Source organism: Streptomyces sp. AC512_CC834 (assembly GCF_019049325.1).
In the GTDB taxonomy this organism is placed as follows: domain Bacteria; phylum Actinomycetota; class Actinomycetes; order Streptomycetales; family Streptomycetaceae; genus Streptomyces.
On the sequence record NZ_JAGMUO010000010.1, the window covers coordinates 1 to 57,671 of the forward strand.

General features: G+C 72.0%; 39 protein-coding genes and 1 pseudogene. 22 read left to right on the forward strand and 18 right to left on the reverse strand.

Translation table 11 applies throughout. The annotated features are described in order from the left end of the window. Positions 1–507 (forward strand): RNA-guided endonuclease TnpB family protein (locus KUM40_RS01560; RefSeq protein WP_217161991.1); only part of this gene is annotated, 507 nt, incomplete at its 5' end. 462 nt (positions 508–969) lie between these two features. On the opposite strand, the gene KUM40_RS01565 is transcribed toward KUM40_RS01560, so the two are convergent. Beyond that, entirely contained in the window at positions 970–1,623 is a 654-nt protein-coding gene (locus KUM40_RS01565; RefSeq protein WP_217161993.1) for a DUF4360 domain-containing protein, read from the reverse strand. A 231-nt stretch (positions 1,624–1,854) separates the two neighbouring features. Next, a pseudogene (locus KUM40_RS40960) lies at positions 1,855–2,013 on the reverse strand (Rrf2 family transcriptional regulator); the annotation flags it as partial. Positions 2,014–2,109: 96 nt separating this feature from the next. On the opposite strand from KUM40_RS40960, the gene KUM40_RS01575 reads away from it, so the two are divergent. Next, positions 2,110–4,878, forward strand: a complete 2,769-nt coding sequence (locus KUM40_RS01575) for a beta-galactosidase (protein ID WP_217161997.1) — start codon at positions 2,110–2,112, stop codon at positions 4,876–4,878. Between the two features lie 27 nt (positions 4,879–4,905). Here KUM40_RS01575 and KUM40_RS01580 read toward each other — a convergent pair whose 3' ends face one another. The 4 genes from KUM40_RS01580 to KUM40_RS01595 all read right to left on the reverse strand — a co-directional run bounded on the left by KUM40_RS01580 (position 4,906) and on the right by KUM40_RS01595 (position 9,644). After that, positions 4,906–6,411 carry an alpha-N-arabinofuranosidase gene (locus KUM40_RS01580; protein ID WP_217161999.1) on the reverse strand — a complete coding sequence of 502 codons (1,506 nt, stop codon included), beginning with the start codon at positions 6,409–6,411 and terminating at the stop codon, positions 4,906–4,908. Between the two features lie 76 nt (positions 6,412–6,487). After that, the gene (locus KUM40_RS01585) at positions 6,488–7,351 is read right to left on the reverse strand and encodes a carbohydrate ABC transporter permease (protein ID WP_217162001.1); all 864 of its coding nucleotides are present in this window, start codon (positions 7,349–7,351) and stop codon (positions 6,488–6,490) included. Then, positions 7,348–8,289: a carbohydrate ABC transporter permease gene (locus KUM40_RS01590; RefSeq protein ID WP_217162003.1), complete on the reverse strand. Its 942-nt coding sequence runs from the start codon at positions 8,287–8,289 to the stop codon at positions 7,348–7,350. Before KUM40_RS01590 ends, KUM40_RS01585 begins: the two co-directional genes overlap by 4 nt. Continuing rightward, the gene (locus tag KUM40_RS01595; RefSeq protein WP_217162005.1) at positions 8,286–9,644 is read right to left on the reverse strand and encodes an extracellular solute-binding protein; all 1,359 of its coding nucleotides are present in this window, start codon (positions 9,642–9,644) and stop codon (positions 8,286–8,288) included. Before KUM40_RS01595 ends, KUM40_RS01590 begins: the two co-directional genes overlap by 4 nt. Positions 9,645–9,909: 265 nt before the next feature. Here KUM40_RS01595 and KUM40_RS01600 point away from each other — a divergent pair, with 265 nt between their 5' ends. From KUM40_RS01600 to KUM40_RS01615, 4 genes are read left to right on the forward strand one after another with little or no spacing between them, the layout of a single operon-like run. Further along, a complete protein-coding gene (locus KUM40_RS01600) occupies positions 9,910–10,446 on the forward strand; it encodes a toxin (protein WP_217162082.1) in 537 nt (178 codons plus the stop codon). Positions 10,447–10,454: 8 nt separating this feature from the next. Then, positions 10,455–11,660, forward strand: coding sequence for an MAB_1171c family putative transporter (locus tag KUM40_RS01605; protein ID WP_217162084.1), 1,206 nt, complete (start codon positions 10,455–10,457; stop codon positions 11,658–11,660). Between the two features lie 40 nt (positions 11,661–11,700). Continuing rightward, the gene (locus KUM40_RS01610) at positions 11,701–12,912 is read left to right on the forward strand and encodes an MAB_1171c family putative transporter (protein ID WP_217162007.1); all 1,212 of its coding nucleotides are present in this window, start codon (positions 11,701–11,703) and stop codon (positions 12,910–12,912) included. Continuing rightward, the gene (locus tag KUM40_RS01615; RefSeq protein WP_217162009.1) at positions 12,902–14,305 is read left to right on the forward strand and encodes an FAD-dependent monooxygenase; all 1,404 of its coding nucleotides are present in this window, start codon (positions 12,902–12,904) and stop codon (positions 14,303–14,305) included. Before KUM40_RS01610 ends, KUM40_RS01615 begins: the two co-directional genes overlap by 11 nt. Positions 14,306–14,308: 3 nt before the next feature. Here the strand turns inward: KUM40_RS01615 and KUM40_RS01620 are convergent, their stop codons facing one another. Next, the gene (locus KUM40_RS01620; protein ID WP_217162011.1) at positions 14,309–15,187 is read right to left on the reverse strand and encodes an SMP-30/gluconolactonase/LRE family protein; all 879 of its coding nucleotides are present in this window, start codon (positions 15,185–15,187) and stop codon (positions 14,309–14,311) included. 11 nt (positions 15,188–15,198) lie between these two features. Then, entirely contained in the window at positions 15,199–15,972 is a 774-nt protein-coding gene (locus tag KUM40_RS01625; protein ID WP_217162013.1) for an IclR family transcriptional regulator, read from the reverse strand. A 247-nt stretch (positions 15,973–16,219) separates the two neighbouring features. Between KUM40_RS01625 and KUM40_RS01630 the strand changes: the two genes are divergently transcribed. From KUM40_RS01630 to KUM40_RS01640, 3 genes are all read left to right on the forward strand, one after another. Next, entirely contained in the window at positions 16,220–16,855 is a 636-nt protein-coding gene (locus KUM40_RS01630) for an IS607 family transposase (protein WP_217162015.1), read from the forward strand. 139 nt (positions 16,856–16,994) lie between these two features. Next, positions 16,995–18,950, forward strand: coding sequence for a zinc ribbon domain-containing protein (locus KUM40_RS01635; protein WP_254394393.1), 1,956 nt, complete (start codon positions 16,995–16,997; stop codon positions 18,948–18,950). 69 nt (positions 18,951–19,019) lie between these two features. Then, a complete protein-coding gene (locus tag KUM40_RS01640) occupies positions 19,020–19,655 on the forward strand; it encodes a hypothetical protein (RefSeq protein ID WP_254394394.1) in 636 nt (211 codons plus the stop codon). 73 nt (positions 19,656–19,728) lie between these two features. Here the strand turns inward: KUM40_RS01640 and KUM40_RS01645 are convergent, their stop codons facing one another. Then, entirely contained in the window at positions 19,729–20,217 is a 489-nt protein-coding gene (locus tag KUM40_RS01645) for a hypothetical protein (protein ID WP_217162017.1), read from the reverse strand. A gap of 28 nt (positions 20,218–20,245) precedes the next feature. After that, positions 20,246–25,414 carry a DUF6531 domain-containing protein gene (locus KUM40_RS01650; protein WP_217162018.1) on the reverse strand — a complete coding sequence of 1,723 codons (5,169 nt, stop codon included), beginning with the start codon at positions 25,412–25,414 and terminating at the stop codon, positions 20,246–20,248. A 451-nt stretch (positions 25,415–25,865) separates the two neighbouring features. Between KUM40_RS01650 and KUM40_RS01655 the strand changes: the two genes are divergently transcribed. Next, positions 25,866–26,027, forward strand: coding sequence for a hypothetical protein (locus KUM40_RS01655; RefSeq protein ID WP_217162020.1), 162 nt, complete (start codon positions 25,866–25,868; stop codon positions 26,025–26,027). A gap of 587 nt (positions 26,028–26,614) precedes the next feature. Here the strand turns inward: KUM40_RS01655 and KUM40_RS01660 are convergent. The 5 genes from KUM40_RS01660 to KUM40_RS01675 are packed head-to-tail and all read right to left on the reverse strand — an operon-like array spanning position 26,615 to position 29,209. Next, complete coding sequence (locus tag KUM40_RS01660; protein WP_217162090.1) at positions 26,615–27,697, reverse strand: hypothetical protein; 1,083 nt, start codon at positions 27,695–27,697, stop codon at positions 26,615–26,617. Further along, entirely contained in the window at positions 27,622–27,873 is a 252-nt protein-coding gene (locus tag KUM40_RS42580) for a TniQ family protein (protein ID WP_374227332.1), read from the reverse strand. The genes KUM40_RS01660 and KUM40_RS42580 overlap by 76 nt, the downstream gene beginning before the upstream one ends. Continuing rightward, positions 27,807–28,199: a TniQ family protein gene (locus KUM40_RS42025; protein ID WP_374227333.1), complete on the reverse strand. Its 393-nt coding sequence runs from the start codon at positions 28,197–28,199 to the stop codon at positions 27,807–27,809. The genes KUM40_RS42580 and KUM40_RS42025 overlap by 67 nt, the downstream gene beginning before the upstream one ends. After that, on the reverse strand, positions 28,196–28,480 hold the full coding sequence (locus KUM40_RS42585; protein ID WP_217162091.1) for a hypothetical protein: 285 nt from the start codon (positions 28,478–28,480) through the stop codon (positions 28,196–28,198). The genes KUM40_RS42025 and KUM40_RS42585 overlap by 4 nt, the downstream gene beginning before the upstream one ends. A 12-nt stretch (positions 28,481–28,492) precedes the next feature. Further along, positions 28,493–29,209: a FadR/GntR family transcriptional regulator gene (locus KUM40_RS01675; protein WP_217162024.1), complete on the reverse strand. Its 717-nt coding sequence runs from the start codon at positions 29,207–29,209 to the stop codon at positions 28,493–28,495. Between the two features lie 237 nt (positions 29,210–29,446). Here KUM40_RS01675 and KUM40_RS01680 point away from each other — a divergent pair, with 237 nt between their 5' ends. From KUM40_RS01680 to KUM40_RS01690, 3 genes are read left to right on the forward strand one after another with little or no spacing between them, the layout of a single operon-like run. Beyond that, positions 29,447–30,874 (forward strand): SLC13 family permease, encoded by a 1,428-nt coding sequence (locus KUM40_RS01680; RefSeq protein WP_217162026.1) that lies wholly within the window; start codon positions 29,447–29,449, stop codon positions 30,872–30,874. Positions 30,875–30,925: 51 nt separating this feature from the next. Then, positions 30,926–32,383, forward strand: coding sequence for an acyl-CoA synthetase (locus KUM40_RS01685; protein ID WP_217162028.1), 1,458 nt, complete (start codon positions 30,926–30,928; stop codon positions 32,381–32,383). Further along, the gene (locus KUM40_RS01690; RefSeq protein WP_217162030.1) at positions 32,376–33,752 is read left to right on the forward strand and encodes a carboxyl transferase domain-containing protein; all 1,377 of its coding nucleotides are present in this window, start codon (positions 32,376–32,378) and stop codon (positions 33,750–33,752) included. Before KUM40_RS01685 ends, KUM40_RS01690 begins: the two co-directional genes overlap by 8 nt. Positions 33,753–34,031: 279 nt before the next feature. Here KUM40_RS01690 and KUM40_RS01695 read toward each other — a convergent pair whose 3' ends face one another. Next, positions 34,032–37,715: a S8 family serine peptidase gene (locus KUM40_RS01695; RefSeq protein ID WP_217162032.1), complete on the reverse strand. Its 3,684-nt coding sequence runs from the start codon at positions 37,713–37,715 to the stop codon at positions 34,032–34,034. Between the two features lie 178 nt (positions 37,716–37,893). On the opposite strand from KUM40_RS01695, the gene KUM40_RS42590 reads away from it, so the two are divergent. The 7 genes from KUM40_RS42590 (at position 37,894) to KUM40_RS01735 (ending at position 51,992) form a co-directional block, all read left to right on the forward strand. Then, positions 37,894–38,571 (forward strand): CU044_2847 family protein, encoded by a 678-nt coding sequence (locus tag KUM40_RS42590; RefSeq protein ID WP_374227334.1) that lies wholly within the window; start codon positions 37,894–37,896, stop codon positions 38,569–38,571. Further along, on the forward strand, positions 38,568–40,559 hold the full coding sequence (locus tag KUM40_RS01705; protein WP_254394396.1) for a trypsin-like peptidase domain-containing protein: 1,992 nt from the start codon (positions 38,568–38,570) through the stop codon (positions 40,557–40,559). The genes KUM40_RS42590 and KUM40_RS01705 overlap by 4 nt, the downstream gene beginning before the upstream one ends. Before the next feature lie 67 nt (positions 40,560–40,626). After that, the gene (locus tag KUM40_RS01715; protein WP_217162034.1) at positions 40,627–41,661 is read left to right on the forward strand and encodes a MoxR family ATPase; all 1,035 of its coding nucleotides are present in this window, start codon (positions 40,627–40,629) and stop codon (positions 41,659–41,661) included. Next, on the forward strand, positions 41,661–46,805 hold the full coding sequence (locus tag KUM40_RS01720; protein WP_254394397.1) for an SAV_2336 N-terminal domain-related protein: 5,145 nt from the start codon (positions 41,661–41,663) through the stop codon (positions 46,803–46,805). The genes KUM40_RS01715 and KUM40_RS01720 overlap by 1 nt, the downstream gene beginning before the upstream one ends. 170 nt (positions 46,806–46,975) lie before the next feature. Further along, a complete protein-coding gene (locus tag KUM40_RS01725; RefSeq protein WP_217162036.1) occupies positions 46,976–48,088 on the forward strand; it encodes a rod shape-determining protein in 1,113 nt (370 codons plus the stop codon). A gap of 32 nt (positions 48,089–48,120) precedes the next feature. Then, positions 48,121–49,557 (forward strand): GAF domain-containing protein, encoded by a 1,437-nt coding sequence (locus tag KUM40_RS01730; RefSeq protein ID WP_217162038.1) that lies wholly within the window; start codon positions 48,121–48,123, stop codon positions 49,555–49,557. 191 nt (positions 49,558–49,748) lie between these two features. Continuing rightward, a complete protein-coding gene (locus KUM40_RS01735) occupies positions 49,749–51,992 on the forward strand; it encodes an MMPL family transporter (RefSeq protein WP_217162040.1) in 2,244 nt (747 codons plus the stop codon). A gap of 235 nt (positions 51,993–52,227) precedes the next feature. Here the strand turns inward: KUM40_RS01735 and KUM40_RS01740 are convergent, their stop codons facing one another. Next, the gene (locus KUM40_RS01740; protein ID WP_217162041.1) at positions 52,228–53,946 is read right to left on the reverse strand and encodes a carboxylesterase/lipase family protein; all 1,719 of its coding nucleotides are present in this window, start codon (positions 53,944–53,946) and stop codon (positions 52,228–52,230) included. Between the two features lie 392 nt (positions 53,947–54,338). Between KUM40_RS01740 and KUM40_RS01745 the strand changes: the two genes are divergently transcribed. Together KUM40_RS01745 and KUM40_RS01750 are read left to right on the forward strand one after the other, a co-directional pair. Then, positions 54,339–54,821, forward strand: a complete 483-nt coding sequence (locus KUM40_RS01745) for a MarR family winged helix-turn-helix transcriptional regulator (RefSeq protein WP_217162042.1) — start codon at positions 54,339–54,341, stop codon at positions 54,819–54,821. Between the two features lie 250 nt (positions 54,822–55,071). After that, on the forward strand, positions 55,072–56,322 hold the full coding sequence (locus KUM40_RS01750) for an MFS transporter (protein WP_217162043.1): 1,251 nt from the start codon (positions 55,072–55,074) through the stop codon (positions 56,320–56,322). Between the two features lie 158 nt (positions 56,323–56,480). Here KUM40_RS01750 and KUM40_RS01755 read toward each other — a convergent pair whose 3' ends face one another. Then, the gene (locus KUM40_RS01755; RefSeq protein WP_308401039.1) at positions 56,481–57,602 is read right to left on the reverse strand and encodes a lactonase family protein; all 1,122 of its coding nucleotides are present in this window, start codon (positions 57,600–57,602) and stop codon (positions 56,481–56,483) included. Positions 57,603–57,671: the final 69 nt, after the last annotated feature.

A 57,671-nucleotide genomic window follows, 5' to 3' on the forward strand; every position in this document is an offset into this window, starting at 1 on the left:
AAGAACCGCACCAACAACCACCAGCGGGCCGTAGAGCGCGTCGCGGCCCTGCACGGCAGAGTGCGGCGTCAGCGCCTCGACCACGCACACAAGACCGCACACGCCCTGGTCACCGAGCACGACTTCATCGCGCACGAAGACCTCAAGATCCGCAACATGAGCAAGACCGTCACGCCGAAGCCCGACCCCGACAAGCCGTGCGCGTTCCTGCCCAACGGGGCCGCCGCCAAGACAGGTCTGAACCGCTCGATCGCCGACGCCGGTTGGGGGGTGTTCCTGACGATCCTGCACGCCAAGGCTGAAAGCGCCGGACGAGACGTGATCGCCGTGGACCCCCGCAACACCTCCCGGACCTGCCCCGAATGCGGGCACGTCTCAGCGGAGAACCGGCCCACACAGGAGAAGTTCCACTGCATCTCGTGCGACCACACAGCGCACGCCGACGTCGTGGGAGCAACCAACGTTCTACGGGCCGGGCTGGTCCGTCGCGACGCCAACCCGGCTTAGCGAGAAGCCACCCCGTTTACGGGGTGGAGGAGTCACTCTCCCAGGAAACGCGCCGCAGAGGCGGGACAAACTGTCCAATCACTCCTCGACCCACCGACCCCGGCCACCGACCGCCGTCCGTGGGGACTGCGGACGGCCCTCCGGCGTGCAGCCGCTGAGCCCGCCCGGCGTGCATGCGAGGCGCCGACGCGCCCCTCGCGCCGGGGGCGTACGCAGCCGACCGAAGGGACCGGCCTACCCGGGCCACCACTTTCCCCGGGCCGCCCGCGCGCTTCTCGCCCGTGTTGGAGCGGCCCGAGTCAAGGGTGGCCCGCAGGGCCATCGGCGCAGCCGACGCGGAGCGACAGCGGAGCGCCCTTTACTCGGGGCGCGGAAGCACGACACTGAAGAAGAAGCGGGCGGCCCCCACGGCCACTCCACCGGAGGGGGTCGCTGCAACGCCCTCCCCCGGTCGGCCGCCGGTCAGGTCTCCGGGCACTCCTTCCACGCCAGGTGGTACACGGTGCTGATGTCGCCGTCCGTCGAGTCCATGGTCATGAAGCTCACCTCGTCGGGGTCGGACGTTCCCGTGCTCACCCGCAACTCCGTGTTGATGTTGAAGTTGCGCTGGACTCCGCAGGGTGCGTAGACCAGTTGGGCCCAGTCGGTGGTGTCGGTGGCCTGCCAGTTGTCGACGAGGGGGCCGTCGAAGGGGTGGGTGCGGAACTCCGTGTTCGGGGAGCCCTGGAAGTAGTACGACGCCCGCTGGGTGCCCTTCGCGCCGGACTGGAGGGCGGCGAAGCCGCGGTAGTCCGCGCCGGCGATGGCGTAGGTGAAGCCCTGCGGGACGTGGACGAGCAGGTTGAGCTGGCAGTTCTTGCGGAAGTCGGTCGGCGAGGAGTTGCCGCCCGCCTGGGCGAGGTAGTCGCTGTAGGTGACGGTGAAGGCGGTGTTGTCCTCGGAGACGGCGACCGCCGCGGTGCCCTGCGGACAGCCGGAGCCGTTCACCGTGGCGACCTTGATGACGATCTTGTCCGGCGGCGGGTCTTCGAACGAGCCGGAGGGCTGGTGCTGCGCGGGCAGTGCGGAGGTGAGGAGCGCGGCGATCGCGCCGCCCAGAAGCAGGCCGGTGGCCATGGGTCTCCCATCCCGGTCAGTGGGGGGTGGATTCGTTGTGATGTCGTTGTGACGTCGTTGCGAGTCGTTGAATGTGTTCGCCATCTACACGTGGCGTGCACATGACATTCACGGAACGGTCGCATCGTAGGGACCCCCGCCGGGCTCGGACAGATGTCTCTCCGGCCATTCACAGCGGCTGATTCCCACCCCCTGGGAGCCAGGATCCTGCGCACATTGGCGCGCAGCGCCACCCCCGCGGCGCAGGCCCCCGAGGATCCCCTCCAGAAATTTGTGCGGAATGTCCTGCGCGGCGGCCACGCCCTCCGCCTTGACCGGGCAATCGTCCCGCCGGACGGCCAGTTCCGGCAGCGCCCGTACCGCGTAGTCCGCACGCGCCGAGATCCTCATGCCGACCATGGTGGCGTCCGCTGGAACAATGGTCCGGCACGGGCGGTCCCGCACAGGCGGCGGGACCGGAGATACAGGCAAACAGGAGAGGCTCCCTTGGAGCGCAGCAGGATCAGCAGACGAGCGTTCAACGCCCTCGCGGGCACCACCGTTCTCGGTCTCGCGCTCGGCGGCAGCGTGAGCAGCGCCGCGCTGCCCGCCTCCGGCGCTCCGGGCCCCGTGCCCACCGGGCCGCCGCCCGGGCCGCCGGACGCCGACGGGGAACGTCACCGGGTCGCCCTGGACCGGTACTCGCTGCTGGTGGACGGCAGGCGGCTGGCGCTGTGGTCCGGCGAGATGCACCCCTTCCGGCTGCCGAGCCCGTCCCTGTGGCGCGACGTGCTGCAGAAGATGCGGGCGTACGGCCACAACGCGGTCAGCGTCCGCCTCGCCTGGAACCAGCACTCCCCCGCCCCCGGCGCGTACGACTTCACCGGCGTCCGCGACCTCGACCTGTTCCTGCGCACGGCCGCCGAGTGCAGTCTGTACGTCGTCCTCGACCCCGGCCCCCGCATCGGCGCGGACGTGGACGCCGGAGGGCTGCCCGGCTGGCTGGCGACCGTCGACGCCCGGGCCGGGACCACCGACCCCGCCTATCTGCGCCACGCCGACGAGTGGCTGAGCCGGGTCAACGAGATCGTCGCCCGCCACCAGTTCACCCGGGGCGCCGGCACGGTCCTGCTCTACCGGGCCGACACTCCCGAGCGCGCCGGCCTGGACCACCTGCGCAAGAGGATCCGCGCCGACGGCATCGACGTACCGCTTCTGCACGCCGGCACCCCGCTCGCCTGGGGGGAGCCGGAGCGGACCCGGGACGCCGCCGAGGCGCGGCGGGTCCAGTTCGGCCGCCTGGCGCGCGGGGGCACGCTGCACAACGTCCACATGGCGTTCGGCGGCACCTCGTGGGGGTGGCTGCCCGCGCCGTCCGCGCCCTCCCCCACGTACGATCCCACCGCGGCGATCGACGAGGCGCGCCGGCCCACGGACAAGCTCGCCCCGCTCCACCAGCTCGGGCACCTCCTGCGCCACGTACCGGACTTCACCCGCATGGACGAGGGGCCGACGGTCAGGGCGGCGGACGCCCGCATCAAGGTGCGGCACCTGGCCAACCCGGACACCGGCTCCCACGCCTACGTCCTGCGCAACGACTCGACCGCCGACGTCACCTCGAAGGTGCCGATGGGCGGCAGCGACGTGGAGGTCACCGTCCCCGCCCGGGACGCCAAGCTCCTCGCCACCGGGCTCCACCTGGGCGCCGGGCGGAAGCTGGGGTACGCCACCGTGCAGCCCATGATGTCCCTGAGCGTGGGGCGGCTGGACATCGCCGCGTTCGTGGGGCGGGCCGGCGAGATGGCGCACCTGGTCCTCGACTGCCCGGACCAGCCGTGGCCGACCCGGCTGGACGAGGAGGCGGCCTGGGCCTTCGACCACGGCGAGCTGCATGTGTCCGTACCGCTGAAGGAGGACCGGCTGACCCGGGTGCGGGTGCGCAGCGGGGAGACCGACCGCACCCTGCTGCTGATCTTCGCCGACGACGCCGCCTCGCTGCGGCTGTGGCCGTACGAGACCCCGTCGGGCCGGGTCCTCGTGCGCGGCCCGGAGCTGCTGCGCGAGGTCGCCCTGGACGGTGCCACGATCCGGCTGACCGGTGACACGGTCGGGGAGCGCGAGCTGGAGGTGTGGGCGCCGCGCGGCATCACCCACGTCACCTGGAACGGCGAGGCGGTGGAGGCGTCCCTCGGACGCGCCGGGAGTCTGATGGCGGTGTGGCCGCTGCCCGGCGTGCCCGAGCCGGTGCTGCCCGCGCTGGACGGCTGGCGGCGGCGGACCGAGAACTTCGAGTCCCGGCCCGACTACGGCGACGAGGGGTGGACGGTCGCCGACCGGCGTACGTCGCACAGCACGACCCCCGTGCCCGAGGGGCAGCCCGTGCTCTTCGCCGACGACTACGGCTTCCACTACGGCGACGTCTGGTACCGGGGCCGGCTCACCGGCGCCGCGGGCCTGGAGTCGGTGTCCCTCTCGTACAGCACGGGTGCGCGCGGACTGCTGATGGCCTGGCTGGACGGGGAGCCGCTCGGCACGCACCAGGTGGGCCGGGAGCAGGAGGAGGACGGGAAGGGCACCTGGACGGCCACGGCCGACTTCCCGCTGCCCGATGCGCTGCGCGGGGCACTGCGGGAGCGGCGCGACGCGGATGCCGCCCCCGTCCTGTCCGTCCTGGTCCGGCGCACGCAGCACGGCCAGGACGCGTACCGGACGGCCCGCGGGCTGACCTCGGCCGGCTTCGAGGGGGCGTCGCCGGACGTGCGCTGGCGGATCATGGGCACGGCCGCCCCCGACCCGGTGCGCGGGCCGCTCAACAACGGCGGGCTGTACGGGGAACGGCACGGCTGGCATCTGCCCGGCTACGACAGCGACGGTTGGGAGCGCGTGTCCCCGGCGTCCCTCACCCGCCAGGATCGGCGCCAGGGCGTGACCTGGTACCGGACCGCCTTCCGGCTGGACGTCCCGCCGGAGACCGACGCCTCGGTCGGGCTCGTCCTGGACAACGGCCGTGACGGCGACCACAGTGACCACCGCGTCCAGGTGTTCCTGAACGGCTGGAACATGGGCGAGTACGCGGGCGGCCGCACAGGCGCGCCGCACACCTTCGTCCTGCCGAACGGCATCCTGCGCACCCGGGCCGCCGCCAACACCCTCGCCCTCGCGGTGCTGTCCGGCGGCGACACGGCGTCGGGACCGGGGACGGTGCGCCTGAAGCTGCTGGGCAGCGCGTCCGGAGGAGTGCCGGTGAAGCCCGTACCCTCCCCCGGCCGCCGCTGACGCGGCCGGCGCCGACCCGGGCAGGGCTCAGCGCAGCCGGATCATGTTCCAGGACAGTGGCTCCAGGGCCGCGGTCAGCCTGCCGTCGCTCAGGGTCGTGCCGTCCACCGGGTGCGGGAGGACCCGTTCGGGGTCGGCGAGGGTGTTGCGGGCGTCGGGGTCGGCGTCGGCGAGGGCGCTGTGCTCGACGACCTCCGTCAGGTCGAGGCCGCTCAGGGCGACGTCCAGCGGCAGCGGCTCGGTGCGGGAGCGGTTGACGGCGAAGACGGTGACCGAGCCGTCCTCGCCGCGCACGGCGGTGGCGTGCAGCAGGTCGGCTTCGCCGTACTTCTTCGTGTCGTACGTCGGTGAGTCCACCCGGACGTCGAGCACCTCGCCGCGGCCGTACTCCGAGGCCTGGGCGAAGGGGAAGAAGGTCGTCTGGCGCCAGGCCGGGCCGCCCGGTTCGGTCATGATCGGGGCGATGACGTTGACGAGCTGGGCGAGGCAGGCGACGGTGACGCGGTCGGCGTGCCGGAGCAGCGCGACGAGGAGCGAGCCGAAGACGACCGCGTCCATGACGCTGTAGTTGTCCTCGAGGAGGCGGGGCGCCTCGGGCCAGTCAAGGGCGCTCACCTCGGCCTGGGTCTTGGCCATGTACCAGACGTTCCACTCGTCGAAGGAGAGGTTGATCCTCTTCTTCGACTTGAGGCGGGCACCGATGTGGTCGCAGGTGGCGACGACGTTCTCGATGAACGACTCCATGTCCACGGCTGAGGCCAGGAAGGAGTCGACGTCCCCGTCGTGCGGTTCGTAGTAGGCGTGCAGGGAGATGTGGTCGACCAGGTCGTACGTCTCCTTCAGGACCGTCGCCTCCCACTCGGCGAAGGTCTCCATGGACTGCCCGGACGACCCGCAGGCGACGAGTTCGACGTCCGGGTCGATCTGGCGCATGGCGCGGGCGGTCTCGGCGGCGACGCGGCCGTACTCCTCGGCGGTCTTGTGGCCGGTCTGCCAGGGGCCGTCCATCTCGTTGCCGAGGCACCAGAGCCGGATGCCGAAGGGGTCCTTGTCGCCGTGCTCGGCGCGCAGGTCGGACAGGGCGGTGCCGGCGGGGTGGTTGGCGTACTCCTGGAGTTCCAGGGCCTCGGCCACGCCCCGGGTGCCGAGGTTGACGGCCATCATGGGCTCGGCCTGCGGGCCGACCTTCTTGAGGAAGGCGATGTACTCCGAGAGGCCGAAGCGGTTGGTCTCCGTGGAGCGCCAGGCGAGGTCGAGGCGGCGCGGGCGGTCCTCGACCGGGCCGACGGAGTCCTCCCACTTGTAGCCGGAGACGAAGTTGCCGCCGGGGTAGCGGACGGCGGTGACGCCGAGTTCCCGGACGAGGTCCAGGACGTCCTGGCGCAGGCCCTCGGCGTCCGCCGTGGGGTGGCCGGGTTCGAAGATGCCGGTGTACACGCAGCGACCGAGGTGTTCGACGAAGGAGCCGAAGAGGCGGGGGTTGACTTCGCCGACGGTGAAGGCGGGGTCGAGGGTGAAGCGGGCGGTGCGCATCTGTTCCTTTCGAGGGGGGTGTTCTTACCGGGTGTTCGGTGTTCTTACCGGGCGCCTGGTGTGCTTACGGGGCGCTCTACTGGCCGGCGAGTCCTGTGTGCGCGACGCCCGCCACGATCTGGCGCTGGAAGAAGACGAAGACGACGATCAGCGGCAGGCCCGCCATGAGGCCGCCGGCCATGAGCTGGGCCCACTGGATGCCGTAGGAGTTCATGACGGTCGCGATGCCGTTCGGCATGGTCATCAGGTCGGGGTTGTTGGTGACCATGTAGGGCCACAGGAAGTTGTTCCACGAGCTGATGAAGGTGAAGATGCCGACCGCCGCGAGCGAGGGGCGCGACAGCGGCACGATGATGGTGAAGAAGACCCGCCAGCGGCCGGCGCCGTCGATGAAGGCGGCCTCCTCCAGCTCGCGCGGGATGCCCTGGAAGAACTTGTAGAGGATGTAGACCATCGCGGCGGGCGCGCACTGCGGCAGGATCATGCCCCAGTAGGTGTCGACCATCCCCATCTGCTGGACGGTGGTGAACAGGGGCACGCCGAGCACGGCGGGGGAGACCATGAGGCCCGCCATCACGACGCCCATCAGGACGCCCTTGCCCCGGAACTCGGTGCGGGCGAAGCCGTATCCGGCCAGCGCGCTCACCAGCAGCACGACGGTCGTCACGCAGACCGACACGACCAGGGAGTTGACGAACCAGTTGGTGATGTTGCCGGTCTCGAAGAGGGCCTGCCAGGCCTGGCCCGTCCAGTCCTCGGGCAGCCAGTGCGTGGGCACCTCGACGGCCTCGGTCTCCGACTTGAGCGAGGTGAACAGGGCCCAGGCGAGCGGGGCGAGGAACACCGCGGACACGGCGGTGCCGATGAGCGTGAGCACGATCTGGCTCGGCGTCCAGGCCCGGCGGCGCCCGGTTCGCGTCGGTGCTGCGGCGGTGGTCATCGGCCGCCCTCCTCACGGTTGCGCAGCAGCCACATCCGCGCGAGGGCGACGGCCGCGATGAGCACGAAGAAGATGATGGAGATCGCGGAGGCGTAGCCCACGCGGTAGCTGGTGAAGCCCTGTTCGAGGGTGTACTGCACGAAGGTGCGGGTCGAGTTCTCGGGGCCGGGCCCGAAGTCCTGGATGACGACGGCCTGGTCGAAGACCTGGAGCGAGGCGAGGATCTGCAGGGCGATGACGAGGCCGGTGATGTTGCGCAGCATCGGCAGCGTGATGTGGACCATGCGGTGCCAGGCGTTCGCGCCGTCCAGCTTGGCGGCCTCGTAGAGGTGCGGGGGGATGCCCTGGAGCGCGGCGAGGTAGAGCAGGAAGCTGAAGCCGACGGTCCACCACAGGGTGGTGATGACGACCGCGAGCATCGCGTACGACTTGTCGGTCAGCCAGGGCGTCTCCAGGCCGAAGACGTGATTGACCATGCCGGTGCCGGGGTTGAACAGCCACTGCCACAGGTTGGCGGCGACGGTGGACGGCAGCAGGAACGGCAGGAAGAAGCAGAGCCGCCACAGCCACTTGCCGCGCTCGATGTGGTGGGCGAGCATCGCGAGGAGGAAGGCGAGGACGGTGATGCAGGGCACGACGAGGAGCGTGAAGTACGCGCTGTGGCCGAGCGCGTCCCACATCAGCGGGTCCTTGAGGGCCTCGCGGTAGTTGTCGAGGCCGATGAAGCTCGCGCCGTCGCCGGAGATGTTGGCGTCCGTGAAGCTGAGGTAGACGCCGCGCAGCAGCGGCCAGATCACGAAGAGCGCGAACAGGGCGAGGAACGGGGCGACGAACCAGCCGCCGTGCTGGAGTCCCTGCTTGCGGCGGACGGTGGCGCTGTCCGCGGCGCTCTTCGCGCGGGCCGGGCGGATGATCGTTTCAGCGCTGGTCGTCGTCATGCGACCGCACCTCCCTGCGCGGCGGTGCGGCCGTCCATGGGGTTCTTCATGGCGAGCAGTTCGGTGAGCATGCTCTTCATCCGGCGGGCGGCGGCCTCGGGTTTCGCCGAGCCCACCGTCGAGGAGACGACGATCGGTCCGACGCGCTGGGCGAGGATGCCGGTGGAGCCGGCGAACCACACCTTCGGCTCGGTGGCCTGGTGGTCCATCGCGCCGACGTACTCGTTCTGCGGGCTCAGCTTCTTGTACGCGGCCGTGGACAGGGTCGGCGTGTAGGCGGGTATGTGTCCGCCGGCCGCCCACTGCAGGGCGTGCTTGACGACGTAGGCGGCCAGTTGGTGCGCGGCCTCGTTGGTGGCGCCGCCGCGGTCCGACTGGTGCGGCAGTACGAAGGAGTGCGACTCGGCGTGGGTGGCCTGTTTGCCGAAGACGGGCGGCAGCGGAGTCGCGCCGTAGTCGACCTTCGCGGCGTCGAAGACCGGCACGGACCAGTTGCCCTCCCACGCGAAGGGAGCGCCGTTGACGAACTGTTCGGCGCCCGCGGTGCCGCCGTAGCTCGGGTCGGCGTAGCCGTCGGTGATGTGCCGCCGCAGGAACTCCAGGACCTGGACGGCCTTGTCGGTGTCGAAGGTGACCTCGGTCTTGGCGTCGTTGAACCAGGTGCCGCCGAGCTGGGTGTAGAACGCGACGAAGAACCACCACTGGAAGTTCTGGTCGCTGTGCCACAGGCCGATGGTCTGCAGACCCTTCTTGGTGGCCTTCTTGGCCTTCTTCAGCACGTCGAACCACTCGTCGGTGGAGGTGACCGGCACGATCCTGCCGTCGTCGCCGAGCAGGCCGGCCTTCTTCAGCACGTCTCTGCGGTAGAAGCAGAGCTGGACGTGGATGTCGAGCGGGAGGGCGTAGAGCTTGCCGCCGATGACGGCGCGCCGCCACAGCTCGGGGTTGAAGTCGGCTTCCTTCACGCCGTACTTGGCGAGCAGGCCGACGTCCCAGGGGTCCAGGAGGCGGCCGGGCGAGAAGCCGGTGACGCGGCCCAGGTGCATGACGCCGAGGTCCGGTGCGCGGCTGCCGGCGGCCGCCATGGCGAGCTTGGTGTAGAAGGGGCTGCCCCACTGGAGGGTGGAGTCCTTCACGTCGATGCCGGGATTGTCCTTACGGAAGGAGTCCAGCATCGCGATCATGTTGTAGCCGTCGCCGCCGCTGAAGAGGTTCCAGTAGCGCACACGGGTGTCCGCTCCGGAGGCGAGCGCGTCGGCCCCGGTGCCGAGCGCGGCGAAGCCGAAGCTGCCCGCGACCGTGAGACCGCCCGCCGCGGCCAGAAAGTGCCTGCGATTCAGGCCAGGTCGTCCCATGCCCTGCCCCATCTGCTCATGAGTGTTCGAGATATCGAATGACGCCCGTAACTTCGAACGGGACCGTAGATGTGAAGCGCTTGCGCGTCAATGGTTCGAGCAGGAACCCGGGTAGGAACTCAGGCGGAACTCAGGCAGGAACTCTGGGAGGAACTCGGGCAGGACTTTCCGCGCGCGTCTCTCGCATGACGCGGACACATCCGGCCGCGTAGGCTCGAGCGAAACCCAGGGGAACGGGGAGACAGTGGCGCGTACCAGGAAGGAGATGCGTCGCCTCGCCGACGCCCTCATCGACCCCATCCGGGTGGCGGTGCCCGCCGATCCCGAGGTGTTGTTCGAGGCGCTCGTCGCTTCCGTGAGCGCCTGGCGAGGGCGCGAGGTGATCGTGCATCGAGCGGCCTTCCCGCCCCACACCGCGAGCGGACTGTGGCTGGAGCGCGAGGGGCACGACGACGTCGTGGTGGACGAACGCGCCGCCGTGTGGCACCAGATCGTGATCCTCTGCCACGAGGTGTGGCACATGAGCCGCCGAGTGGCGGACACGGACACGGACACGGACGCCCTCGGCGACGGTCGGCCCCGGCCGGTCGCCGCGCGCACCGATTTCAGTCTGGCCGAGGAGCAGGAGGCGGACCGCTTCGGGATGCTGATGGGCCGTCGGCTGCGCACCTGGCTGGAGGCGTCCACCGACTCGGTGTTCGCCACGGCGGGCGAACACCACGACGACGGGGACAACTCCAACCCCCGGGACCTCGCCGGCCGCATCGGTGCCGCGCTCAACTACCGCGGAACGGCGAGATGAACGGCCAGATGAACGGCCTGATCAACTACATGAGCTGCGCGGCGTTGTGGCTCGGCCTGCTGGTGAAGGCCCCCGACCTGCTGCGCCACCGCCGCGATCCGTATCTGCGCGCCATCTGCGCGGTGCTGGGGCTGGCGGGGCTGTGCTTCCTGCTCGGGGCGCCGCCGACCGTCGGCGCCGTCAACGAGCTGAGCGGAGTGCCCAACCTCGCGGCTCCGCTCACCTACGCCGCGATCACCGGCTACTGCGCGGCCTCCCAGGTCCTCGTCGTCCACTGGCGCGGCGGACCCCGGGTGCGCCGCACCGCGCGCCGGTGGGCGCTCTCCTACGCCGCCGTGGTCCTCGGCATCGCGGTGACCTTCGTCCTCGGGGACGCGCCCGTGGAGCGCCGCACCGACCTGGACACCTACTACGCGACGACCCCGTTCATCGCCGAGATGATCGTGCTGTACCTGCTCGCGCACCTCACCGCGGTGACCGTCACCACGCTCACGTCGCTGCGCTGGGCGCGCCGGGTCAGGGGCGGGCTGCGGGCGGGCATGACGCTGCTCGGCATCGGCGCGCTGTGCGGCGCCGGCTACAGCGTGGCCAAGCTCGTCGCGGTGGGCGCCCGCTGGTCCGGGCGCGACTGGTCGGCGCTCGGCACCACCGTCTCCCCGGCCGCCGCCGGGCTCGGCGCCCTCGTGACGGTCGTCGGGGTGCTCGTGCCGCTGGTGACGCCCCGGGTGAGCGAGTGGCGCCTGGCGGGGCGGACGTATGCCCGTCTCTGGCCCCTGGAGCGGACGCTGGACGATCTGCTCACCCGCCGTGCGCTGCGGCTGCCCCGGCCGCGGTTCGCCTCGCCCGGCACCCGCCTGGTGTGGCGCCGGACCAGCATCCACAACGCGCTCAGCCACCTGGACGCGTACTTCGACCGGGACCTCTACGACCGGACCCGCGCCGGTGTGCTGGCGGCGACCGGCGATCCGGAACGGGCCGAGGCGGCCGCCTGGGCCGCGGTGATCACCGACGCGGTACGGCACGAGGCGGACCCGCGGTGCGAGGCCCCGGCGTCCCGCGACACCGGCCCGCCCCTGGACCGGGCCCCGGGCCAGGCCGCGCTCGGCCGGATCGCCGACGTGCTGGGAGGCGCACCGGCAGGCACCGCTCCGGTGCCTGCCGCCTCCGCGGTGCCGAGCGGTACGACCACGGCGGGAACGGCAGGAACGACGTGAACGACGTGAACGACGTGAACGACGAGAGGAGTTGCCCGGCGTGAGTCTCGTCGTGTACCTGGCGGCCCTGGTGTTCGGCATGACCTCCGTGCTGCTGTTCCGCCGCCCGCGCACGGCCATGCGGAACCCACTGACCCTGTCCACCTGCGTGGCGATCGTCCTCGGCGCCCTGGTCTTCGTCTGCGCCGCTCCGGCCACCCTCTCCGCCGTCAACGAACTCACCGGCGTCCCCAACTTCGGCGCCCCGCTGACCTACGGCATGCTCTCCGCGTATAGCTGTGCCGTGCTGGTGCTGCTGATCAACTGGCGGGGCGGGCCCCGCGAGCTGGTGCGCCGCATGGTGCTGCGCAGCATGGCCGCCTACGGTCTGCTGGTGGTCGCCATCGTCGTGCTGTTCGCGCTCGCCGACGCCGACACCGAGCGGCTGACCGACCTCGACACCTACTACGCCGGCACGCCGTTCATGCGGGAGATGATCCTGCTGTACCTGCTCGGGCACAGCGCGGCGATGCTGGTGATGTGCGCCGTCTGCGTCAAGTGGGGCCGCGAGGTCGGCGGCCTGTTACGGACCGGTCTGCGACTGATCATGCTCGGTGCCCTGCTGGACGTGGTGGGGTTCCAGCTCACCAAGTACGCGGCGGTCGTCGCCCGTTGGTCGGGGCACGACCTCGACTTCCTGTCCACCACGGTGGCCCCGCCGATGGCGTCACTGGCCGCGCTGCTGTGTTCGGCGGGGTTCCTGCTGCCGCGGCTGCTGCCTCCCGTGCTCGCCCACTGGCGGGGGCTGGGCGACTACCGGCGGCTGGATCCGCTGTGGACCCTGGTGAGTTCGGTGTCCACCGCCCCCAAGCCGCCCACCGCCTGGTGGCAGCCTCCCCAGGCCCGGCTCCAGTGGCGCGAGGTGTCCATCCACGACGGCCTGCTCGCCCTGGCGCCGTACTTCGACCACCGGGTCCGTGAGCGCGTACGGGACGCCGCTCTGCGCGCGGGCCGTACCCCGCACGAGGCCCGGCTGGCGGCGGAGGCGGCCATGCTCGCCGACGCCGCGCGCCGGGCCGACGCCCACGAGGAACCGCCCGAGACCTCCGCCACGTATCGCCTGCACGCCACCGAGGTCTCCGGTCCGAGCGGGCTGGTCGAGCTGGCGCAGGCGCTGCACCGCCCACCCGCCGGGACCGAGGCGCCCGGCGGCGCGGTGCCGTCCGCCGTGACCGGAACCATGACCGAACCCGAGGAGCCACATGTCGCGTAGAGCCGTCGTCGTCGGTGCCGGTCTGGCGGGCATGCTGGCCGCGGCCGTGCTGTCCGCCGCGGGCGTGGAGGAAGTCGTCGTGCTGGAGCGCGACGACCTGCCCGAGGGCCCCGAGCAGCGTCGGGGACTGCCGCAGGGGCGGCACGCGCATCTGCTCATGGCCGGCGGGCTGGCCGCCATGGAGGAGATCGTGCCGGGCGTGAGCCTGCGCAAACGGCTGCTCGCCGCCGGAGCCCACGAGATATCCCTCAGCTCGGGCATGCTCGCCCTCACCCCGGAGGGCTGGCTGCGTCGGTGGCGGCGCGAGGGGCCCGTGATGCTCACGTGCACCCGGGCGCTGGTGGACTGGACGGTACGGGCCGCGGTGCTCGAGCGGTCCGCCGTCGAGGTCCGCAAGGCCGCCGTGGTCGGGCTGACCGGGTCCGCGGGGCGCGTGCGGGGCGTGCGGATCACGGGACCGGACGGGGAGGCGGACCTCGACGCCGACCTGGTCGTCGACGCGAGCGGACGCGGTACCCGCGTCCTCGCCTGGCTGGACGGTCTCGGGCTGGCCGGTGTCCGCACCCGGACCGTCGACTCGGGGCTGGTCAACGCGTCGCGGGTGTACCGCGTACCGGCCGGGGCGGAACGGTTTCCGCTGACGATCGTGCAGGCCAACCCGTATGTGTCCAGGCCCGCCCGGAGCGCCATGGTGATGCCGGTCGAGGGGGACCGCTGGCTGGTGAGCTGTGGCGGCTCGCGCGGTGGTGAGCCGCCGGCCGATCCGGAGGGCTTCCTGCGGTACACGCTCGATCTGCCGGACCCGATCGTGGGGCGGCTGATCTCGGGCGCGCAGCCCCTCACCGACGTGCACCTGAGCCGGTCGACCAGCAACGTACGGCGGTACCTGGAGAAGGCGCCCGGCTGGCCGGAGGGTTTCGTGGTCCTCGGCGACGCGCTGGGCACGTTCAACCCGGCGTACGGGCAGGGCATGTCGGTGGCCGCGTTCGGCGCGCGGGTGCTCGGCGGAGAGCTGGACCGGGCCGACGGTCTCGGCGAGCCCGGTCTCGCCCGGCGGGTGCTGCGGGGGGCGGCGCGGTCGGTGGACGCGGCGTGGTCCATGGCCGTCAGCCAGGACGTCCTCTACCCGGAGGTGCGCGGCGGGCGGCCGGGCGTCGCCGACCGCGTCCTCACGGCGTACACGCGACGCGTGGCGAAGGCGGCCACGGGCTCCTACGCGGCCGCCTCGGCCATCTGGGACGTCACCAGCATGCGCACGCCCCCGACCCGCATGTTCCACCCCGGCACGGTCCTGGCAGCCCTCGCAGGCACCCCGCTCCCCCCGCTGAACGGGGCGCCGCTGACCGCGGGTGAGCGCAAGGTGCTCGCCGGTCTTGACCGCACGGGGAGGTGATCCTCACCCGGCGAACGCCGGCTGCGCCACCCCCTGCCCCGCGCCCGGCACCACCAGCAGCGAGCCCGCCAGGGGGTGCGGGGCCGGCAGGCCCACCCGGGCCGTGGTGATGTACAGGTCGGTGAGGCCGGGGCCGCCGAAGACGCAGGCCGTGACCCGGGGGACGGGGAGGGGGATCACCCGGTCCAGGTCGCCGGACGGGGTGTAGCGGCGTACCGCGCCGCCGTCCCACAGGGCGACCCACACACAGCCGTCGGCGTCGACGCACAGGCCGTCGGGGAATCCCGCACCGTCCTCGATCACGGCCAGAGGCCGGCGGCCCATGATCCGGCCACTGTCGGTGTCGGTGTCGAAGACGTCGATGCGGCGGGTCGGGGTGTCGATGTAGTACATCAACCGGCCGTCGGGGCTCCAGCCGGTGCCGTTGCTCACCGTCACGTCGTCGAGGAGGACCTCGGACGTGCCGTCGCCGGTGACGCGGGCCAGCGTGCCGCCGCCCACCGCCTCGTCGTAGCGCATGGTGCCGGCCCAGAGGCTGCCGTCGGGGGCGACGGCGGCGTCGTTGCCGCGGCGGCCGGGGACGGGCTCGCGGTGCAGCCAGCGGAAGGTGTCGTCGGGGTCGAGCAGGCCGATCCCGTCGCGCAGGTTGAGGACGAGGCCACCGCCCGCGCGGGGCTTGACGGCGCCCACGTGCTGGTCGGTGCGGCGGAGAGTGCGGCGGCCGGTCGACGGGTCGTATGTGTGGACGCGGGAGTTCAGGATGTCGATCCACAGCAGGCGGTCCGTCGCCGGGTCCCAGGTGGGCCCCTCACCGAGGGCGGCCTCCTCGTGGACGGCCACCTCGAAGGCCGTGCCGGTGCTCGCCGTGCCGGTTCCTGTCATGCCGGTTCCTGTCATGCCGCGCTCCGGTGGCCGAGGCGCTCGGAGAGGTCGGCGGCGCCCTTGACGGCGAGCTGCTCCAGCTCGGCGCGGCGCTCCTCGCTCCAGCGGATCATGGGCACGGAGACCGACAGCGCGGCGACGACGCGACCCGTGCGGTCGCGGACCGGGGCGGCCACGCAGGAGACGTCCGGGTTGGACTCGCGGCTCTCCACCGCGGTACCGCGCTCCCGGATCACGGCCAGGGCCTCGCGCAGGGCGGCCGGGTCGGTGATGCTGTTCGGGGTCATCGCGGCCAGCTCGGCGCCGTCCGGGAAGCGCGCGGCGACCTCCGGCTCGGGGAGGGAGGCCAGCAGCATCTTGCCGACGGACGTGCAGTGGGCCGGCAGCCGGCGGCCGGCCGCGGACACCATGCGCACCGCGTGCGTGGAGTCGACCTTGGCGATGTAGATGACGTCGGTGTCCTCCAGGATCGCCACGTGCACCGTCTCGTCGCAGGTCTCGGCGACGGACCGGGCGACCTGCTGGCCCTCGGCGGCGAGGTCGAGGTGCTCGGCGTAGCGTGCGCCGAGCTGGTACGGACGCACGCCGAGCCGGTACCGTCCGGTCTGCCCGGCGACCGGGACGATGTACTTGCGGGCGGCGAGCGTGGTGACCAGTTCGTGCACGGTGGTGCGCGGCAGTTGGAGCCGGCGCACGATGTCGGGGGCGGAGAGCGTGCCGTCCCCGTCGAGGAAGAGCTCCAGTATGTCGAGAGCCCGGGTCACAGCTGGTACGAGACGTCCCATGTCCGGCCCCCTCCCTAGGTGTCTCAGGCGCCTGCGGTCGAGACCTCGATGTTCGAGATCTCAACAGGCGATCGGAATGGCGAACGCGGGGTCCTCGGCAGTGTACTGAGTGGCTTGGCGTTCCTGGGTTTCGCTGTGTATCACAGGTTGTGGCTGCGGGCAGGCGATGAGGTTCGGTTCATGGTTTCGAGTGGTGAATCGACTTGTGTGTGGGTGCCGGGTTTTGTGGGTGTTTAGATCTTGGGTCATGGAGCTTCTTCGTCTGTCGGTGGCCGCGCGTCGGGTGGGTCTGCACCCGGACACGCTGCGGACTTGGGCGGATATGGGCAAGGTCGGCGTGGTGTGGGTCGGCCGGGAGCGTCGCTTCCCGTCTGCCGCCCTGGAGCTGCTGGTAGGTGGGGGCGAGCAGGTCCGTGAGCGACGCGAGGCGTTGTATGTAAGGGTCTCCGGCACGACGGGGCGGGAGTCCTCGCTGGGTGCGCAGGAGGCTGAGTTGCGGGCCTCGGCCTGTGGTGAGGTCGTGGCGGTGTTCCGGGACCGGGCCTCGGGGATGCGTGAGCGTCGTCCGGGCCTGGATCGCCTGCTCAAGCGGGCTCAGGCACGGGAGTTCACTCATCTGCGGGTCACCCACGAGGACCGTCTCGCTCGCTTCGGTGCTGCCTGGATCACCACGCTGCTGGCCCGTGACCGGGTCGCGGTAGAGGTTCTGCATCCCGACTCGGCTGCCCCCGGTGACAGCGAAGAGCTCCTGACCGACTTCATGTACCTGGTCGCTTCGTTCTCCGGCCGTCTCTACGGCATCCGCTCCCGTCAGGCCCGTCGGCGCCTCCTTGCCGCCGCCACTCCTGCTCCTGCTCCTGCTCCTGCGAAGCGTGAGGTGTAGGCCGGTGCGGCGGAAGATCGCGGTGGGGGCTGGGGAGACAGTGCGGGTGGCGTGTGCCTCCGCGTCGGGGTTGCGGGCTCTGGACACGGTCAGTGGTGAAGTCCTCGATGCCGGGGTGCTGGCTGTGCGGGTGGGGTGGTTGACGGATCTGGTGGAGGCGATGGCCACTGAGGTGATCGCCGCGCACTGGAGCCGGAAGGATCTGGACCTGCTGGCCTCGGGGAAGGCCTCGTCGGGGGAGGCGCTGCCCTCGAACGCGTGGATGGCTCTGCGTACTCTGGGCTGGACGGCTACGGCCCCGTCCGGTGTGTATGTGTCGGACCGGGTGCGGCGGATCGCCGAGGAACAGGCAGGGCGCGTCCTGCGCTCCGCGCACTGGCGGGCCGAGGTGGTGGAGGGCGTCCTGGCTTCCTGGCCGGCCGGGAACCTCGACCCGATACGACGCACGCCCGTGGAGTGGGAGGCGCTGCGGGCCGCCGTGCCGGACGGGGCGGGGATCCCGGCCTCGGTACTGCGTGCCCGGACCCGGCAGATCCTTACCTTCGCTGCCGCCCGTCACCGGTTGCCGGCCGATGTGTGCGAGCTGGAGGCCGCTCCGGGAGCAGGCGGCCAGGTGGTGCTGGCCGCCGCCGACAAGCAGCTAACCACCCTGGAGCGCTGCGAGGACGATCCGGCCCGGTTCGCGGTCCTCACCGTACGGCTGCCGGTGTGCCCGGACCCTTGCTCGCGGGCCGACTGGCATACGGCCGTGGTGCGGTTCCGGCTCCCGCCCACCATCGAGGCCACCGCCGCGCTGCACACCCCCACCCTGCGCGTCCGTAACGGACGCCTGCGGCTGGATGTCGCCCACAGTACGGCCGTGCCCAAGGCGCAGCGGACCGGGCATGTACGGGCCGTGGCCTTCGACTACGGACTGAACACCCTGCTCACCGGCGGCACCCTCACGCTCGATGGCGGCCCTGGACCGGCCCTACACACCGACGGACGCCCCGCGTTCCTGCGCGTCAACGGCGTCCTGGCCAAGGCCGACCGACTCCGCATCCAGGCCGAGCAGTTGTGGACCAAGGTCGCTCACCTTCAGCGCCTGGCCGAGGGCCGCAGGGCGGCCGGAATCCGGCCCGCCCCCCTGGTCGTGGCGAAACTCACCGTGCTACGCGAAGAGCACCGTCGCATCTCCCGCCGCCGTGAGCACCTGAACCGGGCGATCGCCCGCACAGCGGCCCGCTTCATGGTCGAGCACGCCCGTGCCACGGACGCGTCGGTGATCTGTCTCGAAGACCTCCGCGACATGGAGGCACGTGGCAAGGGCCGCACCCTCAACACTCGCCTGTCCACATCAGTGCGCGGCCAGATCGTCGCCGACACCATCCACCACGCCGCCCGCTACGGCATCGCGGTAGTCGTCGTCCCGGCCCGCGGCACCTCGAAGTACTGCCCGCGCTGCCTCACACACTTCCGCCATCACACGGCCCCCGACAACCCCAGAGCGGGCTGGAAATGGGCCACCTGCCCGAACGCGGCCTGCGGCTACAGCGCGGATCGCGACGTGGCGGCCTGGCAGCGTATCGGCACCCGCGGCCTCACGCACCAACACCAGTACGTCCTCAACCGCGCCGACGGCAGCTACCTGCTGCGCAGCACGGTCGAGGAGTTGGACCAGCCGGTCCAGCATGTCCCCCTCCCCGCCCGCTCATCGTCCGGGACGCAGACACGTCCCGCGGACCGGACGAAGAGCGGACCCACGAGAAACCGCCCCGCGCCCAACAGGCGACGCGGGGTCCCCGCCCCACCCACACCCCCGAGCACCGCATCAGCGGAACCGGGAGCGGGTGGAAAGCGTCCGGCGGGGCGACTGCCCCAGCCACCCCTACGCCGCGGCCGGCGGCGTGAGCGGCGGCAGGCACCGCACACGATGAGCCCACCCCGCAGGCCGCACCGGCCACGCGGGACACACCTCGGCACAGGCTTCCACCTGCACGCCCACGCCACCCCCACCACCCGACCACGGGCGGCAGGACGGCGACCCGGGCACCCGAGACCGTTTTCCACCAGGGCCGAAAGCCCAGCTACACCAAGGAAAACCCAGGCTCGTTAGAGACGCTACTCACATCGCGTTTGCCGGGGCAATGGGCGTGCGTCCCGACGATGGTCCACGATGGAGCTCATGCCCCCGCCCCCGTCCATGTCCGCCGGAAAACAGCCTGCCGGCCCGTTCACCCCGCGCCACTTCCATCTGGTGCTGCTGCGCCGCATGGCCGACCACAATCCCGGCCCGGTCGAGGACGCCCGCCGCGCACTGGGCGCCTCGCTCGCCGAGATGCGGGAGGCCAACAGGCGCTGGCAGGCGATGCTCCGCTCCCCGCGCTCCCGCTCGGCCGCGTCCCGCTACCGCTCCGTCCTCGGTGAGCCCGAGTCCAGCGCACCCCGCCGGATCGGCGACCTGGAGTGCGAGGCCCAGCAGTGGGCGCTGCCCCTGTGGCCCGGCCTGCGCTTCGAGGTCCTCGTCGCCGACCGGGGCGTCGTCTGGAACGAGTGGCTGGTCCGCGCCCCCGGCGCGCAGGGACCGGAGCTGCGCACCCTGGACGATCTGACGCCCTGGTCCTGCACGGTCGACGAGGCGGCCCGCGCCTTCGCCCCCGCCCGGCCGCTCCAGGGCTCGGCACCGACGCGGTGGGGGCTGGCCTTCACTGCCCCGGACGGGGACGGCGTACCGCGCGAGGTGGTCGCGGAGTTCACGTGGGGGCTGTTGCAGCGACAGGCTGACCGGGGAAGCGGCCTGCGGTTGATGGGCCCGGGGTAGCCGCTTCGCGGCGCAGTCCGCTTCCGCCCAGCGCGTAAGCGGCTGGTCGGAAGCAGTACTGCGTCAGGGAAGGCTAGGAGTAGAGGAAGTTCTGCCCGCTACCGAATCTTCTCAGCCCCATAGCTTCTAGAGACTTGTCCTGTTCCTGACGTTGATCAAATTCGCGTAGCTTCTCCAGTGCCCTCGGGGGGAGGAGGTCCGAAACCTTCGAGATCAAGGTCCGGATTGAGGTGCCGATGAGGGTAGCGCCGTCGTTGATGGCTACCAACGGATACAGATTTTCGCGAGGGTCACCGAGGCGTTCCTCCGCCATTCCGACAGCGATAAGTCCGCGGACTAGCGGTTCAATCGACCTGGAGCGGACTGCGGTCGAGGCCATTCTTTGCCCGTATACGCTGAGCACGGAGGCGCTTCTTGCGTTCAGGTCGTCGATCGCTCTCTGCCTGCCAGACGCGGAATTCTCCGTATATGCCTGGATCATGGCATCCACCTCAGAATCCAGCTCATGCGGGATGCCGTAGCGAAGGTAGCCGTCAAAACGCTTTCCCTTGAGGCGTGCCACACCTACGGGTGACTGCTCTGCTTCCCTGCTACCCCTTCGGCGGGACAAGATAGTCTCCCTTCCATTTGTATCCAGATTGAAGGAGCTGCTGGATTTCACGGGCGAATACTGTGGGTTCCATCCGTGACGGCAGCCAGTAGTTTCCTGCAGTGGGCGACGCAACGTACACGGTACCGCGCTGGTCGATGATGGCCTGTATCCACGCATCGTTCTTTGCGAGGGTCCAAGTGCCAGTTGTGAGCTTTGAGTTGTGGGACCATGACCCTCCGATGAGGGTGTCGTCGAGGCGCCCGATGACTGGTGTGCCGTGGCTCGGGTGCCACGCCTCGCCGGGGCCGAGTACGTTGGTCGGTACTCTAGGTGCGGCCCACTGGTAGCCCTTGCCGCTGAACGATGGGTCACCAGAGTGCGCCGCGCCCGGCCCATAGCGGGTGGGGCCGCCAGGTCCTGCGGGGTACGCGTTGATGTCTGGTTCTACCGCTGCACGCCTCCACCCGGTGAGGCCGCCGATCCCCACGAGGAGGATCTGTTTGGTGAGCTCTTCGGCTGCTTCGGTGTACAGGTCAGCGAGGGCGTCGCAGCCCTGTTGCCGGAGCATGTAGTCCGCGCGGTACAGGCGGTAGGCGGGGCGGACGGGCAGGTACTTGTCGACGAATGCGCCGGCACCGCCGTTCTGGCCGGTGAGCGCGTTGTAGGCGTCTCCAAGGAAGACGAAGGGGGACTTCAGGCCCTCGACGAAGCCGTCGCCGAAGATGCTCGCCGCCTCGCCGAGGCTGTCGACGCGGTCGTTGTTCGGGTCGTCGGGGGTCAGGCCGCTGGGGTCGGTCAGGAGGGTGGGGACGTTGTCGGCGTATGCGTACGGTGACACATACGGTGTCGACAGGGGGCGAGTTGCCGGGTCGGGGCGGGTGAAGCGGCCGGTGGTGGTGTCGTACTGGCGGGCGTGCAGGTCGAGGTTGCCGGTGGTGGTCTCGTAGCGGGCGCCGGTGTAGGAAGGGGTGCTCGCGGGGGCCCCGTCGGTGACGGTGTCCAGTGTGCGGTTGCCGTACGGGTCGTAGGCCCAGCGCTGGTGGAGGGTGCCGGTGCTGTCGGTGACGTCGACCGGGGAGCCCTGGGTGTCGTGGTGGTAGTAGTAGACGGCGCCGGCGCCGGTCTCGGTCGACTCCGGTTGCCCCAGTGGGTCGTACCGGTAGGTCTGCGCGATGCCCAGTCCGCTGGACTCCGAGGCCAGCAGAGGCAGGGGGGCGTTGGGGTCCCACTGGTAGCGGTTGGTTGTCGTGCCGTTCTTGGCGACGGCGACCTGGTTGCCACTGGCATCGTGGTCGTAGGTGTAGCTCACGCCCGCGACGGTGGCGGCGGAGATCCGTCCGGCCAGGTCGTAGGTGTAGGTGTCGGGGCCCTTCTTGGTCTGGTTGCCGTCGGTGTCGTAGCCGTATGCGGTGGTCGTGGTGCCGGTGGTGGTGGCGGTGAGCTGGTCGGCGGCGTCGTAGGTGTAGCTGGTCGACGTGTCGCCCAGGGTGGAGGTCAGACGGTTGCCGACCTTGTCGTAGGAGTAAGACGTGGCGCGGCCGGAGGCGCATCCGGCGGTTCCGGGTTGTGGGAAGCACCCGGTGGTGAGGCGGCCGGCGGTGTCGTAGGTCTGGTCGTAGCCGCCGGCGCCGACACCTGCCCTGGTGATGTCCACGTGGGTGGGCAGACCGGCCGCGGAGAGGGTGAGCCCGGTCTTGGTGACCGTGACGCCGTGTTTGGCGGAGGTGACGGCGGTGAGGCGGCCCGCGCGGTCGTAGCGGCGTTCCTCCGTCTCCGTGTTGGGCAGCGCGGACCGGGTGAGGTGCGCGGCCGGGTCCCAGGTGTAGGTGGTGGTCTCGCCGTCGGCCGTCATCGTGGCGGTGCGGCCGTCGTCGTCGTAGGTGTACGCGACGGAGCCGCCGCTGTGGGTGCGGGTGAGTATCTGTCCGGCGGCGTCGTAGGTGTAGGCGAAGTGGCGGGTCTTGGTGAGGTTGCCGACGGAGTCGTAGGCGAAGTCCTCGGAGATCTTCGAGTTGGCGCGGGCGGTCATGCGGCCGGTGTCGTCGTAACCGAAGGTCACGTCCGGTGTGGTGTCCGAGTAGTCGATCTCGGTGAGCAGGCCGCGTGGGTCGTGGGTGTAGTCGGTGGATCCGCGGGATGTGGTCTTGCGGGTGAGGTTGCCGTCGGCGTCGTAGCCGTAGGTGGTCTCCCGCTTCAGCGGGTCGGTGACCGAGGTGAGGCGACGGGCCGCGTCGTAGCCGTACGTGGTGACGTGGCCGTTCGCGTCGGTGCGGCCGGTGACGTTGCCGGCCGTGTCGTGCTCGTATGTGGTGACCGCGCCGCCTGGAGCGGTGACCTCGGTCAGCCGGTCCAGGTCGTCGTAGCCGTAGACGGTGGCCCGCTCGTCCGCGTCCGTCTGCTTGACGACGTTGTTCACCGCGTCGTAGGTGGTGGTGGTCACGCCGCCGAGCGGGTCGGTGACCGTGGTGGGGTTGCCCGCCGGGTCGTACCCGTAGGCGACCGTGTACTCGGCCGGGTCGGCGCCGGTGGCGTTGCCGCGCGGGTCGACCGCGGTGACCTGTCGGCCGTCGGCGTCGTAGGTCCAGCTCTCCTTGTGGCCGAGCGGGGAGGTACGGCTGAGCAGGTTGCCGTCGACGTCGTAGGCGTAGGAGGTGGTCTTGCCGAGTTGGTTGGTGCTGCTGGTGAGCCGGTTGTTCTTGTCGTAGACGGACGTGGCCGTCTCGCCCGCGGCGTCGGTGACCTTGGTGACGTTGTCGTTGTCGTCGTAGGTGTAGCTGGTGGTGTGGCCCAGCGGGTCGGTGACCACGAGGGGCCGGTTGATCGCGTCGTAGGTCGTGGTGGTGGATGCGCCGGTCGGGCCGGTGACCTTGGTGGTGTTGCCGGCCGCGTCGTAGGCGTAGTTGGTGGTGTGGCCGGCCGGGTCGGCGCCGTCGGCGTTTCCGCGTGGGGAGACGCTGCTGAGCAGGCGGCCCACTTTGTCGTAGGTGTAGGTGGTCTTGCCACCGGTCGCGTCGGTCTCGGAGGACAAGCGTCCGCTCGCATCGTAGGTGCGGGTGACCGTATTGCCGGCGGGGTCGGTGGTCCGGGTCAGGTGGCCGGCGTCGTCGTAGGCGAACGTCGTGGTGTCGCCCGCCGGGTTGGTGGCCGCCACCACCTGCTCGGCGCCGTTGTATTCGTAGGCGGTCGTGCGGCCCAGGGCGTCCGTGGCCGAGGTGAGCAGCCCGCGCCCGTCATAGGCGTACGCCGTGGTGTGGGCGTCCGGATCGGGTCCGGCGGCGTTGCCGCGCGGGTCCGTCCTGGACAGGATCCGGCCGGCCTCGTCGTAGGTGAACGTCGTCTTCTCACCGAGCGGGGTGGTGACCGACGTCCGGTTACCCGCAGCGTCGTAGCCGTAGGTGGTGACCTTGCCGCGCGGGGTCGTCACGGTCTCCAGCGAGCCGAGCGCCGTGTACGTGTACTCGACCGTGCCGTCCAGGGGATCCGTGGTCGACGTCAGCTGGTTGGACGTGTTGTAGGTGTGGGTGGTCTTGTTGCCGCGGCCGTCGGTGTGGCTGGTGATGTTGCCCGCGCCGTCGTAGGTCCAGCTCTCCGTGTAGCCGAGGGCGGAGGGAGCGCTGCGGGTGAGCATCCGCCCGGCGCTGTCGTAGGTCATCTCCGTGGTGTTGCCGCGCTGGTCGGTGATGGCGACGGGTCGCAGATGGCGGTCGTAGTCGTAGGTGACGCTCTTGCCGTACGGGTCGATCGTCTCCATCAGGACGTTGCCGGCGTACACGTCCGTCCACACGCCGCCGTCCGGCGCCGTGGTGTGGGACTCGCTGCTGCCGTCCCAGGTGAAGGTGGTGGTCTTGCCGTTCTGGTCGGTCTGGGACTTGATGCGGCCCGACGTGTCGTAGTCGTTGGTGACCTGGCCGCCCGCCGGGTCGGTGTAGGAGGACAGGCGCTTGCTCGCGTCGTAGACGTACGACGACGTCCTGCCCGCCGGGTCGGTCACCGAGGTCAGCAGACCGCCGGTGTACCCGTACGACACCGATGTGCCGTCGGGCAGGCCCACTTCCGCCAGCAGTCCGTCGGTGCCGGGCATGAAGGTGGTGGTGCGTCCAGCGGCGTCCTTGACGGAGGCGAGTTGGCCGGACTCGTAGGCCAGGGCCAGTCCCTGGCCGGCCTTGTCGGTCACGGAGGTGAGCCGGCCGCTGCTGTCGAAGGTCCGCCCGGTGTGGTCCGGGGTGGTGATCGTGTACGTGCTCGTGCCCTTGACCAGCTTGGCCGCCGAGCCCGCCGGGCCGGTGTACGAACCGTCACCGTTCCGCGTGAACACAAACGACGCGCCGTCGCCCGTCCGGTACGTCGCCTTTCCCGTCGCGAGGGTCAGCCCCGCGTCGAACGGGGTCGCCCAGCCACGTCCCAGCAGGCCGACGGCGCTTGAGTCGGAGCGGTAGGTGCGTTCCAGGGTGAGGGGCACACCGGGGCCCACCAGGGAGGCGTCGGTGAGCTGCTCGAAGAACATGCCGGTGGCCGTGTTGACCGGGTCGGCGCGGTGCGCCTGCGCGTAGCAGGTGCAGATCCCCGCCTGGGCGCCGGGGATGACCGGCGTGTAGAAGGCTTCCACCAGCGGCGAGGTGGTACCGCCCGGGCTCGACGTCCCGTCGGCGCTGTTGAGGAAGACCCAGGCGTAGTACTTCTTGCCGTCTTCGAGGATTCCGTCCAGCGCGCTGCCGGCCCACCAGAAACACTGGTCCTTGGGATAGGAGTTGCTCGACCACCAGTCGTAGCACCAGGCACCCGTGTCCGGAGTGTCACCGCTGGGATCGTCCGTGGACTTCTTGATCTCCTGCTGGACGACGAAGTTCCCGGCCGCGTCCCGCACGTACAGCCACATACCGGTGTACGCCGATCCGGCCTTGGGCAGTTTCACCTGCCCGCCGATCGACAGCATGCCCGGGTAGGCGATGGCCCAACTCGACACCCACGTCGGGTTCTCGGCGGACGCGACCCTGGCCCCGGGTGCCGCCTGCGGTCCGGCTGCGGGGCCGCGTTCGGCACGCTCCTTGTCGGACCGGTCGTAGGGCTTGCCCTGGGGCTTCTTCTCCGGTGCGTTCATGTACGCGCGCATCGGTGATCGTTCGTGCCGGTCCCCGGCGACCTTTGCGCGGCGCTCGGCCAGCGACATAGCCTTAGGCGGCTTCGGCAGGTCAGCAGCGGTCCTGGACTCCGTCTGCTCTGCGACCGCCTCAGCGGTGCGTGGTTGGGCTTGGGGTGACGCCCATGACGGCGTGACACCCGTAGTGACCAGCAGAACCAGGGTTAGAGCGGTTACGACAAGTCTTTGTATTTGTGTGAGCACAGTGCATCACCTGTGATGGAGACGTGAAAGGGACGAGTGATGCCTGATCAGGGATGGGGGCTGGCTAACGCGTATCAGAAGACAGGGCTGAAATCCTGCGGTGCTCCACCGTGAGAGGTGCGCATTCTCGCTGGTCGAACGGGCGTGGGCGACGGGCGGATCGTCAATTTGGCGTGAACATGATCAGGTGTGCTTCATTGTTGGCTCGTGCAGCGTGGCGGTGGCTTTCGAGGGCAGCCTGACGCGGCATCGCCAATACCTCCGTCTGGGAGACGAGGTGACGCTCATCGAGCCCGGCATGCCGTTCGAGAGCGTCGGCGTCGGCCCAACGAACGGAACGGGCGGCCGGAGTTCCGATGGCTCGCCCAAGGTCGATGGCATGCGTTCAGGACGCGTATGGCAGGACGGCTCCTTCCTGCTGGGTGACGGCCAAGAATGAACGCGCAGAGCCTGTGCCAGATGTGGAAGGGCCTTGCCCCTTGAGCTTGGACAGCGGGAGGAGGCCCACATGGCCGTGCCCGGACGCAATTACCCTCGCCGAGGGCGGCCCGGATAGGGCCCGCCTGGGCGTAGCGGGACGCCGTTCTTGAGGAAGGCCAGACGCACAGTTGCGAGGCTGGTTCCTTCACGGTCGGCGATGCCCTGGAGCGACAGGTGGTCCCGTTCGTACCAGATGCACCACTGTTTCAGACGGGTGGCGGTGTGCTGGGTACGGCGGAACCGGGGCGGGCTCCAGTCGACGGGGTGCTGGGACAGCAGGCAGATGACGTGAGCCGTGGTGGTGTTCAAGCTCCGCGCGAGTTGCGCGATGGAGAAGTCACCGCCGGGCACGGCCTGGTGGAGCTGGGTGACGGTGATGCTATCCGGGTCGGGCCCGGGCAGAGTGAGGTGGTGCAGGACACGGGCGGACAGCCGGGGCGTCCACTGAAGCGGTTCGTCGATGCTGTGCCCGTCGAGGAGTGCCTGCGCGCTGTGGGTGAGCAGGTCGGCTTCGGCGGGCAGAATCCGCCATCGGAAACGCTGGTACTACTGGCGCTGTGCTCCGGCGGCCGGTGCGAGGCTGGGGTGGCCGAGGTGCGGCGGCGAGCCGGTCACGGTGTGGAAGATCCAGCACTGGGCGTGCGCGACGTTGGGGGCGTGGGTCGATCGCAGGCGGCGCTGTAGATCGTTCCAGCAGCGTGGGTCGATGAAGCTGGCCTGATTGGTGAACAGGGCGCGGCGGCGTGCGTAGTCGATACGAGTGCCGTACTGGTCGAGGTGGTCTGCCAGGAGGATCAGGGCGTACAGGACGTCGGCGCAGTCGCTGCGGCGGGTGAGGTCGGCGAGGAATGTGAAGACGTTGTGGCTGGTGACGGTGGTGCCGGTCAGCCGGGTCGCCGCCTGGATCGAGGCGGTGTTGCCGGCGAGCAGGCAGGCGACGGCCAGGAGCTCGTCCGTGCGCTGGGCTGCGGGCCGACCGCTGGGATGGTGTGGGGACAGGCGCAGGAACCACTCGGGCCATAGGGCGGTTGGCAGCATGCTGGCCCTGGCGTTGTGGTTGGCCGGAGGCATGGTGGAGTGGACGGCGGTGCGGTGGCGTAGCCGGTAAACCGGCAGGATTTGTGACTCCCGGCTGCAGCGCAGGGCCGCCTCAAGGACGGGCGACAGCGTCCCGCCGACGGACACGACGCCAGCGGGATGCAGGGTGCGGCCGGAGGCGGCCACCCGCTCGGTCAGCCATCGCGTGGCATCGGCTGCCGCGGGGATGTCCGCAGCACACAGGACACGGAGCGCCGCAGCGATCGCCACGGCGGTGGCTGCGGCGTCGTCGGGCGCGTAGTAGCTGTGCATGTCACCGCGCTGGATGTCCGGATGGCGTTGGGAACGCGGAAACAGAGGGTTGGTCCGGTAGTGCTCAAGGCGTTCGAGGACTTCGCCGGAAGTCACAGGATGCAGGTCGGCGGTTGTTGCGTGGTTGAGGACCAGAGTGTTGATCAGGCGCTGCGTCTCCACCAGGGCTCCGTCGGGCGTGAGGGCGGTGACCGGGGTGTCGGTCAGGGGGTGGTGGCAGCGTCGTGGGCGCGGGCCACCGGCCAGGGCCGCGCTGGAGCACAGGCCGGGACGGGGCACTTCCCGGCGGGGGTGGGAGCGCAGTCGAGGGTGCGTAGACAGGCTGGACAGCGGTCGGCGAGCAGGACGTGATGACGGATGCAGGCGAAGGACCAGCCCAGCCGCCAGGTCACCTGCCAGCGGCCACCGGTTTCCTCCAGGCAGGCGGGGCAGAACCGAGACCCTGCCCGACCCATAGGGCCTGCCGGTGCACGCGGCGTTGTCCGGGCACGATCACCACCGCGTGGCCGTCGTACCGTTGCAGGGTCATGGCCGTGAGCACATCGGCGGCGACCCCGGTGACTTCGGTGATGACGGCCAGCTCGTCGGCAGTGGCCACGGTCGTCCAACGGGGCAGGACCGGGGCGGCCACGGCCGGGTCACGGTTCGGGAGGCCGAGTGCCCCTAGGGCATCGGTGAAGGGACAGCCCAGCCTTGCGGCGAATGCCTCCAGCCAGGAGTCCAGAGCCTCACCCGGATACGGGGCGTACCGGATCGGAAAGGTCCGCCGTGCCGAACTCACGTGAGGGTCCGAACACCGTGGGGACGGCTGGTGGCCTTCCCCGCCCGGAAGGCGTATTCGAGTTCGCGGCGGGCTTGTTCGGCGGCCTCGTCGTTGCGGACCTGGTCGAGGAGGTCTCTGGAGCCCCAGTCGACGCCGTCGTCGTCCCACACCTCGGCGGACGCGCGGGCCCCCGCCTCCTCCAGCGCCCGCACCAGGACGGGCAGATCGCGGTCGACACTGACCTGCGGGCCGGGACGGCAGGTCACCAGGGCTATGCGGGGGACGGTCGGCGCTCTCATCGCCTCATCGCCTCATCGATCCTCTCGCTCGTCCTCCGGGTCCCAGTCCAGCAGGCGGACCTTGGCGACGGTACGGACGTGGCGGCGCATCGCGGTGGCGGCCTGCCGGGGCTGCCGGGCGGCGACGGCGTCCAGGATCGCCCGGTGCTGGTCCAGGGAGCGGCCGGGGCGGCCGGGCTGGCGCAGGGACTCGGTGCGGCTCTCGGCGATCTGGTGGGCGATGGAGCGCATGAACTCGGCGAGCAGGCTGCTGTGCGCCGCCGCCGTGACCGCGGCGTGGAACAGCCGGTCGCCCTCGACGCCGTGCCCGCCCCGGTCGATCTCCTCGGCCATCACGTCCAGCGCGGTCCGCATCGCGGCCAGGTCGTCCTCCGTGCGGCGCTCGGCGGCCAGTTCGGCGAGCTTGGTCTCCAGCGCCTCGCGGGCCTCCAGGACGTCGGGGAGGCGGCGTCGGCGTTCGACCATCTTCTCGACGGGTTCGACATCGAGGCTGTCCCGGACCAGATAGGTCCCGCCGCCGTGCCGCGCCTCCACCAGGCCCTGGACCTCCAGGACCACGATGGCCTGCTTCACCGAGGCGCGGCTGACGCCGAGGCGCTGGGCGAGGTCCCGTTCGGGCGGAAGCCGGTCGCCGGCTCGCAGGCCGCCGTCGGTGACGTACTGGCGCAGCCGCTCCAGCACCTGTTCGTACAGGCGCTGTTTGGTCATGGGACGCAGGGCGTCGGTCACGAGATCCCCCTCTCCACGGGAGCGTAGCACCGGGCTTCGGTGGCCGAGTGGCTGAGCCAATTGTTGCGCGACCCCTTGACGCGGGCCCGGGGCGGGCCCACGCTGACCAGCCAACCGCACCATCCAAGTGGCTCAGCCACTCAGCCACTCACCTCAGCAATCACCCCAGCCACTCACCCCAGCCACTCACCCCAGCCACTCACCCCAGCAATCAGGTCAGCACTCGGGAGCCCCCGCATGTCCCCCGAACTCATCTCGATCCTCGTCCTCGTCGTGGTGTTCGTCATCGCCACCACCCGCTCCGTCAACATGGGCGCGCTCGCCTTCGCCGCCGCCTTCGGGGTGGGCACGCTCGTCGCGGACCTCGACGCGGACGGCATCTTCGCCGGTTTCCCCGGCAGCCTGTTCGTCGTCCTCGTCGGCGTCACCTATCTGTTCGCGATCGCCCGGTCCAACGGCACCACCGACTGGCTGGTGCACGCGGCCGTCCGGCTGGTCAGGGGGCGGGTCGCGCTTATCCCCTGGGTGATGTTCGCGCTCACCGGCGCGCTCACGGCGATCGGCGCGGTCAGCCCGGCCGCGGTCGCCATCGTCGCGCCGATCGCGCTGAGCTTCGCCACCCGGTACTCGATCAGCCCGCTGCTCATGGGCACGATGGTGGTGCACGGCGCGCAGGCGGGCGGGTTCTCGCCGATCAGCATCTACGGCTCGATCGTCAACGGCATCGTCGAGCGCGAGAACCTGCCGGGCAGCGAGATCAGCCTCTTCCTCGCCTCGCTGATCGCCAACCTCCTCATCGCGAGCGTGCTGTTCGCGGTGCTCGGCGGGCGGAAGCTGTGGGCGCGGGGGTCGGTCCCGACGGACGGCGAGGGCGACCCGGGCGCGGGCACGGGCACGGGCACGGGCACGGGCGCGCGCAAGGGGACGCAGCCGGGCGACACCGGCACCGGCACCGGCACCGGCACCAGCACGGGCAAGGGCACCGAGTCCGGCTCCGGCGGAACCGCCCCCACCGCCGTCGCCGTGCGCCCCGACCAGGACACCGGCGGCACCGGCGGCACCACACGCCTCACCCCGCCCCGTATCGCCACTCTCATCGCCCTGGTCGCCCTCGTCGTGGCCGTCCTCGGCTTCGACCTGGACGCGGGTCTGACCGCGGTCACCCTCGCCGTCGTCCTGAGCACCGCCTGGCCGGAGGACAGCCGCCGCGCGGTCGGCGAGATCGCCTGGTCCACGGTGCTGCTGATCTGCGGTGTCCTCACCTACGTCGGCGTACTGGAGGAGATGGGCACCATCACCTGGGCCGGTGAGGGCGTCGGCGGCATCGGCGTCCCGCTGCTCGCCGCGGTACTGCTCTGCTACATCGGCGCGATCGTGTCGGCCTTCGCCTCGTCCGTGGGCATCATGGGGGCACTGATCCCGCTGGCGGTGCCGTTCCTCGCGCAGGGCGAGATCGGGGCGGTCGGCATGGTGGCGGCGCTCGCGGTCTCGGCCACGGTCGTGGACGTCAGTCCCTTCTCGACCAACGGCGCGCTGGTGCTGGCCGCGGCCCCGGACGTGGACCGCGACCGTTTCTTCCGGCAGTTGATGGTCTACGGGGGCATCGTGGTGGCGGCCGTGCCGACGCTGGCGTGGCTGGTGCTGGTCGTGCCCGGCTTCGGGTAGGTCCACGTCGGAGAATCGGTAACCGTGAGCAACAGCTAAGGAGTACGACGCGTGTCCTCTCTCTTTCCCGCCCTCTCCCCGGCCCCGTCCGGCGCTCCCGCCGACCGGCCCGCCCTGCGGTTCGGCGAGCGCTCCCTGACGTACGCGGAACTCGCCGCCGCGGCGGGCGCCACGGCCGGGAGGATCGGCGCCGCCGACCGGGTCGCCGTCTGGGCGACCCCGGCGATGGAGACCGCCGTCGCCGTGGTGGCCGCGCTGCTGGCCGGGGTCCCCGCCGTACCGCTGAACCCGAAGTCCGGCGACAAGGAGCTCGCGCACATCCTCTCCGACAGCGCGCCGTCGCTCGTCCTGGCGCCCCCGGGCGGCGAACTACCGCCCGCCCTGGGCGCCCTGGAGCGCGTCGACGTCGACGTGCACGCCCGCGGGCCCGTCCCCGAGGACCGCGCCGGCGACGGCGACCCCGCCCTCGTCGTCTACACCTCCGGCACCACCGGACCGCCCAAGGGGGCCGTCATCCCCCGGCGGGCCCTCGCGACGACGCTGGACGCGCTCGCCGACGCGTGGCGGTGGACCGGCGAGGACGTGCTGGTGCAGGGGCTGCCGCTGTTCCACGTGCACGGGCTGGTCCTCGGCATCCTCGGGCCGCTGCGGCGCGGCGGGTCCGTGCGGCACCTGGGCAGGTTCTCCACCGAGGGCGCGGCGCGGGAGCTGAACGACGGCGCGACCATGCTGTTCGGGGTGCCGACGATGTACCACCGGATCGCCGAGACGCTCCCCGGCGATCCGGAGCTGGCGAAGGCGCTGTCCGGGGCCCGGCTGCTGGTGTCGGGGTCGGCCGCGCTGCCCGTGCACGACCACGAGCGGATCGCCGCCGCCACCGGTCGGCGCGTGATCGAGCGGTACGGCATGACGGAGACGCTGATGAACACCAGCGTGCGCGCGGACGGCGAGCCGCGCGCCGGAGCCGTGGGCGTGCCGCTGCCCGGGGTGGAGCTGCGGCTCGTGGAGGAGGACGGCACGCCGGTCGCGGCGCTGGACGGGGAGAGCGTCGGCGAGATCCAGGTGCGCGGCCCGAACCTGTTCACCGAGTACCTGAACCGCCCGGACGCCACCGCCGCCGCCTTCACCGCCGACGGGTTCTTCCGCACCGGCGACATGGCGGTGCGCGACCCCGACGGCTATGTCCGCATCGTCGGCCGCAAGGCCACCGACCTGATCAAGAGCGGCGGGTACAAGATCGGGGCCGGGGAGATCGAGAACGCGCTGCTCGAACATCCGGCGGTGCGGGAGGCGGCGGTCACCGGGGAGCCCGACCCGGACCTCGGGGAGCGGATCGTGGCGTGGATCGTGCCGGCCGACCCCGCCGCGCCGCCCGCCCTCGACGCGCTGGCCGACCACGTCGCGGCCCGGCTCGCCCCGCACAAGCGGCCCCGCGTCGTCCGGCACATCGAGGCGCTGCCCCGCAACGACATGGGGAAGATCATGAAGCGGGCGCTGGACCGTGGCTGAGCGCCGCTCCGCGCGGGAGTTCCTCGCCCTCGTCACCGACGATTCCACCTTCACCGAACTCCCCCACCAGGACGGCCCGTGGCGGCCCGACGGCCCCCTCGGCTGGCCCGGCTACGACGCCCTGCGGGCCCGCGCCACCGAGCGCACCGGCGAGGAGGAGTCCGTCGTCTGCGGCACCGGCCGTGTCGAGGGCACCCGGGCCGTGCTGATCTCCTTCGAGTTCGGCTTCCTCGGCGGCTCGCTGGGCCGCGCCACCGGCGACCGGCTGGAGGCGGCGTACGTGTACGCCCGCGAACACCGGCTGCCCGTGGTGCCGTTGGTCGCCACCGGCGGCAGCCGGATGCAGGAGGGGATGCTCGCGCTGACCCAACTGCAGCGGGTGGCCCGGCAGTCGGCGCTCACCCGGGCGGCCGGGCTGCCGCAGGTCGCGGTGGTGCGGGACCCGGCGACCGGGGGCGGCTGGGCGACGCTGGGCGCGGGCGCCGACGTGGTCCTCGCCATGCCGGGCGCCCAGATCGGTTTCGCCGGCTCCCGGGTCCGGCCGCCGGACGCCGATCCGGCGGCGTACACGGCGGAGGCGCAGGTGGCGGCGGGCAGCGTGGATGCCGTCGTACCGCCCGGGGAGCTGCGCGGGACGCTGGGGCGGTGGCTGCGGCTGCTGGCGGCGCCGTCCGGCGATCCGGCGCCGGTGCCCGGGCCGCTGGGCGCGAGGGGCCTGCCGGACACCGGCTGGGACGCGGTGCGGCGGGCCCGCGCTCCCGAACGCCCGCGCGCCGGGGCGTACCTGGACGCCTACTTCACCGACCGCGTCGCCCTGTCCGGGGACCGCTGTGGCGGCACCGACCCGGAGGGCATGCTGTGCGGCTTCGGTGAGCACGCGGGGCGGACGGTCGCGTACGCCGCCCAGACCGGGACCGCGACGCGGCCCGCCGGGTACCGCACCGCCACCCGGCTGATCCGCCTCGCGGACCGGCTCGGCATCCCGGTGCTGACCCTGGTGGACACGCCGGGCGCGGCCAACGACGCGGCGGCGGAACGGCAGGGGGCGGGCCCGGCGATCGCCGACCTGTTCGGCGCGGTGGCGTCGGCGCGTACGCCGGTCACCACGCTGCTGATCGGCGAGGGCGGCTCGGGCGGCGCGCTGGCGCTGGCCGCGCCCGGCAGCACCTGGGCCACCCCGGACAGCTATTTCTCGGTCATCGCACCGGAGCCGGCGGCGGCGATCCTGAAGCGCCCGCCGACGGAGGTGGAGGCGACGGCCGGTCAACTGCGCCTGCGACCACAGGACTTGGCCGAACTTGGCGTGATCCGAACAAGCGATCAATTGTTCCCTCGAACAGGTGGTCGTCGCTCTGAAGAGCGCATGTGACTGCAGGGACCAACGATACTTACGGTGTGCAAGCAACGGGCTGCAGACCGTAGTTGCCGCACATGTCCCAGTAGTCCCAGTGGGCCTCAGCAGGTCTCAGTAGATCTCAATAGATCTCAGCAGGTCCCACACATGCACAGCGCAAGGAGCTGCACGATCATGAACCTTCTCACCGACATCCTCGCCGGCATCGTCCACTTCGTCGGCTGGCTGGTCTGACGGTCCGAGAAACCCGACGGCGCCGCCTCCCCGTCCCAGGGAGGCGGCGCCGTCCGCGTGTCACCGCACGGCCACCGCCCGCACGATCTCCTGGGTGACCGAGCCGCCCCGGTCGTCGCGCGCCGAGGCCCGCAGCGAGACGTGCTCCGCGTGGCGCGGCACGCTCAGCGTCCCGTGCCAGGACGCCTCTCCGTCACCGTGACCGCCGCGCAGCCGGACCTGCTGCCAGGTCTTCCCGTCGTCGTACGAGACCTCCAGCTTGCCACCGCCGATCCGCCCGGTGTCCGGGGCGCCCGCCACGTACTGCGCGCCGAGCCCGATCCGCAGCCTCTTGCCGCCGCGCACCTTCCCCGCGAGGTCGGTGTCGACGTCGAAGGAGAGGTTGATCAGCGGCAGGAAGGTCCACCGGTCGTCCGGGGTCTCGGCCGAGCGGAAGGTCCACTCCGCGTGCCCCTTCGTCGCCAGCGGCCAGCGCGCGGCGTCCAGCGCGGTGTCGGTGACGAGCTTGTAGGTGTGCTCGTCGGCGGGCGCCTCCCACACATAGGCGGTGGAGCCCTTGTTGCCCTGGTCGACCGCTTCGCCGTCCAGGTAGACCGAGGTGGTCTGCGTCATGCCGCTGTCGTCGCTCCACACGTCGCCGAAGCCGGTGTGGTCGGGTCCCGAGTCGCCCCAGCCGGGGGCGTTGAGCTGGATCTGGTTGCCCAGCCGCTGCTGTCCCCAGCCGAGCCCGGTACCGAGGTAGGGGTGCCACACGGGCTTGAACCAGTTCCGCTCCGTGCGCGACCCTCCCCGGTACCGGATCAGTCCGCCGCGCTCCTCCAGCGCCGTGCCGCCGGTCGTCACGGTCTCGTGCCACCGCTGGCCGGGCCCGGTGGACACGTACTCGGTGCGCTCGGCGGGGTAGTCGATCCGCTCCCGGAAGCCGAGGCCGACCGGGAAGGTGTCGGTGATCGAGTACCGGAACTCGCCGCCGCTCGCCGGTTCGGCGGCGTGGTACTTGGCGCGCACCACGGCGAGGTCCCGGTGCCGGGGCTCGAAGGTGAGGTCCCGGTCGGGCACGGCACCGGGGTGCCCCTCGGAGAGGTCGTACACGTAGGGCGTGTTGCGGGTGCCGGTCATGTCGACCCGGCCGGCCCTGTGCAGCCGGCGGGCGTCGGCCGCGGAGACCGTGGCGATCTGGAGCGGCCGGTCGGCGTTGTCGGCGGTGCCCCACCACGACATCAGCCGTCCGGGGGCGTCGTCGGTCACGAACAGCGCCTTGACGCCCGCGTCCTGCGCGGCCTGGGCGAGCGCGGTCGGTTCGGTCCCCTCGGTGAGCTTCGCGAGGACCGCCTTGCCTCGTACGCCGTCCGGGAGGGGCCCGGCCCCGACGTCCCCGACGTCAACCAGGGGCAGCCGGGTGCGGCCCTCGGTCAGGGTGCCGCCGGACTGGACGGTCGCCTCGCCGATCCCCTTGACCTCAAGGAGCGGCTTGCCGAGCCGCCACACGGTGCGGTATTCGAAGCCGCCCTCGGTGACCTTCCGGGTCGGCGCGGCGAAGATGCTGTCGTACGTCAGCGGCACCTGGACGGCGCCGAACAGGTCGGAGCCGTTCGCCTCACGGTCGTACTCCATGATGAGCTGCCGGGTCTCGGTGCGCCGGTCGACGTCGGCGCGGATCTCGCGCAGTTCGCGGCCGTCCAGGGTGATCTCGCGGTCCCGGTCGACGACGACCTCCGGTGCGGCGAGGAAGCCGAGGCCGAGGGAGTCCGCGCCGTGGCTGCCGCGCACGTCGAGGAAGGACGACAGGCTGTACGTCCCGCGCGGGAGCCGCAGCTCCAGGGTGCCCAAGGCGCCGACGTGCGCCGGGAAGGGGTCGACGCCCTCGGTGAGCCGCTGGACGGTCAGGTCGGCCGGGGTCGCGGCGCCGGAGCGGTCCAAGACGCGCACGGTGAGCGTGTACCGCTCGTCCTCCTTGACCAGCCCGAACGCGGTGTGCGCGAGGGCCTTCCCGCTCGCGTCGGCCGCGACGATCTGCCCGCCGGTGGTGCCGACCGGCGCCTTGGCCCCGTCGCCGGTGACGGTGGTGGCGGCGGTGCCGTGCGCGGGCACGGTGAGGGAGGTGTCGGCGAGAGTCGCGACGCCCTCGGGGGCGCCCCGCACGGACAGCTTCAGCTCGACGGCCGCATCGGAGTCGTTGGTGTACGTGACCGCCTTGGTGACGGGCTCGTTGGCCTCGTACGGCCAGGAGTAGAAGCCCAGGTCGGCGCTGCCGGTGGCGGTGAGGTCGGCGTCGACGGCGTCGGGCACGCTGACCCGGCCCGCGCCCAACTGGTAGACGGAGGCGTCCAGTTCCTTCGAGGTGGACATCAGCGCATCCTTGAGCCGCGCGCCGCTCCAGTCCGGGTGCTCCTCGGCGAGCAGGGCGGCCACCCCGGCGATGTGCGGTGTCGCCATCGACGTACCGCTCTTGGACGTGTAGTCGCCGCTGCCCTCGGTGAGCCGGGAGCGGGCGGCGAGGATGTCGACGCCGGGCGCGGACAGGTCGGGCTTGAGCGCGTTGTCGCCGTAGCGGGGCCCGGCGCTGGTGAAGTAGGCGGCCTGGTCGGCGGCGTCGACGGCGCCCACGGTCAGGGCGGCGTCGGCCGCGCCGGGCGAGCCGATGGAGGAGGGTGCGCCGGTGTTCCCGGCCGCGATCACGAACAGGGCGCCCGTCTCGCGGGACAGGGTATTGACGGCCTCGGCCATCGGGTCGGTGCCGTCGCTGGGTTCGGTCGAGCCGAGGCTCATGGAGACGATGTCGGCGTCCACGTCCCGGGCGGCCCACTCCATGCCGGCGATGATCTCCGACTCGCTGCCGAAGCCCTCGTCGTCGAGGACCTTGCCGACCGCGAGCGTGGCGCCGGGCGCGACGCCCTTCTCCTTGCCGTCGGAGGCGGCGCCGCTGCCGCCGACGGTGGAGGTGACGTGCGTGCCGTGGCCGAGCCGGTCGGCGACCTCCTCACCGGGGATGAAGCTCTTGCTCTGCCCGACCCGTCCGACGAGGTCGGGGTGCCCGGCGTCCACACCGCTGTCCAGCACGGCCACGGTGACGCCCTTGCCGGTCAGCCCGGCCTGCCAGGCCTCGGGTGTGCCGATCTGCGCGTTGGACTCGGCCATCGCGGCGGTGACCCGGCCGTCGAGCCACACGCCGTCGATACCGGCGCTTCGGCGGGTGAATTCGCGCCAGAAATCACGCCCCTTGTCGGCCTCCACGGCGGCCCCGCGCACGCTGGGCAGCGCCCGCGTCCGCTCGGTGCCCCTCGGGGTGGCGGCCCGCGCCCCCTTGTCGTAGGTCACGATCAGCGGCAGCTCGCCGGTCTCGGTGTCGGCGAGCCCCTGCTCCAGCAACTCTCCGACGTCGAAGAGGCGTTCGTCGAGGCTGCCGTCGCGCAGGTACGGCACGGCCTCGTCGGGTACGACGGTGGTCCGGCCGCCGGAGCTGCGGGTGTGCACGGCACCGGTGGCGCCCTCGGGCCGCTCGACGGCGACGGTCTTCCGGCCGCCGCCGAGGTCGGTGACGGTCACCCGGTCGCCGGTGACGAGGGTCACGGTGCGGGCCGCACCGGCCGCGGTGGCCGCGGTGGCCGTGCGAGCGGTGGCCGTTGGGGTGCGCGCCGGGTCCGGGGGCGGCTCCTGCGCCGCCGCCGTCCCGGCCGGCAGCAGCGCGATCACGAGCCCCGCCGACAGGAGGGTCGCCCCACGTCTGACTGGTCCTGTGCTCATCCACGTCTCTCTTCGTGTCGTCGTAGAGTGCTGTGACGAGTGCTGTGAGCAGTCTCAGGGGGCCTGTGGGGGACGGGAGTTGAGTGGACGCGGCGGGTAGACGCCTTGGCGGGTTTCCGCCAGTGGCAGGACGGACCCGCGACGGAAGGCGGGACACGGCCAAGTACCGTCCGTCACAATGGTGATGCGCACGGACACGTACGGCACACGGGGAGCGAGCGGCGTCATGGACGGGTTGGTCGAGTTCAAGACCGAGGACGGCGTGCGGGTCGTCGTCGAGGGCGTCGAGGACGAGGACGGCGCGCGGCTGGTCTCGCGCGGCGACGGCCCGGCCCGGGCGGCCCGCACCTTCGAGGACTCCCTGGACGGTGTACGGGCGGCGGCCGCGTCCGCGCTGCGGGTCTTCAGGGACGGCTCGCTCAGACCCGACTCGGTGGAGCTGGAGTTCGGCGTCAAGCTGAGCGCGGAGGCCGGCGCGGTCATCGCGAAGGGCTCGGCAGAGGGCCACCTGATCGTGAAGCTGAGCTGGTCGCCGGAGCCGTCCGCGACACGCCCCGGGCCAGAGTCGTCCGCGACGCGCCCCGAGCCGCAACCGTCCGCGACACACCCCGAGCCGCGGTCGTCCGCGACACACCCCGAACCACAGCCGTCCGCGACACACCCCGAACCGCGGTCGTCCGCGACACGCGCCGAGCCGCAACCGTTCCCCACGCACTCCGAGCCGCGATCGTCCGCCACACGGCCCGAACCACGGTCGTCCGCCACGCGCCCCGAACCACAACCATCCGCGACGCGCCCCGAGTCGCAGTCGTCCCCGACGCGTCCCGAGGCTCCGGACGCCGCCGCGCTGTCATGAGCGGTGCCGCCTGGCACGCCCGCGTCGAGTGCGGCAAGGAGGTCGGCGCCGGATTCCTGGTCTCCGCCCGCCGGTTGCTCACCTGTGCCCATGTCGTCCGCTGGGCCGACCGCGCCCCGGTGACGGTGACCTTCCCGGGGCGCCGGGACCTGGGCGAGCTGTCCGGCACCGTCGCCGTGCACGGCGGCTGGCGGGACGGTGCCGCCGACCTCGGCGACCTCGCCGTGCTGGAACTGGACCGGGACGTGCCGCTCACCCCGGCCGCCTTCGCCCCGCCCGGCACGGAGCGGACGGCGCTCGCCCCCGCCACCCTCGCCCCCGAACTGATCGCCTACGGCTTCCCCAAGGGGTACGACGAGGGCATGCTCGCCTCCTACCGCGCCCTGCCGGGCCCGCTCATCTCGGACGAGTGGGTCCAGTTGGAGGCGCTCACCGCGCACGGGCAGCCGCTGGCGGCCGGGTTCAGCGGGGCGGCGCTGACGCTGGCCGACGGCACGGTCGTCGGCATGGTCTCCGCCGTCGCCGGGGCCAGGGACGTACGCGTCGGCAGGATGCTGCCCGTCGAGGTCATGGCGCGCTACTGGCCGGAGCTGGGCGAGCTGGTGCCCACGCCCGGCCACCGGGCGGACGCCCGCAGACGGCTGTACGCGCTGGTGCGCCGGGCCGAGGAGACCGGCCTGGACTGCGACCCGAACCGGCTGTACGTCTCGGCCATGGACGCGTTCGACCCGCCGCCCCCGGACGGGGGCTTCGCCTCCCTCCGAGAGGCCGCCGCGTACGTGCAGTGGGAGGTGCCGGAGCCGGCGGCCGTGGCCCGGTTCGCCGACCGGCTGGAGGAGCGGCTGCACGCCCCGCCGCCGCGCCCGGCGACCTGGTCGCCCATCGTCGTGGAGATCGACCACAGCGGTGCCGGCGCCGACCAGGTCACCGTCGAGGTGTCCGCCTACCGGGACGGGCAGCGCCGCCCGGTGGGCTCGCGCCGGCTGGCCCGCGGCGCGGTGCGGTCCTTCGTGCAGGAGCGCATCGACGAGGCGTTCACCCAGCTCGACCCCGGCGCGGACGAGCTGCTCACCTTCGTGCTGCCGCGCGAGTGGCTGAACGAGCCGGTGGCGCACTGGGAGTGCGGTGAGGACGACTCGACGCCGCTCGGCTGCGCCTACCCGCTCGTGGTGACCGACCGCTACCGCCACCGCAGCGGGCGGCTCCGCCACCAGTTGCGCAAGAAGTGGCGGCGGCTCGGGGTCAGTCCGGGCGGCACGCTGCACCGCGTGGACTGCGGCACCCGGGAGCGGCCGGCGGGCCTGCGCAAGCGGCTGCGGGACGACGCGGAGCTGGCCGGTTTCGCCACCCCGCCCACGGGGGCGCCGGAGCACTTCGAGGTCGGCCTCAACGTCCCCGTCCCCGTGCTGCTGTGGCCACGCCACGGCTGCCCCGGCAACGGGCACGCGGGCCCCGGCGAACCCGGCGGACCCCAAGCCCCCGACCGACCCCACGGACCCGACGAACCCGGCGAACCCGAACGGCCCGACGGACCCGAACGGCCCGACGGACCCGAAGGACTCGGCGGACCCCACGAGGCAGGCGGACCCGACCGACCCCACGGACCCCAAGGCCCCGGCCGACCCGACCGACCCGAAGGACCCGAAGGACCCGACCGACCCGGCGGCCCCAAAGGACCCGGCCGACCCAACCGACCCCACGGCCCCGGCGGACCCCACGAGGCAGGCGGACCCGACCGACCCGACCGACCCCACGGCCCCGGCGACCCCGGCGGCCCCTGCTCCGGCACGGTGTTCCTCGACGAGCTGGCCGTGTCCGTGGCGGGCGTGCCGCCGGCCGAACTCCCCCGCCTGGTCCGGGAGCTGCGCGAGACGGCGGACGCGGCCGACGTCCCGGAGGAGCACTGGGCGCGGGACGTCCAACTGCTGTGGGACGACCCGCGCTGCTTCGCCGAGCCCGCCGCCCTCCTCCACTCCCCCGTCGGCTGAACCGCCCGCCCCGCCGATGAACCGCGCCGAACCGCCCGCCGTACCGATCGCTCGGAGAGAAGAACCCATGCCCCTGTGGCCCGTCTACACCGGCGCGCCGGCCCCCCACGACGGCATCACGAAGCTCCCGCCTCCCCCGCCCTGGCGGGCCTTCGACGGCGCTCCCGTGCTCGACCCGCCCGCCGAGGACGACGACGCCCCGGCCGCCTCGCCCGACCGCGCCCACCGTGCCGCGACCTACCAGGCCACCTCGGACACGGTGCAACTGGTCAACGCGGCCCTGTACCTGCGGCGTCCGCTGCTGGTCACAGGACCGCCCGGCACCGGGAAGTCGTCCCTCGCCTACGCGGTCGCCCGTGAACTGCGGCTCGGCCCGGTCCTCCGGTGGAACATCACCAGCCGCAGCACGCTGGGCGACGGCCTCTACGCCTACGATCCGCTCTCCCGGCTGTACGCGGCGCGCCAGGCCACGCAGCAGCCCGACGCCCCGTCGGCGGCCGCCGACGCCACGGGCATCGAGGACCACCTGCGTCTCGGCCCGCTCGGCACCGCCCTGCTGCCCTACGCCCGCCCGCGCGCCCTGCTCATCGACGAGATCGACAAGAGCGACCTAGACCTGCCGAACGACCTCCTGCACGTCCTGGAGGAGGGCCAGTACGAGATCCCCGAACTCGTGCGGACCTCCCGGGACACCCCCGACGGACACGTCGAGGTGCTGATCGACGGCGCCGACCAGCGGGTGCCGGTGGAGCGCGGCCGGGTCCGCTGCAAGGCCTTCCCCTTCGTCGTCCTCACCAGCAACGGCGAGCGGGAGTTCCCGCCCGCCTTCCTGCGCCGCTGCGTCTCGCTGCGCCTGCGGCAGCCCGACGACGACCACCTCGCCGAGATCGTCCGCGCCCACCTGGGCGAGCCCGACGGGTACGCGCAGCAGCTCATCCACCGGTTCCTGTCCCGGGTGGGCAGCGGCGAACTGGCCACCGACCAACTGCTCAACGCCATCTACATGGCCCGTTCCTCCGGTCTGGGCACCGACTCCCTGGACGAGCTGGCCGAGCAGCTCATGCCGTACCTGGGCAGGTCCCCGCAGCCCGACGCCTTCTGATGCCCACCGACCGCCCCGGCTCGCCGGAACCCCTGCCCCGGCTGGCCGACATCCTCGGCCAGTCGGCCTCCGGTGTCCGCCCGACCCCGCTGGAGCTGGCCGAACTCCTGTGGCTGGCCGGGCAGATGGAACCCGACGCCCAGGACCCGCCGGACGGTCCGGCGTCCGGGACGCATCCCGAGGAGCCGACGCCGCCCGCCCCCGAAGCGGCACCGGATCGGGACGAACAGCGAGACCGGGACCGTGAATGGGACCGGGAGCGGGAACGGCAGCGACGCGGCGGACAGTGGCCGGGGCACCGGCCCCGCGGTGACCGGCCGGCGGACCCCCCTCCCGCCGCCTCCGACGACTCCCGCACTCCCCTGCGCCTGCCGTCCCCGGCCCCCGCCCCGGGCACGTCGGCGGCCCAGCCGCACAGCGCCCTGCTCGCGCCCGCCCCGCCGATGCTGCGCCACACGCTGGCGCTGCAGCGTTCCCTGCGGCCGCTGAAACGCCGTACCGACGCGCCCGTGGGCCACGAGGTGGACGAGTCCGCGACCGCCGACCGCATCGCGCGCCTCGGCGCCGACCCCCGGTGGTGGCTGCCGGTACTGCGCCCCGTACGGGAACGGTGGCTGCGCCTGCACCTGGTGCACGACGCGGGCCCCACGATGCCCGTCTGGCAGCCCCTGGTACGTGAACTGCACGCCGCGCTCGCCGAGTCGGGCGTCTTCCGCACCGTCACCCTGCACCGTGCGGACCCCGACGGCACCGTCCGCGGCGACGGAGCCCAGGCCCCCGCCGACGGCCGTACGGTCATGCTGCTGATCAGCGACTGCATGGGGCCGCAGTGGCGCGAGGGCCCGGCCGGCACCCGGTGGTTCGGCACGCTGCGCCGCTGGGCGCACCGCACGCCCCTGGCCGTCCTCCAGCCGCTGCCCGAGCAGTTGTGGCGGGACACCGCCCTGCCGCCGGTCCCGGGCCGGCTGTCGGCCCCGCACCGGGCCGCGCCCAGCGCCTCGCTCGCCTTCACGCCGTACGACAGCACCGCGCCCCGGGCCCCCGGGGCGGCCGTGCACGTCCCCGTGCTTGAGCCGGGACCCGAGTGGCTGGCGAACTGGGCCGCACTGGTCGCGAGTCCGGGCGGTACCCCGTACCCGGGCGCGGCCGCCACGCTGCACCGCCCGCTGCCGGCCGACGCCGACGACCGCACCGACGTCGGGCTGCTGTCCGCCGAGGAACTCGTCCTGCGCTTTCGCGCGAGCGCCTCCCCGCAGGCGTACCGGCTGGCCGGCCACCTCGCGCTGGGCCGCCCCGACCTGCCCGTGATGCGGCTGGTGCAGGCCGCGGTCGAGCCGGACCCGCGGCCCCAGCACCTGGCCGAGGTCATCCTGAGCGGACTGCTCACCACGGTCGCCGGGCCGTCCGGCTCCTACGCCTTCCGCCCCGGCGTGCGCGACCTCCTCCTGCGCGGGCTGCCCCGCACCGCCCGCAACCGCACCCACGAACTGCTGCTGCGGACCGGCGGACTGATCGACGAACGGGCGGGGCGCTCGCCCGGCGAGTTCCGCGCGCTGTTCCCCTCCCGGGAGGGCACCGAGAGGGCCGACGGGAGCGAGTCGTTCGCGGCGATCAGCCAGGCCAGCGCCCGGCAACTGGCCGCACGGGAGCGGCCCGCGCTCCCGTCGCCCTTCCCGGCCGTCCTGGGCGCGCGCTACCGGCCGACGCGCCGGCTGGCACCGACCGGGAAGATGTGGCTGGCGGAGGACACCACAACGAACCGGACGGTGGCGATCCGGCTGCACGACGCGGACACCGACCCCGCCTCGCGCCGCGCGTTCCTGCGGGACGCGCGCCGCCTGACGCGGGTCACCCACCCGAACGTGGTGACCGTCCTGGACGCCGGCGTCGAGGACGACATCCCCTACGTCGTCATGGAGCATCTCGACGGCATAGCGCTGGCCGCGCTGACCCGGCCGGACGACCGGCGCCTGCCGGTGCCGCTGACGGTGTCGGTGGGGGCCCAGTTGGCGCGGGCGCTCACCGCCCTGCACGAGGCGGGCGTCACGCACGGCGGCCTGGAGACCTCCCGAGTGGTACTCCTGCCGGACGGCACGGTCCGGCTCAGCCTCCTCGAACCGGGGCGCACCACGGGACCGCCGGGACGGTCCGAGGACCTGCGGGCCCTGTGCGAGATCCTCCTGCTGCTGACGTCGGGGACCTCGCACCTGGCCGTCCCGATCGACTCCAGCCGCCTCGACCGCTCGCTCGGCGCCATGCGCATCCACTACGCGCACGCCTTCGACCTGATGATGTCCGCCTCGCCGGCGGCGCAGACCCAGGGCCTGCGGCTCCTCACGGACCCGAAGTTGCCGCCCCAGGCGTCCGCGGCCTACCCGCGGCGCCGCTACCAGGCGCTCGGCCCGCTGCGCGTCACCCTGCCGGACGGCTCCCCCGACCTGCCGCCGGACGTGCGCGCGCTGCTCGCCATGCTGCTCCTCAAACACGGCCGCACGGTGACGCACGAGGAGCTGCGGTGGGGGCTGTGGGACCCGGGCAACGAGCCGCGCAACCCGCGGGGCGAGGTGACCCGGCTGGCGAGGCGCCTGACGGAGATCCTGGGCCCGGGTGTCCTGGCGACGGCCGCCCACGGCTACGCCCTGCACACCAGCGCCGACGACCTGGACCTGGTGCGCTGCGACGAGCTGGTACGGCTCGCCGACGCGGCCCGGCTGGAGGGCACGCTTCCCGAGGCCCACGGCCTGGTCACCGAGGCGCTGTCGCTGTGGCGCGACGCCGAGCCCCTCGCGGACGTGCCCGGCCCCGCCGCCCGCACCGCCCGCACCCGTCTCCTGCGGCTGCGGCTCGCCCTGCACACCAAGCGCGCCGAACTCGACCTGACCCTCGGCGAGTACGACCGGGCCTCCGCCGAACTGGCCGGCCTGCTGCGTGCCCACCCGCACCGGGAGGACTTCCGCCGCCTGTACCTGATCGCGCTGCGCCGCCAGGGCCGGGGCGAAGAGGCGCTGGAGGTGTACGAGGAGTACGAGCTGTCCGGGGGGCGGAGTCCGGCCCTGAGGGCGCTGGGCCAGGAACTGCGCGAGGAGCACGCCGGGCCGGTGGAGGACGCGCCGCCGTGGTCGGAGTACGAGCACCGGCCCGAGGGTCCGGACGCCCACGAGCCGCTCGTGTCCGCGCCGGACGAGTTGCCCGAGGGCCCCTTCCCCACGGAGGACGACCTCTGGGCACCCCTGCTGGACGACGACGCGGAGCACGACACGGCACAGGTCCCGGCGGACAGGGACAGGGACGGGGGCCCGGAACCGGAACTGGAACCGGCCGAACCGGAACCGGAACTGGAGGAACCGGAACCCGACGAGCGGGAACCTGAGGAGCTGGAACCCGACGAGCCGGAGCTCGACTTCGACACCGCTTTCCGCGCCTGCGTCCGGTACGCCCTCGCCGACGGCCCGGTGGACCACGACGCCCGCGCGGCCCTGCACGGCGTGGTCACGGACCTGCTGGCGGACAGCGGGACGGACGAGGCCTACGAGCTCGTCGACGAACCCGGTGGTCCGATCCTCGTACTGCTGGCGCCGCAGGCCGAGGCCGCCCCGCTCCTGAGGGCCACCGTCGAGGGTCTTCCCGGACGGCTGGCCCGCCTGGCCGGCCTGCGGTTGCGGGTGGAGTTCTGGCAGGTGGAGTTCAGACTGGACGGCACCGGGGAGCAGTCCCTGGGCCGCGCCGACACCGGGTCGGTCACCGCGGCCCTGGACGCCTCGGCCGCGCAGGCGGTCGTCGCCCTCTCGGACTCCCTCTACTACGACGAGGTGTGCGAGGAGGGACAGGACGGGCCCGCCTTCCCCCCGGACCTCTTCCAGCCGCTGGCCGACGACACCGGCTGGTACCGCCTGGTCGAGGACGCCGGGGACCCGGGGGCGGCGGCATCGGACGGCGGGGCGGTGAGCGGCCCCTTCCCGATGCCGGCGGACGGGCGGCTCCCCGTCGGGCGCGACGCCTCCCGGACCTTCGTCCTGCGGCTGCCCGACGGCACGCTCGCCCTGCCGGACTCCGAGCCGGTCCGGTCCGCGCCCCCGGCACTCCGCGCGGCCGCGCAGTACTTCGAGGTCGACCTGACCGAGCACCGTCTCGAGACGGGTGTGGGCGGCATCGAGGCGACGTGGCAGGTCGAGGACCCGGTGGAGGCCGTGCGCAGCCGGGCCACCGACGTGCGCGAGGTGGTCGCCGAGCTGACCAGGGAGCCTCTCGCCGCGGTCCGGGAGGGTCGCGAGTTCGATCTCGGAGAGCTCGGAGAGATCGAGGTGCCCGGATACCGGGCCGTCTGGACCCTCTCCCGGCCGAGCCGCCCCACCGCTCCCACCGCTCCCACCACGCCCACCACGCCCGCCACTCCGTCCACTCCCGCCGCTGCCGCCGTCGCGCCCCGGCCGCGCCCCGCGGCGCACTCGCCCGCGGACCTGATCGCCGGCGCCCGCTGCGTGCTCCTCGGCTTCGACGACGTGGTGGCCCGGCTGTACCGGCCCGCGGCGGAGCGGGAGGTGCTCCTGGACATCGCGGGGCTCTTCGTCGAGGAGCGCGACCCCGAGGACGCGCTGGCCGGGGTGCCGCTGCCCCGGGCCACGACGGACGGATACGCCGGCACGCTCGACTTCGTCCGGGCGCTCGCCGGCCACCGGCTCGCCCCGGACGTACGGGTCCGGCTGGACCGGCACGAGACGCGCGCGGCCCGCACGGCGCGGCCGGTTGCCCTGGCCGACCGTCTGGTGCGGGCGCTGAACACCCGCGGCGTGCCCGCCGCGGTGGTGAGCGACCGTGCCCCCGAGCCGGTCACCGCGTACCTGCGGCGGCGCGGCCTGCTGGACGCGCTGCCGGGCGGCGCGCACGGCCGGGGCGCCGACCTCGCCCGCCTCATGCCCGACCCGGACGTCCTCCACCGGGCGCTGGAGCGGCTGGACGCTCCCGCCGGTGACTGTGTGCTGGTCGGTTCGTCCGCCGCCGAGCAGTCCGCCGCACGCGCGGTCGGTCTGCCGTTCATCGGCCACTGGCCCGGCGAACGGGTACGGCGGGAGCTGACCGCGGCGGACCCCGGCGCACTCCTCGTACCGGACCTGCGCCCGTTGCTGACGGCGGCCGAGAACCGCTGACCCACCGCACCCGCCGGTCCACCGGCCGCGCCGGCCTCCACCCCCATTCAGCGGCCCCCCGCCCGGCCCCCTCCAGCGGGCGCCCGGCCCGGCCGCCGCGCACGATCGGTGCCTAAGAGGCCGGCCACCGGGCGGCCCCGCACGGTCAGCGCTCTCGGGAGGATCTGCCAATGACCGCCAGTACGGCCAGTACCGCCAGTCTGGAGCAGCTACGCCGCTGCCATTTCGCCGTCGACCTGGGCGCGGCGCGGACCCGCGTGTACGTGAAGGGCGCCGGGCTCGTCGTGGACCAGCCGTCCGCCGCGGCGATCAACACCCGCACCGGCGCGCTCATCGCGGTCGGCGAGTTCGCGGAGAAGATGACCGGCCGCACCCCCGGCTACATCCGCGTCGTGCGGCCCGTCTCCGGTGGCACGGTCGTCGACATCGAGATGGCCCAGCGCATGCTGCGGCACCTGCTCGGTGACCGGATCCGCCGCGCCCTGCGCCGCAAGCCCCGGCTGCGTGCCGCCGTCTGCACCCCGCACGACGCGGATCCGCTGTCCCAGCGGGCGGCGATCGAGACACTGGTCGGGCTCGGCGCGCGCCGGGTGGAACTCGTCGACACGCTGATCGCGGCGGCGGTCGGCTGCGGACTGCCCGTGGAACAGCCCGAGGCGACCATGATCATGGTGTGCGGCGCGCACGCCACGCAGGTCGCGGTGCTCTCCCTCGGCTCGATCGTGACCGCCGTACGCGTCCCGGTCGGCGGCGAGGCCGTGGACCACGCGATCGTGCAGCTCCTGCGCCACCAGCACGAGCTGGTGCTGCCCAGCCAGTCCGTACGTCCGCTGCAACTCGCCCTGTCCGGCAACGGTCTGACGCCGCAGGGGCCGGCGACCACCGAGATCCACGGGCGGGACGTGGCGACCGGTCTCGCGCGCAGTGTGCGGGTCGACACCGCCACCGTGCGCAACGCCATCCAGACGCCGCTGACGGCCGTGCTCGACGGCATCGGCAAGGTGCTGCGGGACTGCCCGCCGGACCTGGTCGCGGACCTCGCCGACCGCGGGATCATGATGGTCGGCGGGAGCGCGCTGCTGCCGGGCTTCGACCAGATGCTGCGTCAGGCCACCGGCATGCCGGTGCACATCGCCGAGCGGCCCGACGTGTGCGCGGTCCAGGGCCTCGGCAGCATGCTGGAGGGCCGGATCGAGCCGATCACGCTGCACCCGACGACCTCCGACGCCGGTATCGGCACCGGCACCGGCACCGACTCCGGCTCGGGCTCGGGCTCCGACTGATCCAGGACCCGCACGCACCGAGAACCGACCGGATGACCGCCCGGCCCACGCCCCGACTGACCCGTCTCCTCGAAGCCGTCCTGGGTGTCGGCACCGACCTCGACCTGCACAGCGTCCTGCGGCACATCGTGGACGGCGCCGCCGAACTCACCGACGCCGGCTGCGCGGCCCTGGCCGTCGCCGACCCCGGCGAGAGCGGCCTGGCCGAGATCCGCACCCCCGCCCCGGCCCCCGTACCGGAGACGGCACCGCGGCTGCGGGTGCCGATCCTGGTGCACGACGAGGTGTTCGGGGAGCTGCGGCTGGCCGGGCGGCCCGGTGCCGGGCCGTTCACGGTCGAGGACGAGCAGTTGCTGCGGGTCCTCGCCACACAGGCCGGCATCTCGATCGGCAACGCCCGGCTGTACGAGACGGCCCGGCAGCGCGAGCGCTGGATCGAGGGCGCGGCGGCCGTCACCACCGCGCTGCTCACCGAGGACGGCGCCGAGCAGGGCGCCGGCGACGCGCTGACGACGGTCGCCGAACGGGCCCGGCTGCTCGCCGGCGCCTCCGCTGGCGTCATCCTCCACCCGACCGCCGAGGGCGGCATGGAGATCGTGACCGCCTCGACGCCCGACGACCCGGACGGCATCGTCGGCGCGACCATCGAGCCGGGCAGCCCCGTCCTGGAGCAACTTCTGGGCGGTGAACCGGTGTTCATCGCGGACTCGGCGACCGATCCGCGCATGACGACGCACGTACGGCACCGGTTCGGGCCGAGCATGATGCTGCCCCTCCAGGCGAGCGGCCGGCTGATCGGCACCCTCGCCCTGCCCCGGCGCCGCGGGGAGCGCCCGTATACGGACCTGGAACGGCTGCTCGCGACGCAGTTCGCCTCGCAGGCCGCGCTCGCCCTCGTCCTCGCCGACGCCCGGCGTGGCAGGGAACGGCTCGCGGTCTACGAGGACCGTGACCGCATCGCCCGGGACCTGCACGACCTGGTGGTGCAGCGGCTGTTCGCCACCGGCCTGATGCTGGAGTCCACGCAGCGCCGCCCCGGTGCCGCCGACGTCCGCGACATCCTCGGCCGGGCGGTGGACGAGCTGCGGTCCACGGTCCAGGAGGTCCGTACGGCGATCTTCACGCTGCAGCAGCCCCCGGCCGACCCGCCGACCGGCCTGCGCGGCCGGGTGCTGCGCGAGACCGCGTCCGCCGCCGCCCGGCTCGGTTTCCCGCCGTCCACGCACTTCAGGGGCGCCGTCGACACCTGCGTACCCGACCGGGTCGCCGACGGCCTCCTGACCGCACTCCGCGACGCCCTGGCCGACGCATCCGCGCGCCCGGGCGTCACCCGTGTCGAGGTCACCGTCGAGACACCCGTCACGTCGCCAAAGGGCCGGGACGGGGTGCACCTGAAGGTCGTCGACGACGGCGAGGGCGGCCCGGACGAGGGGCGGGGGACGACGGTCACGTGGTGGGCGCCGCTGTGACGGACGGTGCCCACCTCCCGGACGGGCAATCGGCCTGAGAACGACCTCACACTGTTAAGTAAATCTCGCACTGCCAAAGCCCCTTGCTACCTGGATAGCGTCATGGCCGGCGACGGAGCAGCGGCTCCGCCGCACCCCCACCACCAGCGCGGGCCAAGGGTTCACGCCGTAAGAACGCAAGGAGAAAGTGCGTGTTTGAACGCATAGCCGAACTGACGATCCGCCGGTCCCGGCTGGTACTCATTGTCGCATCCGTGGCCGTGGTCCTCATGGGAGTTCTGGGCGCCGGCGCGTTCGGCAAGCTCCTGCCTGGTGGCTTCGACGACCCGTCCTCCCAGTCCAGCAGGGCCAAGACGGTCATCACCGACAGGTTCGGCGGGGAGTCGAACCTGGTCCTGCTGGTCAGTGCCCCCGAGGGCGGCGTCGACGCCGCGTCCGCCACACAGCAGGGCAAGGAACTGGCCGCCGGCCTCAAGAAGGAGGACACGGTTGCGAACGTGATCTCGTACTGGGACACGGGCAACCCGGAGCTCCGTTCCGAGGACGGCAAGCAGGCGATGGTGCTCGCCCATGTAAAGGGCGGTGACACCAAGGAGCGGGAGAACGCCAAGGAGATCATCGACGAGTACACCGGTGCGAAAGAAGCCGGGCTCACCGTCGAGGCCGGCGGCAGCGCGGCCGTGGGTGACGACATGGGGACCTACTCCTCCGAGGACCTGGTCCTCGCCGAGACGATCGCCCTGCCGCTGACCCTCCTGCTGCTCCTGTTCGTGTTCGGCAGTGTGGTCTCGGCTCTGCTGCCGCTGGCCATCGGGCTCATCGCGATCGTGGGTACGTTCGCGGAGCTCTTCCTCCTCGGCAGCGCCACCAGCATCTCCATCACCGCCACCAACCTGACCACCGCCCTGGGTCTCGGCCTCGGCATCGACTACGCGCTGCTGATGGTCAGCCGGTTCCGCGAACAGCTCGCGAAGGGCGCGAGCGTGGACGACGCCGTCCGACACACCGTGAACACCGCGGGCCGTACAGTCGCCTTCTCCGCCGCCACGGTGGCGGTCGCGCTCGCGGCACTTCTGGTGTTCCCGCAGTACTTCCTTCGCTCGTTCGGGTACGCCGGCGTCGGTGTGGTCGCCATCGCCGCCGTCAGCACCCTGTTCGTGATGCCGGCCCTGCTCAATGTCCTGGGGCACCGGGTCAACAAGGGCCGGCTGCCTTGGGCGAAGAAGACGGAGCGGCACGACGACTCCCGGGTGCCCTTCTGGGGGCGGCTTGCCCGCACGGCGATGCGGCGTCCCGCCCTGACCGCGCTGCCGGTGCTCGCGGTACTGCTGGTGGCGGCGAGTCCGCTGCTGGGCATCTCCATCGGTATCGCGGACGAGCGCTCGCTGCCCGAGGACGCCAAGAGCCGCCAGGTCTCGGCCCAGTTGGAGGAGAACTTCAACGGCAGCGACGCGGCGGCCATCCATGTGGTCATGGACCAGTCCGTGAGCAAGGCACCGCTGGGCTCGTACGCGGGCAGGCTTTCGGAGCTCGACGGCGTCGTCCGCGTCGAGGCGTCCACCGGGACCTACACCGACGGGCAGGCCGCGGCGCCCGGTCCGCGCAACGCCGCGCTCGGCCGCCCCGAGGCGCAGCGGATCAACGTGGTGAGCGATCTGACGCCGATGTCGGACGCGGCCCAGGACCTGGTCAAGGACGTACGAGCGGTCGAAGCACCCGAGGGGACGGACCCCTTGGCGGGCGGCAGGGACGCCGCGCTGGTCGACTCCAAGGACTCCATCACCAGCCTGATTCCGCTCGCCGGCGGCCTGATCGCCCTCACCACCTTCGTTCTGCTGTTCCTGTTCACCGGCAGCGTGGTGCAGCCGCTGCGGGCGCTGGTGCTCAACATCGTCAGCCTGGGAGCGGCCCTCGGCGTCATGACGTGGATGTTCCAGGAAGGCCACTTCTCCGACCTGTTCGGCTTCACGCCGCAGCCGATGGAGGTGTCGATGACGTTGCTGATGTTCTGCATCGCCTTCGGCCTCTCGATGGACTACGAGGTGTTCGTCACCAGCCGGATCAAGGAGCTGCACGACCAGGGCGCGGACAACGAGACCGCAGTGGTCAACGGCCTCGGGCACACGGGCCGCATCGTCAGCGCGGCTGCCTGCCTGCTGGCGGTGAGCTTCTTCGCCTTCGGGACGGCCGGCATCAGCTACATGCAGATGTTCGGTCTGGGCAGCGGACTGGCCGTCCTCATCGACGCCGTCGCCGTCCGGGGTGTGCTGGTGCCCGCCGCGATGCGCCTGCTCGGCCGCTCGGCCTGGTACGCGCCGCCGTTCCTGCGCAAGGTGCACGACCGCTTCGGCCTCAGTGAGGGCGGCCACGAGCCGGCGCCCGCGGCGGAGCGGACAGGGGAGCGGACCTACGAGAAGGACCCGACGGGAGTCTGACCACGCGGGACGGCCCGCCTCCCCGGACACCGTGCCTGCCTCCGTACCCCGGAGGCAGGCCTTCGACGTACTGCGCCGCACATCGCAGGAGAAGAAGGACACCGTGGTGCGGCCCGACTCGAGGAGAGCAGCGTGAACGCGTGAACAACCACATCTGCGGCCGGCGCGCCGCCTACCCGATCGGGGGTGTCCAGGACTGGCTCTTCGAACAGCGGAAGGCCGGCTGAAGCTCCCGCTACCAGGCCTCCTGAGCGGCGAAGTGCCGCTTCCAGAAGTCGAGTTTGGGAGCCGTCGCGACCCGTACCGGTCCGAAGTGCTCACCCACCTCCATGACGGTCGGTGCGCTCGGGTCGTGGACGGGCCACGCGGGCAGCCCGCGGCCGTTGGGGTCGCCCGTGGCGATGTAGTTCGCGAGGTAGGACGACATGGTGTCGGCCAGCTTCCGGTCGGTGCGGGTCCAGCCCTGGTCGGCGGGGTAGAGGCCGCCGAAGAAGTAGGCGATCTCGGAGCCGTGGTAGGCGCCGCGCAGATCGTGGTCGGGCCCCGGCGGGCGGTGGGTCCAGAAGTAGGTGCGCACGGGGCGGTCGGCGCCCCGGCTCCACTCGGTGCTCCACAGGTGGGTGCTCACCCGGGAGTTGTCGCGGACGGCGTCGTTGCTCGCGAGGGCCGCCTCGTCGTCGGTGCCCGCCGGGTACAGCGTCAGGAACTCGTCGGCGAGCGCGCCGAACTTGCGGTGCGCGGCGTTCACGTAGTCGTCGAGCGTGACGTGGACGGGCGGCGCGCCGGGGCGGTCGGGGTAGCCGGTCTCGCGCCAGTGGTCGAAGGCGGTCTCCGGTACCGCTCCGCTCTCGTCCAGGTTGTTGCCGGCCAGATACCAGACGTCGTGCTGCGCATGGCGCCGGTAGGCGTCGTGGTAGCCGGACGGAAGCACCCAGCCGTCGACGACCGGCCGGAACAGCGGCGGCTTGGCGACGGTCTTGCTGTCGACCGTCTCGTCCTTGAGCGTGGCGGCGTCGATCAGGTCCTGCCACGGCACGGCGCGCAGTTCGGCCAGGGTGGTGCCGCCGTGCGCGGCGGCGTAGGCGGTGCCCTGCTGTTCCGCGGTGGCCTTCTTCCGGTACGACGTCCCGAGATAGCGCAGTTCGGGGTCGCGGGGGAAGCGCACCTGGCTCTCGGCGACGGCCCTGCGGAACAGGCCCGAGGCGAGCGGCGAGATCGACAGCAGGTCCGTGGAGCCGGCTCCGGCGGACTGGCCGCCCACGGTGACCTGGTCCGGGTCCCCGCCGAACGCCTTGATGTTGCGCCGCACCCACTTCAACGCCGCGATCTGGTCGAGCAGCCCGTAGTTGCCCGAGGCGTCATGGCCCGACTCCCGGCTCAGCTCGGGGGTGGCGAGGAATCCGAGGGCGCCGAGGCGGTAGTTGACCGTCACGACGACCACGCCCTTGCTCGCCAGCGTCGAACCGTCGAACAGCGGGTCCGAGCCCCTGCCGCCGGAGAAGCCGCCGCCGTAGAGCCACACGTACACCGGACGCCGTTCACCGGCGTGCGACGCGCCGGTCCAGATGTTGAGGTTCAGGCAGTCCTCGCTCATGGCGAAGCCACTGCCCGCCTGCGGCGGCGCGTCTCCGAACGTGTCCGCCTTGCGTACGCCTTCCCAGGCCGGCGCGGGCCGGGGCGGGCACCAGCGGTTCTCACCGGCGGTGGTGGCCGCGTACGGGATGCCCCTGTACACCGTGACACCGTGCGGCGCGGCCGGGACTCCGGACACCGGCCCGGACTCGGTACGCACCGGCCGGTCTCCGAACGCCTGTGCGGCGGACGCCGGTTGGGCGGCGAAGGTACCGATGAGCGCACCACCGGCGGCGACTCCGGCCGTCCGCCCCAGAAAGCCCCGCCGGTCCCACAGGGGGCCGCTTCCCCGGCGCGCGCTGTGATCGTCGGGCACGTTCATGCGGGTCTCCGATCCTCGATCTTCGTTTCTTCGATCTGCGGTCTTCGGTCTTCGCTTTTCAGAACGCCTGAGACCGGAGCGGCGTGACGGTCGCCTCGGCTCTCAGCACGGTCACCCGGGAGCGGCCGGTATTCGTCCCCGACGGAGCGACGATTGTCGGACGAACGATGACGGCGAACGTAACACCGTCGTAGCGGGCCGACAAGAACAGCGCAGAGAATACGCACACTTTCGCGGCCGAAGACCGCTCTTCACCCTCCATTTTGTCGGACAAACTCGGAGGCCAAGTCGGCGTGCGAGGGTGCTCGCCACCTCACCACTCGGTGCGGTACCGGCTCGTTAGACTCGTGGCGTCACCGAACTGAGTGTTCGAGGTGTGCCGAGGGAGGGCGATGGCCGGGAGTGCGGACGACGGGGCGGTCCTGGCGAGACTGCGTACCGTCACGATGTGGCTGTCACGGCAGATGCGTGAGCCGTCCGCCGCCGAGACGCCGATCACCCCGTCCCGCTTTTCCACTCTGTGGACGGTCGACAGGTTCGGTCCGCTGCGGATGACCGACCTCGCCCGCCTGGAGAAGATCAGCAAGTCCTCGGTCACGCGCATCGTGACCAACCTTTCGGCGGACGGCCTGGTCGAGGTCGTCCCGGACGCACACGACGGCCGGTCCACCCTGGTCGGTATGACGCCCGAGGGCAGGGACGTCCTCGCGGCCACCTGGGAGCGGACGGACGCCTTCTTCCTGTCCCGCGTCTCCGGCTTCTCGGACGCCGAGAAGGTGATGCTCGAGGCCGCCGTGATGCTCCTGGAACGGCTGGTCGCGCCCGCCGAGGAACAGCCCGCGGACAGGCTCGAGCCCACGGGGACCGATTCCTGAAGCGTGAGACACAGTTGGTTCCGACTGTGTACTTCTTCCCAGGTCCGACACTCCGACCGTCGAAGCAGCCGACCACGCGACGAGCAGCACACCTGGCCGCTAAAAGCGTCTACCTGGGGGAGATCCGTTCACCACACACACTTTCTCTCTCGCAAGTAGTACCGGAACAGAACTTTAATCCGTACGATGAGGCGACGGACTCCGCTCCGATCCGGCGTAGTTCGACGTCGGTGACCAGGAAGGGAGCCTCATGCCGTCCCTTCGCCCGGGAGCCGTCGGTAGCGCGCACCTGAGCAGCTTCGCCTCGCTCAGAATCCGCAACTACCGCCTGTACATGCTCGGCCAGTGCATCTCGGTGGTCGGCAACTGGATGCAGACCATCGCGGTGGGCTGGCTGGCGCTCCAGCTCACGCACAGCGGAACCATGCTCGGCGTCGTCACCGGCGCCCGGTACCTGCCGATCCTGCTCCTGGGGGCCTGGGGCGGCCTGGTGGTGGACCGTCACGACCGTCGGCGCCTGCTCACTGTCACGCAGGTCTGCTTCGCCCTCCAAGCCGCACTGCTGACCGTGCTGTCGTGGGCCGGCCTGGTGACGTTGCCACTGCTGGTCACGATCATGCTGGTGCTCGGCTCCATCAACGTCTTCGACAGCCCGGCGCGCCAGAGCCTGATCAGTGAACTGGTCGACCGGGACCGTCTGCCCAACGCGATCGCCGTCAACTCCACCCTCGTCAACACGGCGAAGCTCGTCGGTCCGGGCCTCGCCGGAGTCCTCATCGCCGCCTTCGGGATGACTCCGTGCTTCGCGCTGGACACCCTGTCGTTCGTGGCCGTCATCATCAGCCTCCTCGCCCTGCGCGTGGCGGAGATGCGTCCCACCGAGCGGGAAGTGCACGCGAAGGGACAGATCCGCGCCGGAATCGCCTACATCTGCCGCACCCCCGAACTCCTCCACCCGATGATCATGGTTTATGTGACGGGTATGCTGACCTGGGAGTTCCCGGTGACACTTCCGTTGCTCACCACCTCGGTGTTCCACGCGGGTCCCGACGGGTTCGGCGCGGCGATGGCCGCCATGAGTGCCGGGGCGGTCCTGGGCGGGTTCGTCGTCGTGCGGCGCCCTCGGGTCACCACACGGTCCCTGTCGGTGTCGGCGGTGATCTGGGGAGTTCTGATCTGCGCCGCCGCCCTGGCGCCGAACCTGCCGCTGGCGCTGGCCGCCCTGCTGTTCGTCGGCTCCGGATCGATCACGTTCAACTCGTCGGCCAAGACGCTCATGCAGGTGGGGGCCGCGCCGCAGATGCGGGGGCGGGTGGTTTCGATCTGGACGATCGGCTGGATGGGCGGCACCGTCATCGGTGCGCCCACCGTCGGGGCGATCGGAGCGGCCAGCGGCCCCCGTAGCGCCCTCCTGGTCGGCGGACTCGCCGCGGCGGCCGTGGGAATCACCATGCTCGCCCTGTCCCGGTCCTCCCGTCGCGCAGCCTCCACCACCCGTTGATCACCGATCACCGCGTCCTTCACCGACAGGTGGCGGCGCGCGCGCCCGGAGAACACCACCGCCGCCAGGTCCGGCCGGGACCTGGCGGCGGTGGGTGGTCAGCGGCGCGCGAACCCTCTCAGCGGCACGCGAACCCGCTCAGTGGCGCGCGAACCCGCTCAGTGGCGCGCCGGACGGACACTGACGCAGCCGGGACTGGGGACGGCCACGGAGGTGCCGGTGCCCGTGAGTCGCCCGGATCGCGGGTCCACACGGAAGAGGTCGACCGATCCGCTCCCCTTGTTCGCGACGAACAGCCACCGTCCCCCGGGATGCAGGGAGAAGCTCCACGGCGTGACGCCCCCGCAGGGCAGTCGCTGCACCTCGGTGAGCAGTCCGGTTCTCGGGTCGGCCGAGAAGACGACCAGGGCGTTGTCGCCGCGATTGGAGGTGTAGACGTGCCGGCCGTCGCCGCTGATCGCCAGTTCGGCGGCGCTTGTTGTGCCGGTGTGGCCCGGGGCGTTCGTCGTCAGGATCCGGCGGGGCGTCAGCACACCCTCGCGGGCGTCCCAGCGCAAGACCTCGATGTCCGCGGTCAGTTCGTTCAGCAGATACGCCGTCCAGCCGTTCGGGTGGAAGGCCAGGCGCCGGGGGCCCGAGCCCGGTGCCGTCGCGTAGGAACCGTCTCCGTCGGGCCTGCGGGCGGACAACTGGTGCGTGGTCCGGTCGTAGTCGCGGACGAACACCCGGTCGGCACCGAAGTCGGCGACCAGGGCGAACCTGCCGCTGGGATCGACCACCACGTGGTGCGCATGCGGACCGGCCTGGCGCGGATGGGGCCCTGAACCTGTGTCCTGCACGCTGGAGGCCACCGCGCCCAGCACGCCGTCGGACCGGATCGGAACAGTCGCCGCGGAGCCGGTGGCGAAGTCGGCGACCAGGAGGGTGTCCGCTTCCGCGGTGAGGCCGATGTACGACAGTCCGCCGCTACTGCCCTGGACGGCCTCCGTCTCGAGCTCGCCGGTCTTCCGGAGAGCTCCCGAGACGTCGTCGATGCGGAAGGTGCGAATGAATCCGCCCGGCTCCCCGCCGGCTGCGTAGAGGACCGGGCGGGTCGGGTGCACCGCGACCCAGTTCGAGCTGACCTCCGCCACCGCTCCGAGGGAGGTCATGGTGGCGCGGGCGGGATCGAACCGGACGGCATGCACCTGGTCCTGGCCCCAGGTGCCCACATGGAGCAGATCCTGGTCGTGGTACCGCTTCGGGGAGGCGGCGGCCGGCGGGGCGGAAAGCAGCGGCACGGCGGTCGCGGTGGATGCCGCGACGGCTGCCAGGACGGTTCTGCGGGAAGACCGCCGGGATGCCGGCGG

Bases quoted from the DNA above. Each gene is read 5' to 3' on its own strand.
- KUM40_RS42590 (WP_374227334.1), top strand. From the start codon at position 37,894: ATGGTGATGCGCACGGACACGTACGGCACACGGGGAGCGAGCGGCGTC.
- KUM40_RS01580 (WP_217161999.1), bottom strand. From the start codon at position 6,411: ATGCGCACCGCCCGCTTCACCCTCGACCCCGCCTTCACCGTCGGCGAA.
- KUM40_RS01605 (WP_217162084.1), top strand. From the start codon at position 10,455: ATGAACGGCCTGATCAACTACATGAGCTGCGCGGCGTTGTGGCTCGGC.
- KUM40_RS01715 (WP_217162034.1), top strand. From the start codon at position 40,627: ATGCCCCTGTGGCCCGTCTACACCGGCGCGCCGGCCCCCCACGACGGC.
- KUM40_RS01625 (WP_217162013.1), bottom strand. From the start codon at position 15,972: ATGGGACGTCTCGTACCAGCTGTGACCCGGGCTCTCGACATACTGGAG.
- KUM40_RS01595 (WP_217162005.1), bottom strand. From the start codon at position 9,644: ATGGGACGACCTGGCCTGAATCGCAGGCACTTTCTGGCCGCGGCGGGC.
- KUM40_RS01590 (WP_217162003.1), bottom strand. From the start codon at position 8,289: ATGACGACGACCAGCGCTGAAACGATCATCCGCCCGGCCCGCGCGAAG.
- KUM40_RS01725 (WP_217162036.1), top strand. From the start codon at position 46,976: ATGACCGCCAGTACGGCCAGTACCGCCAGTCTGGAGCAGCTACGCCGC.
- KUM40_RS01680 (WP_217162026.1), top strand. From the start codon at position 29,447: ATGTCCCCCGAACTCATCTCGATCCTCGTCCTCGTCGTGGTGTTCGTC.
- KUM40_RS01585 (WP_217162001.1), bottom strand. From the start codon at position 7,351: ATGACCACCGCCGCAGCACCGACGCGAACCGGGCGCCGCCGGGCCTGG.
- KUM40_RS01720 (WP_254394397.1), top strand. From the start codon at position 41,661: ATGCCCACCGACCGCCCCGGCTCGCCGGAACCCCTGCCCCGGCTGGCC.
- KUM40_RS01565 (WP_217161993.1), bottom strand. From the start codon at position 1,623: ATGGCCACCGGCCTGCTTCTGGGCGGCGCGATCGCCGCGCTCCTCACC.
- KUM40_RS42580 (WP_374227332.1), bottom strand. From the start codon at position 27,873: ATGGGTCGGGCAGGGTCTCGGTTCTGCCCCGCCTGCCTGGAGGAAACC.
- KUM40_RS01750 (WP_217162043.1), top strand. From the start codon at position 55,072: ATGCCGTCCCTTCGCCCGGGAGCCGTCGGTAGCGCGCACCTGAGCAGC.
- KUM40_RS01630 (WP_217162015.1), top strand. From the start codon at position 16,220: ATGGAGCTTCTTCGTCTGTCGGTGGCCGCGCGTCGGGTGGGTCTGCAC.
- KUM40_RS01705 (WP_254394396.1), top strand. From the start codon at position 38,568: ATGAGCGGTGCCGCCTGGCACGCCCGCGTCGAGTGCGGCAAGGAGGTC.
- KUM40_RS01740 (WP_217162041.1), bottom strand. From the start codon at position 53,946: ATGAACGTGCCCGACGATCACAGCGCGCGCCGGGGAAGCGGCCCCCTG.
- KUM40_RS01730 (WP_217162038.1), top strand. From the start codon at position 48,121: ATGACCGCCCGGCCCACGCCCCGACTGACCCGTCTCCTCGAAGCCGTC.
- KUM40_RS01620 (WP_217162011.1), bottom strand. From the start codon at position 15,187: ATGACAGGAACCGGCACGGCGAGCACCGGCACGGCCTTCGAGGTGGCC.
- KUM40_RS01695 (WP_217162032.1), bottom strand. From the start codon at position 37,715: ATGAGCACAGGACCAGTCAGACGTGGGGCGACCCTCCTGTCGGCGGGG.
- KUM40_RS01650 (WP_217162018.1), bottom strand. From the start codon at position 25,414: ATGTCGCTGGCCGAGCGCCGCGCAAAGGTCGCCGGGGACCGGCACGAA.
- KUM40_RS01615 (WP_217162009.1), top strand. From the start codon at position 12,902: ATGTCGCGTAGAGCCGTCGTCGTCGGTGCCGGTCTGGCGGGCATGCTG.
- KUM40_RS42585 (WP_217162091.1), bottom strand. From the start codon at position 28,480: ATGAGAGCGCCGACCGTCCCCCGCATAGCCCTGGTGACCTGCCGTCCC.
- KUM40_RS01600 (WP_217162082.1), top strand. From the start codon at position 9,910: ATGCGTCGCCTCGCCGACGCCCTCATCGACCCCATCCGGGTGGCGGTG.
- KUM40_RS01640 (WP_254394394.1), top strand. From the start codon at position 19,020: ATGCCCCCGCCCCCGTCCATGTCCGCCGGAAAACAGCCTGCCGGCCCG.
- KUM40_RS01745 (WP_217162042.1), top strand. From the start codon at position 54,339: ATGGCCGGGAGTGCGGACGACGGGGCGGTCCTGGCGAGACTGCGTACC.